General features: G+C 54.3%; 48 protein-coding genes, 1 tRNA gene and 3 pseudogenes (2 of these 52 only partly in view). 14 read left to right on the top strand and 38 right to left on the bottom strand.

Going from position 1 to position 57671, the window contains the following annotated elements; translation table 11 throughout:
* The 20 genes and pseudogenes from HPY30_11465 to HPY30_11370 form a co-directional block, all read right to left on the bottom strand.
* Window positions 1–854, bottom strand: partial view of an ankyrin repeat domain-containing protein gene (locus HPY30_11465; protein QYZ66548.1) — the 5' portion only. Its footprint begins 580 nt before the window's first position; only the first 854 of its 1434 coding nucleotides appear in the window; it begins with the start codon at window positions 852–854; the stop codon falls past the left edge of the window.
* Window positions 855–2223: 1369 nt separating this feature from the next.
* Window positions 2224–2300: transfer RNA gene (locus tag HPY30_11460), tRNA-Met, on the bottom strand.
* An 88-nt stretch (window positions 2301–2388) separates the two neighbouring features.
* Window positions 2389–3480 (bottom strand): redox-regulated ATPase YchF, encoded by a 1092-nt coding sequence (ychF, locus tag HPY30_11455; protein ID QYZ66547.1) that lies wholly within the window; start codon window positions 3478–3480, stop codon window positions 2389–2391.
* Window positions 3481–3552: 72 nt separating this feature from the next.
* On the bottom strand, window positions 3553–3858 hold the full coding sequence (locus tag HPY30_11450) for an STAS domain-containing protein (protein ID QYZ66546.1): 306 nt from the start codon (window positions 3856–3858) through the stop codon (window positions 3553–3555).
* A 20-nt stretch (window positions 3859–3878) separates the two neighbouring features.
* Window positions 3879–4199: an STAS domain-containing protein gene (locus tag HPY30_11445; GenBank protein QYZ66545.1), complete on the bottom strand. Its 321-nt coding sequence runs from the start codon at window positions 4197–4199 to the stop codon at window positions 3879–3881.
* Between the two features lie 57 nt (window positions 4200–4256).
* On the bottom strand, window positions 4257–5468 hold the full coding sequence (locus HPY30_11440; GenBank protein QYZ66544.1) for a chemotaxis protein: 1212 nt from the start codon (window positions 5466–5468) through the stop codon (window positions 4257–4259).
* 135 nt (window positions 5469–5603) lie between these two features.
* Window positions 5604–6674: pseudogene (locus tag HPY30_11435) on the bottom strand (chemotaxis response regulator protein-glutamate methylesterase).
* Between the two features lie 46 nt (window positions 6675–6720).
* Window positions 6721–7347: a chemoreceptor glutamine deamidase CheD gene (gene cheD / locus HPY30_11430; GenBank protein QYZ66543.1), complete on the bottom strand. Its 627-nt coding sequence runs from the start codon at window positions 7345–7347 to the stop codon at window positions 6721–6723.
* Between the two features lie 7 nt (window positions 7348–7354).
* On the bottom strand, window positions 7355–8191 hold the full coding sequence (locus HPY30_11425) for a protein-glutamate O-methyltransferase (GenBank protein ID QYZ68017.1): 837 nt from the start codon (window positions 8189–8191) through the stop codon (window positions 7355–7357).
* 169 nt (window positions 8192–8360) lie between these two features.
* Window positions 8361–8927 carry a hypothetical protein gene (locus tag HPY30_11420; GenBank protein ID QYZ66542.1) on the bottom strand — a complete coding sequence of 189 codons (567 nt, stop codon included), beginning with the start codon at window positions 8925–8927 and terminating at the stop codon, window positions 8361–8363.
* A gap of 24 nt (window positions 8928–8951) precedes the next feature.
* A complete protein-coding gene (locus HPY30_11415) occupies window positions 8952–9380 on the bottom strand; it encodes an STAS domain-containing protein (GenBank protein ID QYZ66541.1) in 429 nt (142 codons plus the stop codon).
* Window positions 9377–10135 (bottom strand): ParA family protein, encoded by a 759-nt coding sequence (locus HPY30_11410; GenBank protein QYZ66540.1) that lies wholly within the window; start codon window positions 10133–10135, stop codon window positions 9377–9379. The genes HPY30_11415 and HPY30_11410 overlap by 4 nt, the downstream gene beginning before the upstream one ends.
* Window positions 10136–10182: 47 nt before the next feature.
* Window positions 10183–10671: a chemotaxis protein CheW gene (locus HPY30_11405; protein QYZ68016.1), complete on the bottom strand. Its 489-nt coding sequence runs from the start codon at window positions 10669–10671 to the stop codon at window positions 10183–10185.
* A 54-nt stretch (window positions 10672–10725) separates the two neighbouring features.
* Complete coding sequence (locus HPY30_11400; protein ID QYZ66539.1) at window positions 10726–13758, bottom strand: PAS domain-containing protein; 3033 nt, start codon at window positions 13756–13758, stop codon at window positions 10726–10728.
* A gap of 41 nt (window positions 13759–13799) precedes the next feature.
* The gene (locus tag HPY30_11395; protein ID QYZ66538.1) at window positions 13800–16187 is read right to left on the bottom strand and encodes a PAS domain-containing protein; all 2388 of its coding nucleotides are present in this window, start codon (window positions 16185–16187) and stop codon (window positions 13800–13802) included.
* 31 nt (window positions 16188–16218) lie between these two features.
* Window positions 16219–16728 (bottom strand): chemotaxis protein CheW, encoded by a 510-nt coding sequence (locus HPY30_11390; protein ID QYZ66537.1) that lies wholly within the window; start codon window positions 16726–16728, stop codon window positions 16219–16221.
* 15 nt (window positions 16729–16743) lie between these two features.
* Window positions 16744–18846: a chemotaxis protein CheA gene (locus HPY30_11385; GenBank protein QYZ66536.1), complete on the bottom strand. Its 2103-nt coding sequence runs from the start codon at window positions 18844–18846 to the stop codon at window positions 16744–16746.
* A gap of 44 nt (window positions 18847–18890) precedes the next feature.
* Window positions 18891–19253 (bottom strand): response regulator, encoded by a 363-nt coding sequence (locus HPY30_11380; GenBank protein QYZ66535.1) that lies wholly within the window; start codon window positions 19251–19253, stop codon window positions 18891–18893.
* Window positions 19254–19889: 636 nt separating this feature from the next.
* Window positions 19890–20954: a two-component system response regulator gene (locus HPY30_11375; protein QYZ68015.1), complete on the bottom strand. Its 1065-nt coding sequence runs from the start codon at window positions 20952–20954 to the stop codon at window positions 19890–19892.
* Window positions 20955–20977: 23 nt separating this feature from the next.
* Window positions 20978–25990 carry a transporter substrate-binding domain-containing protein gene (locus HPY30_11370; GenBank protein ID QYZ66534.1) on the bottom strand — a complete coding sequence of 1671 codons (5013 nt, stop codon included), beginning with the start codon at window positions 25988–25990 and terminating at the stop codon, window positions 20978–20980.
* Between the two features lie 108 nt (window positions 25991–26098).
* Between HPY30_11370 and HPY30_11365 the strand changes: the two genes are divergently transcribed.
* On the top strand, window positions 26099–27007 hold the full coding sequence (locus tag HPY30_11365; protein QYZ66533.1) for a L,D-transpeptidase family protein: 909 nt from the start codon (window positions 26099–26101) through the stop codon (window positions 27005–27007).
* Window positions 27008–27093: 86 nt separating this feature from the next.
* Here HPY30_11365 and HPY30_11360 read toward each other — a convergent pair whose 3' ends face one another.
* The 7 genes from HPY30_11360 to HPY30_11330 form a co-directional block, all read right to left on the bottom strand.
* The gene (locus HPY30_11360) at window positions 27094–27393 is read right to left on the bottom strand and encodes a gamma-glutamyltranspeptidase (GenBank protein ID QYZ66532.1); all 300 of its coding nucleotides are present in this window, start codon (window positions 27391–27393) and stop codon (window positions 27094–27096) included.
* Between the two features lie 239 nt (window positions 27394–27632).
* Window positions 27633–29300, bottom strand: coding sequence for a gamma-glutamyltransferase (gene ggt / locus HPY30_11355; protein QYZ66531.1), 1668 nt, complete (start codon window positions 29298–29300; stop codon window positions 27633–27635).
* Between the two features lie 57 nt (window positions 29301–29357).
* Window positions 29358–29612, bottom strand: a complete 255-nt coding sequence (locus HPY30_11350; protein ID QYZ66530.1) for a YfhL family 4Fe-4S dicluster ferredoxin — start codon at window positions 29610–29612, stop codon at window positions 29358–29360.
* 190 nt (window positions 29613–29802) lie between these two features.
* A complete protein-coding gene (coaD, locus tag HPY30_11345) occupies window positions 29803–30279 on the bottom strand; it encodes a pantetheine-phosphate adenylyltransferase (protein QYZ66529.1) in 477 nt (158 codons plus the stop codon).
* 79 nt (window positions 30280–30358) lie between these two features.
* Entirely contained in the window at window positions 30359–30934 is a 576-nt protein-coding gene (gene rsmD, locus HPY30_11340) for a 16S rRNA (guanine(966)-N(2))-methyltransferase RsmD (protein QYZ66528.1), read from the bottom strand.
* A gap of 348 nt (window positions 30935–31282) precedes the next feature.
* Complete coding sequence (locus HPY30_11335; GenBank protein ID QYZ66527.1) at window positions 31283–32602, bottom strand: insulinase family protein; 1320 nt, start codon at window positions 32600–32602, stop codon at window positions 31283–31285.
* Window positions 32592–33956, bottom strand: coding sequence for an insulinase family protein (locus HPY30_11330; protein QYZ66526.1), 1365 nt, complete (start codon window positions 33954–33956; stop codon window positions 32592–32594). Before HPY30_11330 ends, HPY30_11335 begins: the two co-directional genes overlap by 11 nt.
* Before the next feature lie 251 nt (window positions 33957–34207).
* Between HPY30_11330 and ftsY the strand changes: the two genes are divergently transcribed.
* From ftsY to HPY30_11300, 6 genes are all read left to right on the top strand, one after another.
* Complete coding sequence (gene ftsY, locus HPY30_11325; GenBank protein QYZ66525.1) at window positions 34208–35194, top strand: signal recognition particle-docking protein FtsY; 987 nt, start codon at window positions 34208–34210, stop codon at window positions 35192–35194.
* Window positions 35195–35205: 11 nt separating this feature from the next.
* Entirely contained in the window at window positions 35206–35877 is a 672-nt protein-coding gene (gene ftsE / locus HPY30_11320) for a cell division ATP-binding protein FtsE (GenBank protein ID QYZ66524.1), read from the top strand.
* Complete coding sequence (gene ftsX, locus HPY30_11315; protein ID QYZ66523.1) at window positions 35874–36836, top strand: cell division protein FtsX; 963 nt, start codon at window positions 35874–35876, stop codon at window positions 36834–36836. Before ftsE ends, ftsX begins: the two co-directional genes overlap by 4 nt.
* A gap of 167 nt (window positions 36837–37003) precedes the next feature.
* Window positions 37004–37873, top strand: a complete 870-nt coding sequence (locus tag HPY30_11310; protein ID QYZ66522.1) for a hypothetical protein — start codon at window positions 37004–37006, stop codon at window positions 37871–37873.
* 17 nt (window positions 37874–37890) lie between these two features.
* Complete coding sequence (locus HPY30_11305) at window positions 37891–41340, top strand: response regulator (GenBank protein QYZ66521.1); 3450 nt, start codon at window positions 37891–37893, stop codon at window positions 41338–41340.
* A gap of 15 nt (window positions 41341–41355) precedes the next feature.
* Window positions 41356–42465, top strand: a complete 1110-nt coding sequence (locus tag HPY30_11300; GenBank protein ID QYZ66520.1) for a response regulator — start codon at window positions 41356–41358, stop codon at window positions 42463–42465.
* Here the strand turns inward: HPY30_11300 and HPY30_11295 are convergent.
* Window positions 42454–42900: a hypothetical protein gene (locus tag HPY30_11295; GenBank protein ID QYZ66519.1), complete on the bottom strand. Its 447-nt coding sequence runs from the start codon at window positions 42898–42900 to the stop codon at window positions 42454–42456. The two genes, HPY30_11300 and HPY30_11295, sit on opposite strands and share 12 nt — an antisense overlap.
* Window positions 42901–43101: 201 nt before the next feature.
* Window positions 43102–44415, bottom strand: coding sequence for an OFA family MFS transporter (locus HPY30_11290; GenBank protein QYZ66518.1), 1314 nt, complete (start codon window positions 44413–44415; stop codon window positions 43102–43104).
* Between the two features lie 264 nt (window positions 44416–44679).
* Between HPY30_11290 and HPY30_11285 the strand changes: the two genes are divergently transcribed.
* Window positions 44680–45291 carry a PEP-CTERM sorting domain-containing protein gene (locus tag HPY30_11285; GenBank protein ID QYZ66517.1) on the top strand — a complete coding sequence of 204 codons (612 nt, stop codon included), beginning with the start codon at window positions 44680–44682 and terminating at the stop codon, window positions 45289–45291.
* Window positions 45292–45586: 295 nt separating this feature from the next.
* The gene (rpoH, locus tag HPY30_11280; GenBank protein ID QYZ66516.1) at window positions 45587–46438 is read left to right on the top strand and encodes an RNA polymerase sigma factor RpoH; all 852 of its coding nucleotides are present in this window, start codon (window positions 45587–45589) and stop codon (window positions 46436–46438) included.
* Between the two features lie 35 nt (window positions 46439–46473).
* Here rpoH and bioD read toward each other — a convergent pair whose 3' ends face one another.
* From bioD to bioB, 5 genes are all read right to left on the bottom strand, one after another.
* Window positions 46474–47193 carry a dethiobiotin synthase gene (gene bioD, locus HPY30_11275; GenBank protein ID QYZ66515.1) on the bottom strand — a complete coding sequence of 240 codons (720 nt, stop codon included), beginning with the start codon at window positions 47191–47193 and terminating at the stop codon, window positions 46474–46476.
* The gene (gene bioC / locus HPY30_11270) at window positions 47190–48056 is read right to left on the bottom strand and encodes a malonyl-ACP O-methyltransferase BioC (GenBank protein QYZ66514.1); all 867 of its coding nucleotides are present in this window, start codon (window positions 48054–48056) and stop codon (window positions 47190–47192) included. Before bioC ends, bioD begins: the two co-directional genes overlap by 4 nt.
* A complete protein-coding gene (bioH, locus tag HPY30_11265) occupies window positions 48046–48822 on the bottom strand; it encodes a pimeloyl-ACP methyl ester esterase BioH (GenBank protein QYZ66513.1) in 777 nt (258 codons plus the stop codon). The genes bioC and bioH overlap by 11 nt, the downstream gene beginning before the upstream one ends.
* The gene (gene bioF, locus HPY30_11260) at window positions 48819–49982 is read right to left on the bottom strand and encodes an 8-amino-7-oxononanoate synthase (GenBank protein QYZ66512.1); all 1164 of its coding nucleotides are present in this window, start codon (window positions 49980–49982) and stop codon (window positions 48819–48821) included. The genes bioH and bioF overlap by 4 nt, the downstream gene beginning before the upstream one ends.
* Before the next feature lie 218 nt (window positions 49983–50200).
* A complete protein-coding gene (gene bioB, locus HPY30_11255; protein ID QYZ66511.1) occupies window positions 50201–51205 on the bottom strand; it encodes a biotin synthase BioB in 1005 nt (334 codons plus the stop codon).
* 65 nt (window positions 51206–51270) lie between these two features.
* On the opposite strand from bioB, the gene HPY30_11250 reads away from it, so the two are divergent.
* Window positions 51271–51987, top strand: a complete 717-nt coding sequence (locus tag HPY30_11250; protein QYZ66510.1) for a ComF family protein — start codon at window positions 51271–51273, stop codon at window positions 51985–51987.
* A gap of 107 nt (window positions 51988–52094) precedes the next feature.
* On the opposite strand, the gene HPY30_11245 is transcribed toward HPY30_11250, so the two are convergent.
* The 4 genes from HPY30_11245 to HPY30_11230 form a co-directional block, all read right to left on the bottom strand.
* Window positions 52095–52739 carry a general secretion pathway protein GspB gene (locus HPY30_11245; protein ID QYZ66509.1) on the bottom strand — a complete coding sequence of 215 codons (645 nt, stop codon included), beginning with the start codon at window positions 52737–52739 and terminating at the stop codon, window positions 52095–52097.
* Window positions 52740–54518: an AAA family ATPase gene (locus HPY30_11240; GenBank protein QYZ66508.1), complete on the bottom strand. Its 1779-nt coding sequence runs from the start codon at window positions 54516–54518 to the stop codon at window positions 52740–52742.
* Window positions 54519–54521: 3 nt separating this feature from the next.
* Window positions 54522–54932 (bottom strand): sel1 repeat family protein, encoded by a 411-nt coding sequence (locus HPY30_11235; protein ID QYZ66507.1) that lies wholly within the window; start codon window positions 54930–54932, stop codon window positions 54522–54524.
* Window positions 54933–55133: 201 nt separating this feature from the next.
* Window positions 55134–55403 (bottom strand): hypothetical protein, encoded by a 270-nt coding sequence (locus tag HPY30_11230; protein ID QYZ68014.1) that lies wholly within the window; start codon window positions 55401–55403, stop codon window positions 55134–55136.
* 249 nt (window positions 55404–55652) lie between these two features.
* Between HPY30_11230 and HPY30_11225 the strand changes: the two genes are divergently transcribed.
* The 4 genes and pseudogenes from HPY30_11225 to HPY30_11210 form a co-directional block, all read left to right on the top strand.
* Window positions 55653–55907 (top strand): DUF1289 domain-containing protein, encoded by a 255-nt coding sequence (locus HPY30_11225; protein ID QYZ66506.1) that lies wholly within the window; start codon window positions 55653–55655, stop codon window positions 55905–55907.
* Window positions 55908–55984: 77 nt separating this feature from the next.
* Window positions 55985–56885: pseudogene (locus HPY30_11220) on the top strand (sulfurtransferase).
* Window positions 56886–56895: 10 nt separating this feature from the next.
* Window positions 56896–57225, top strand: coding sequence for a redoxin domain-containing protein (locus HPY30_11215; protein QYZ66505.1), 330 nt, complete (start codon window positions 56896–56898; stop codon window positions 57223–57225).
* 367 nt (window positions 57226–57592) lie between these two features.
* Window positions 57593–57671, top strand: a pseudogene (locus HPY30_11210) (hypothetical protein) (it continues 127 nt past the right edge of the window).

The raw sequence follows: 57671 nt of genomic DNA, 5'->3' as shown, positions 1-57671 counted from the left end.
CTCAATTTTGGTTCGGAAATATCTGGTTGCGCTGTTCCCATCCAAGCAGTCAGGGTAACGAGAATGCCATTTTCCGTTACTTCCATCCAATCATTCAGATGTCGTTTGGCTGGGTCGCCTCTACGAATCACTCGACACGCACCAAAGAGACCGTCTCCAATAGGCATCATAAACACGTCTCCACCAGAGTTTCGCTCATTAGGCTGAGGCATCTCTTCTTCCACCGTGTCTTTAATATGACTCTCTACAACTGCACCTTTGCTAACGAGGAGATTTTCGATATTTTTGTGGCCACCCTTCAATGCCATGTACACCGGAGTATTGCCATACTTGTCAGATGCATTTAAATCTACGCCTTTTTGTAGAACAAGTTTTACAATATCTTCAAAGCCTTGCATCGACGCCCACAGAAGCGCAGTCTTGCCATTCCTATCCACCGCGTTCACATCTGCACCTTTGTTAATAAGCAGTTCTGCAATGTTTCTGCGTTTAAACTCCAGAGCCTTGTGTAGTGGAGGGTTAGCATGCTTATTTGCGGCATTAATATCAGCGCCTTTTCCAATGATAAACTCAGCAACATCCTCATGGCCTTTGATTAATGCCCAATTCAGTGGGGTGTCGCCATTCTTGTTCGTGAGATTTTCATCGGCGCCCTTGTCAATGAGTATCTTAACGATTGTATTATGGCCATTCTTTGACGCAATGTGCAGCGGAGCATTACCATTCTTATCAATTGTATTTATCTCGACCTTTGACGCGAGGCTTACAAATAAGAATCTCGGGGCTATCAGACTCATCACTTCATTTAGACACCCCGATTCACATGCTTCAAAAAGTCTTTCAACATTAGTCATACAAGCCTCTCTTTCACGCAAAAAATCGCATATTCTCTAATATCTAAGCATTTATTCACATATGCTGCGCTCTGCGGGTAAATGCCCGCTGGACAGAGCAGCCCGGTAGTGACCGCCCAAACTCATTTAGTGGGAAATTGTTTTCAGCAGGCAGGCTGGAGACGGGATAAATAGGGTTTGTGCGGCGAGAAGTCGCCACCAACAGAGTATCGAGTCGGTCGTCAAAGACGTGTCCATGGCCCATTTCTGTGCCTCTTTAGTCACGATTCCGTCCCATAGTAGCCGATTTTCATTGGTAATGCCGCATATCACCTCAATCACATCGGTCAGATCTCGATCGACAACATCGAGTCCGCAGCCGCTACAAAAGCGAGTTCGTTGTGGTTAATATATCGGGTTAGATCCACCATCAATACCGCCCCTCTTCCCCATACTGAGCTGAAACGAATGCAGCACTTCTTTCAAGCGGATCAGCAGATCGGAATCTGCATCAATGCACCGCTTCGCCTCTTCGTCATCAATGGTACCAACAACGCTGCTGACTACCTTCGCGGGTTTTCCTCAATTTCGACAGCATCATCACAACTTTACCTGGTACGGCACGGCCTGAAGCGCCATGGATCTACGAATAGCCGATTTGTGTGACGAAGAACATGACGCCAATGGCTGTACACCGGCAGATGCCTGGAACAGGCGAAGTGTTTCCGCCAATGACAGCCCAGAGACTGTTATTTCAGCATGATCACCGGCACCTGCTTCCTCAAAAGAAACAAGCCACCGCATATCTGGGTATGAGTGAAAAGGCTAAAGCGGCGAACGGACAATCACAGACCTGGAACCGCTAGTGGGCCATGCGGAAAGTAAGGAAACAGATTTTATTCATTTGTGGTGCCTGGCAAGGCGCAAGACCGCCGCTGTAGCCATTCTACAGCAAGCGTCTTGCAACGACGGCAGACGCCGCGAAGGGATGAAAGCTGTGAACTTATTTTCCGCATGGCCCACTAGACACCTACATCGGAGGTTACTGCTATCACACGTCCACCAGGGCATGCTGGGGCGTTCGAAAGGGATCAGCAGGGCATCAAGCCGTCGGACGCGCTTTTCGCACCGTGATCGCTGTTCTGAACTATACAGCGCGGTTATTGCGTGACAGAAATCCGCCCTGGCTGGCTACTTCTGTCCCAAAGACCGAAGCACCGGACGGGAACGACCAGTGACCACCAGATCGATCATCATTGGACAGCGGAACAACGAGACAGCCCGGGTCTTTCCAGGCCCGAAAGGGAAGACGCGTAACGACGCCGATTCTTCGAGCCGTCACACAAGAAATGAAAACGGCCGCCGAAGCAGCCGTAAGTCATTGAAAATATGGTAGCAAGGGGCAGATTTGAACTGCCGACCCCCGCATTATGAGTGCGGTGCTCTAACCAACTGAGCTACCTTGCCAATTTTATTGCCGCAGAACACTGCGAAGGCCCGGAAGAATACTGATGCAACCAAATCATGTCAACTGCCCAGGGCCTGCTAACGTTTTTCAGACATTAAATCGGAAGTGGATGACATCCCCATCCTTGACCACATACTCCTTGCCTTCCGAGCGCAGCCGGCCTGCATCTCTGGCGCCCTGCTCGCCCCCGAACTCGACAAAATCGTTGTAGGCAATGACCTCGGCGCGTATGAAACCCCGCTCAAAGTCGGTGTGAATCACGCCGGCTGCTTGGGGCGCCGTCGCGCTGGCTGAGATGGTCCAGGCTCGCACCTCTTTTTCACCTGCGGTGAAGTAGGTCTCCAGCCCCAGGAGATGATAGCCTGCCCGCACCACCCGATTCAGTCCCGGCTCATCCAGACCCAAATCCGTCAGAAACGCCTCCCGGTCCTCCTCGTCCAGCTCTACGATCTCCGCCTCGATGGCAGCACAGACCGGCACCACATCGGCACCCTCAGCTTCTGCAATCTCACGAACACTGTCCAGATGCGGATTGTTCTCGAAGCCCTCTTCATCGACGTTGGCGATGTAGAACACCGGCTTGATGGTGAGCAGAAACAGATCCCGCAGTTCCAGCAACTCATCGTCCAAAAGCGCCATGGAGCGTACCGCACGGCCTTCATCCAGGTGATCACGAACACGCTCCAACAGTGCCTTACGCGCCAGTATTTTTTTATCTCCGGTCTTCGCCTGGCGGGCAGTCTTGTCCAGTGCCTTCTCAACGGATTCGAGATCGGCCAGCGCCAACTCCGTATTGATCACCTCGATATCTGCCAATGGGTTGATCTTACCGGCAACATGGACCACGTCGTCATTCTCAAAACAGCGCACGACTTGGGCAACTGCATCGGTCTCACGGATATTTGCCAGGAATTTATTTCCCAGCCCTTCACCTTTGGAAGCCCCGGCAACCAAGCCGGCAATATCGACGAATTGCATCGTGGTAGGAAGAATATTCTGCGGCTTGACGATTTCTGCAATCACATCGAGCCGGGAATCAGGCAGCGGAACCACCCCTACATTGGGATCAATAGTACAGAACGGATAGTTTTCCGCCGCAATAGTCGCTTTGGTCAGTGCGTTGAAGAGGGTGGATTTGCCGACATTCGGCAGGCCCACGATGCCACATTTAAATCCCATGGTCTGATATCCCGCTAAAAATTAGCGGCAAGGATACCGGAAAGATTAAACGGGTTTCCAGTCGGATTGAAATTACTGGATAGTGAACAAGGCGGAAAAATTGGCGATCCTCAGGATATCCTGGATCGCTTCATTACCATTTACCAGCACCACACTGCCCGGTTTTTTGCTGCTATGCTCCCGCAACTGCAGCAACATTCCCATCGCGGAGCTATCCATATATTCTGCGTGGGAGAGATCCACGACATATTCCTTCTCACCTTTTGGCTGTTCCTTGTAGGCCTTGATGAAATCCTGGTGAGTTGAAAAATCAAACCTTCCAGCAACGGTAATCGTCACCTTTGCACCGTCAGTTGAAAGAGATTTGCTAATCGACATATGTCCTCCTGTAACCCGGCCTAAGCTGCCTGGGGTCTTTCGAGTTTAAAAAGATTATCAAAACGCGAGATGTTCAGAATCTGTCCGACCTCATCATTGAAGCCTATGAGCGTAATATCCGCTTTATCTCCACCTGCACGCTCGCGTAGCACCAGCAACATACCCAAGGCGGAACTATCCATGTAGGAGGTATTCGACAGATCGATCTCATAACGACGGTAAGAGGCATCCTCTATCGTATAGGCATTGCGAAAATTCGCATGCTGCGAAAAATCAAAGCGCCCATTGATCAATATCCGGACAAGCCGTCCATCACCTGAAGTTTTTGCAATAATCGCCATGACTTTCCAATAAATACATCTGTGAGCAGACGGCCCCACTACCCGGCCCCGTCAACACTAAAATAACTCCACATCACCCTCGTCCATGGATGCCTGATCCACCGGCTTGTGCGCCTGTTCCTGCGAGAATTCTTCATGGATCATGACCCGCAACTGCCCCATTTTCACTGCAAAAGTCCCGACACTGCCAGCCGGATCCTGCATCATGCCATCAATGTCTGACTGTACACGCCTGAAAATCTCATTCAGGCGTCCAATATGGTGTTCACTATAACCCGCTAATTGCCGAACAATGTCTTCAAACTGCAACGAGCGTACCGCGTCGCCCACCAAGTAGTTGATCCGGCCGGACATCTCGGAGACTTGAGAGAGATGCAAAGCAGTGCTTTCATTCATCTGACCGATCTGCTCCATCATCTCATCAACCTTGGATTTGGACTGAATCGCAAAAGTCATATCCTTGGTGGCAAGCTTTGCCACCGAATTCTTGGCTTCGGAAATACTATCGCGGGAACCGACAATGACTCCACGTATCTCGTCGTTGAAACGGTTCGAACGCTGCGAGAGCTTGCGCACCTCGTCAGCCACCACCGCAAACCCCCGTCCAGCCTCTCCGGCGCGAGCTGCTTCTATGGCCGCATTCAGCGCCAGCAGGTTGGTCTGATCGGCAATCATTTTGACATCGTTCAGCAGCGCATCGGCCTTATCCATCTGGGATGCCATATCCTCGATGGTTTCCACCATATACATGGTGTTTTGGCTGATCTCGACAACATGATTGACAAAAAACCGCAAAACCTTGTCCGTCTCATGGGCAAATTCCGCAAACGACACCCGCCCGTTCTCATTTTCGATATTGTCCGCAACATTGGCCAACATCGCGTGAACCATGTCCAACTGGGCCTGGGATTGATCATTTATGCCATTGAAACTGCCTTGCAGGGTACCGACGGCATCGCCAACCAGCGATCGAATCTGACTCAACTCATGCTCCAGTGACCCCGTCAGACCACTGACACCGGTTTGCAGATCATCTGCCAATCCCTGCATTTCGGAAGCAAGTGCTGATCCACCTTCGGTTGCACTCAGGGTTCGCGCCTTGTCCCGATCCGCTTGATAGAGTCGGCGATGCTGTACTCCCCATAAGGCCGTCAGCGTCACAAAAGCACCCGCTTCAAACCAACCTGAACCCAGCGCCAGCACAGCGACAAACAGCACCACGCTTGCCAGATAGGGTATCCAATGGGTTTTCAGATATTCGGCTTTCACTCTACAGCGTCCAGTTTCGAAAAATGCAACCCGTTACAGCTGGTTTGACTTGCCGGGCTCTTTACTGCTTATCGGCGAGACCGGAAAAAACCTTAGCCTCTTTTTGGAATTGGGCAGCAAACATCATCCCGGATACTATTCGGAACTCAACTCCTGCAAGCGTTTGCCGATCTTGTTTAACGAAAGGACTTCCTCCACAAAACCCCGTTTCACCGCCTCTCCAGGCATGCCCCAAACAACGCTCGTCCTCTCATCCTGTGCAATGGTTGGAGAACCTGCTTGCCTCATCTATCCCATCCCTGCAGCCCCGTCATCCCCCATACCGGTCAACATAACGGCAATGGCATTAGCCCCCGCATTCTGGGAAAGAGAGCGAAACATGACATCCACCGATGGCTTGTGGCGATTAACCGGAGGACCATCGTTCAGCTTGCAGATATATCGCGCACCATCCCGCTTTATGATGAGATGACGGTTACCCGGAGCGATATAGACATGTCCCGGCAGAACCTGTTGACCATCAGTGGCTTCGAGCACGGTCAGGGCTGTAATGCTGTTGACCCGCTGGGCAAACGGACCACTGAAGGCTTCGGGAATATGCTGTGATATCACGATACCAGGCATATTAGGCGGCAGATCACGCAGCACGTCCTTGATCGCCTCCGTACCGCCAGTGGATGAACCGATGCCGATGATTCTGTCCGTGGTGCGGAAATGTTTTTTCATCACAGGCTTGGAAAGCACTGCATCGGCACTCAATTTTTTGGTGACCTTGGTTTTATTGGCCGGTCGCCGTTCCAGTGCCCGCACCCTGGCATTGGCCGCCGCCTTGACCTTGCCAATGATCTCTTCCGAATATTCGGGCAACTCGTGGGCCACATCCAGTTTCGGCTTGGAAACAAAGTCCACCGCACCAGCCTCGAGTGCACGCAGCGTGACGTCGGCACCCTGTTCCGTCAGGGTGGATACCATCACCACCGGCATCGGGCGCAGACGCATCAGATTGCCGAGAAATGTAACACCGTCCATGCGCGGCATCTCAACATCAAGCGTCAAAACGTCAGGGTTCAGCTTCTTTATCTTGTCACGCGCCACAAAAGGATCGGCGGCACTTCCTACCACTTCGATCCCGGGATCGTCACTCAGGATTGATGTCAACAACTGGCGCACCAGCGCTGAATCATCCACCACCAGAACCTTGATCATGATTTTTCTTCCATCGCTACAACTAAACCTTCTCGTTTGTTATTAATCAGAAAAGCTCCACCTCACCCACCACTGGCGCTTCTTCAATATCGTGCTGATAGGCAACCTCGCGCTTGACTACTGTATCGTTGTGCATATGTTTGAGTTTCTTTATTCTCACCCTGCCACTGGCGGGATAGAAAACAACCTTTCTGGGGTAGATATCACCGACATCCTCACCTAAAAGCCTTAACTGTTCCTGCTCAATATATTCGCGGATGAACTGAATGTTTTTTTCTCCAACATCCGACATTCCACTGATAATCTTGCCATCCCCAAAGATCTTCACAGACAGATTGGGACGATGCCCACCGTGACGCAAAATATCGTTGATCATATGCTCCATGGCGTAGTTCCCGTACCGGGTGGAGGTGCTCACAAGATCACTCCCCCCCCAGGAACCGCTGTCACTCAGAGGCAGCATGAAATGGTTCATACCACCGATACCGAAAACAGTGTCCCAAATACACGCCGACACACAGGAACCCAGTACTGTGGTTATGATCTCGTCATTGGTCGTCACATAATATTCTCCCGGCAGAATCTTGGCCGCCGGCATCTTATGATTTCGATCCCAATACCGGTTGATCGTCTCAAACCCCGGTAGAGAACTGGTCAGTTCCTTATGCATCATGTCACTGCTATTTCACCTTTCGATAGATTGTCTGGCCTATCAATTCAAAACGATCTGTGAGTTTGAACAGTGATTCGGAGTGCCCAATAAAAAGATAGCCACCCACTTTCAGGTTATCGGCATAACGATCAATCAGCTTAATCTTTGACTCCTTATCGAAATAGATAATTACGTTGCGACAGAAGATCACATCCTTGGGTGAATCAACCGACCATTTCTGCATCAGGTTCAGTTGGCCAAACTCGATCAGTCTGCAAACCTCAGGCTTCAATCTCGCCTTGCCGCCAAGCTCCCCTTTACCCTTCTGAAACCAACGTCTCAGACGCGCTTTGTCCAATCCATTTACTCTTTCCATCGGATAGACACCACTTGCAGCACGGGCAAGTACATTGGAGTCAATATCTGTAGCAAGAACCTTCACGTCCCATCCAGCAACTTGTGCCAGGACTTCATTCAAAGTAATGGAGAGTGAATAGGGTTCTTCGCCGGTAGAACAACCGGCAGACCAGATGCGGATATTCCGTTCAGCGGAATTTTTCGCCAGCAATTCCGGAATCACTGTATTGGCAAGATACTCGAAGTGGTGGTTTTCGCGAAAAAAAGCTGTGAGATTGGTCGTGATGGAGTTGACCAACTCCACCATTTCATCTCCATCCTGGTTAGCGCGTATCAGGTCGCAATATTCACTGAAGGTTGCCATCCCAAGTTTGCGTACCCGGCGCGATAGTCGGGAATAGAACATATCGAATTTATCATCGGAGACGACTATACCGGTACGCTGGTTCGCAATGCCGCGTAAAAACTCAAAGTCCGCACGGGTAAACTCAAACTCTCTGTCGCGCATTGCTGTTTGGTCCTTCAATCTGTTTTTCTGTAGGTCGGGTTATGTCGCACACAGAATACAGCAAAGAAATCCCATGCTGTGCCCCTGCGTGCCTACTCCGAACTGCTTCGTGATTTGTTTAATTCAAGTTTTGAGTTCATGTCGTTCTGAATAGATCAAGAACGGCGTTTTAAAACAGTTCGATATCATCGTCTTCTGCCTCATGCATCGCTTCAATCCCCATCTGCAGCGCTTGTTCTATGGTGGCGCCGGACAGCAAGGCGTCAAACATCTCCTGCTCTTCTCGCATGCTGTAGCGCGCCCTGATTTTACCTTGCAGATCGGTCCACTCATGTGGGTTATAGAGTCTACCCTGATCACCCACCAGTTCCCCCAACGCCTCAAGTGCATGGTTCACATGAGAGAGCCGCTGCGAAAGCTTATCGTAAAACTGGAATGCCATGATGCTTGCCTGCATCTTGGCTGATACATCTGCCCCTTCCTGCTCGATTATGGTTATCACCCCGGCATTTTCATCCCGGCACTGTAACTGACCGGCGGTCTGCGCAATGGCGCCCACACTGGCGATCATTGAGGTAAAAGATTCACTGAGTGTTTGAATCGACTCCTCGCCTTCCCGCATTGCCATATCGATCTGTGCAACTGCGAGATTGAGCATTCGCATTGTTTCCCGCACCTGACTCCAATCAAGATCAGGTTGCTTCGCCGTCGATGGCGCTATTGATGCTTTATTCATCAGGTTTCTCCGATCCCCATCGATTCATGCCGCTTCTTTTATTGACAGCTTCAAGACTTCAGCCAATCCCAACAGTTCAGCTGCAGATTGCAGCTTCTCCGTTGTTGCGCCCCATTTTATTTCGATATGTTGATTCACAGCCTCTTTTGCAAAGGTGCATAAAAGTTGAATGCCTGCGCCATCCACCTGATCGACTTCCCCGGCATTCAAGGTCACGGTACCACCCAGTTCGAGCGATTGCCTCAATGTTTCCCGCATCCCGGCCACTTCCTGAATGGTCAGGCTTTCGCCCAATGACACAACATTCTCTTTTGCAGCTGGTACTGTTGCTTCAACACCAGGGGAAGTAGCATTCAATCCCTCCCCGTCATCCGCCGGTTCCGCTGACGACTCCATTTCCTGAAGTGGGTCATGATTCATTACCGGGTCACTACTTTTATTCCGTGTCGTCATTGCATGGTTCTCCTCTCAACTACATCCTGTGCGAGTAAGTTGAATTCTTTTGCCGAGCGACTTGAACCTCTGTATTCGAAGATCGTCCGCCCCGCGCCCGGGCACTCCGCCATCACCGCCGCCTCACGAATCGGCGTCGCCAACACACGTCCCGGAAAATGCTCAAGCACTTTGGCCTGTACCTCTTTGGCAAGCCGCCGACGCGGAATCAAACGACTTAGCTCAATCCACTGTTGTAGGGGTTTTTCCAAAAAAGGCTCAAATTTTTTCAGTGTTGCCATCATTTTTGCCAGCCCATTGAGAGAGAGATAGTCTCCAGTGACCGGTATCAACACCTCATCTGCCGCAAATACTGCATTCGCCACCAACATTCCGGAGGAGGGCGGGCAGTCATATAACACGAACGCCTGATCCTGCAGCTTTTCCTGCAGCGCGGCCTGTAACAAGCGCGCACGCGTTGCGCCGCCTTCGTGCAACTCCTCCACTTTATGCAACCTGTTTCCAGCAGGTATCAAAGTCACCAGATCCCTGGCACTGACTCGTACGGATTCGATATCCAGCCCTTCCAGAAGCACTTGGCCGATACCTTTCGATGGTGGCCGGAAGATACCGAAACTCGCCGCCAGCTGACCCTGAGGATCCAGATCGATCACAGTGACACGATGCCCGAGCAGGGCCAGTGCATGCCCCAGATTGGTGGTAATCGTGGTCTTTCCCACCCCACCCTTCTGGTTGATGACTGCAATCCTGCGCATGAATCAAATCACTCCTATTCCGTCTCTTCGCTTTCACGGCACAATACTTAACCAATACTCGCCGGCAATCCTAACTCGTCAGGATTAAAGAGCTTGTCGACATTCAGCAGCACAACCATGCGCTCACCTTGGGTAACCATGCCTATGATGTATTTTGTATTGATGTGAGTACCCAGATCAGGCGCAGCTCGTACATCGTCTCCTGGCACATCAAGCACATCTGAAACCCCGTCAACAACAATGCCGACGAAGTTCTGCCCGCGTTTACTCTCCACAGTCAACACAATGGTTACCGTAGTCGGTGTATATTCGGCATGATCAAGCCTGAGACGGGTTCGCAGATCGATAATCGGCACAATCTCTCCGCGCAGATCCAGCACGCCTTTTACATAGTCCGGCGTATCAGGAAGCGGACGCACGGCCTCCCAACCCTTGATCTCCTGCACCCGCAGAATGTCCACACCATAATCCTCTCCGCCAAGCGTAAAGCTGAGATACTGACCACCCACTCCGACAGATGTTTCTGCTTCACTCACTGTTGTTTCAGCCGGGGTCATTTCGCTCTCCTGATAACCTGTTGTATCGATCGGTCAAACATCCACCTGATCCTCTACCTGTTTAAGTAGACCCACGATCTGTTCGGATAGCGGCCCGATGCCGCTATAGGCTTCTTCCGCCTCCACTATGGATCCGGCATTCTTCAGCGATACCACACCCTTGATGATGCCATGCATCTCTTCATGCAACCGCTCCATCTCCTGCATCTGCTGAATATGGCCATACTCTGCCATGGCAAAACCGTAGAGCCATTTTCCCAGCGCACAATCACGATGGGATACTGCCTCATCATTGCTCATGCTTTCATTGCCATCGAGAAATTCCCGTAACCGCATTTTCCATGAGAGATGAGCCGCTCTGGCTGCATGAAAATCAAAGTCGGCATGATTTACGCTGTGAGTCACCTCTGCCTGTACTTTAATATCGAGATTGAAGAAATTCATCAGACCATCCATCTCCTGGGCTTTATCCCTCATGGATGAGGCTGCCGCAGAGGTCTGTTCCGCCAGCGCGGCATTCTGCTGAGTCATCTCATCCATGCTGGTCACCGTTTGGTTGACCTGATCGATACCCGTCGCCTGCTCCTGACTCGATGCGGCAATCTCCGAAACGATGTCTCCCACCTTCTTGACGCCGACGACGATCTCACCAAGTGTCTCACCGGATTCATTGACCAACGCAGAACCGATTTGTACTTTGTGCGCACTGTCCTGAATCAACTCCTTGATCTCTTTAGCAGCAGTCGCACTGCGGCCGGCAAGGTTACGTACCTCGGTGGCGACCACGGCAAAACCCCGTCCCTGTTCACCGGCGCGTGCCGCTTCGACCGAGGCATTCAGCGCCAGCAGATTGGTCTGAAAAGCGATCTCGTCGATCACACCGATGATCTCGGCAATCCTGTTGCTGGCCTCATTGATTTCATCCATTGCCGACACTGCCCGCTGTACCACCTCACCACCTTTCTCTGCGGTTTTTCTGGCACTTCCTGCAAGCTGGTTTGCCTGCTGGGCGTTGCCGGCATTGTTGCGCACCGTGCTGGTCAACTCTTCCATGCTGGAGGCAGTCTCTTCAAGACTGCTGGCCTGTTGCTCGGTACGGCTGGAGAGGCTGTTATTACCTGATGAAATTTCACCTGAAGCCGTTCGCACCACATCCATCGAATCCCGCAGATCAGTAATTATGCTGCGCAGATTGTCCATGGTCTCATTGACGTTATCTTTCACCTCACCGAAAGTGCCGCTGTATTGGCTATTGATCCGCTCACTTAGATCTCCATTGGAGACCCGCTGCAGCGTGACGGCAACATCATTGAAAACACTGTTTATCTGTTCGATCAAAGCATTGATGCCCTGTCCCAGATGCTTGAAAAAACCCGTCTTGTTTTCCAGTTCGACCCGTTGCGACAAGTCACCATGCAGGGTGGCTGCCACGATATTCTCCAGCTCATTCTCGACTGCCACCTCTTCGGTACGGTCACTCCACTCCACCGCTGTACCCAGACGTTTACCATCTTCCGCAATAACCGGATTGGCGACGATACGCATGGTGCGGCCACCCACCATCAACTCTGACTTATGTGTCTGGGAAAGGGTTGCAAGCATCTTCGCCTGGTGCCCGGGGTGTTTGTGGAAAGCATCGATACTGGCGCCCATCAAATGATCGGCATCGAATTCCGTGAGATCTTTGCGGATATCCTCTTCCGCCTCTTTAAACAGCTTCTTGACCCGCTTGTTCATATAGAAGATATTGCGGTCATTATCGGCCATCATCACGCAACTGGAGACATTATCCAGCGCAGTTTTGATACGGGCGGAGCTGTCGGCCCGTTCACGTGCCTCATTCACGTCATAGCCCAGTTTCGTCTGCATCGACTTGATGCCGCGATAGAGATCTCCAATCTCATCCCCGCGGCGCAGTTCGATATCATCGGCATAGTGTCCCTCAGCGATGCGTCGAAAAAAGCCCTGTGAGGCCTGCAAAGGTTTCAGCACACCACGCTGTAGGGCCAGGTAGAAAAACAGCGCCAGGATTACGAAGCCAACCGGCGGCATGGCTGATGAAATGAACTTGCCAAAACCAATGGTCTCTCCCAACGTCCGGGTGCGGGCAGTCGTCATCTTTTCATATGCGGCATTGAGTGCACCGAAACCCTCAAGCGCAGGTTTATCGCTGACCTTTACCACCTTGTCGATGGCACCAGCAGACGCCTGCCCCATCACCATCGGTTGAATCTTGTCGAGCATAACCCGATAGTTATCCGCAACACTGCGAATACCTGCCAATGCCGTTCGCTCATCCTCCGTCAGCCCGCTCAAGCGACCATACTGATCCAGCGCGACGAGCAGAGACTGGTGGTTCGTTTTGAAGCGATCCGCATACTTCTGCGCGCCCCGAAGCACATAGTTCTTGAAGTTGTGGATCGCTCCACCATAACCGAACTGAGACTTCATCTCTGACAACAGTGACTGCCTTTCGGCAACCTCAGTCTGATATCCGTGCCACTGCGCTTCAGCCTCATGCATCGGTAACCAGGCAACCAGACCGGATAGCAGAAAGCTGACCGCCATAAATGCCATCACCAGATAAAACTTCTTCAGCAGGGGCAGATTAAACAGGGACTTGAACATGCGGGTCAAAAGTCCGTCACCCTTGAAGGAGCCACCATTGATCGCTGCATAGAGTGACTCGGCACCCCGAACCTCCTCCTGTGTAGGTTTGGTGCGCACCGACATATACTCTTTGACTTGCCCATGCTCAAAGATTGGAATCACATTGGCTTTTACCCAATAGTGATCACCATTCTTGGCACGGTTTTTTACGATACCGGTCCAGGGATTGCCTGCCTGTATGGTTACCCATAGATCCTGGAACGCTGCGGCAGGCACATCGGGATGCCGGATGATATTGTGGTTCTTGCCGACCAATTCAGCTTCACTGAAGCCCGCCATCTCCACAAATGCACTGTCAGCATAGGTGATTATGCCCTTGAGATCGGTCCTGGAGACGATAATCATATCGTCTGGCATGGGGATCTCTTTTCCGGTATTCGGTTCGTTAATCTTCATTCAGCTGATTCTCTCAACAGGTAATTTCCATACCCACACAATCAAAACTCTTCCCACTCATCACCTTCACCCTCCGCTACCGGAGTAATTTGGGTAACGCTGCTGGCCGCTGCCTGCACTGCGGGTTTATCACTTGGCACAGGCTTGGGCGCAGGCGTAGCACTCCTAACCAAAACCACAGGTTTCGTGTGCGCTGTCGGCTGTCTTGCGGCGGCCATTCGGCTGCCGCCGCTCACCTTGAAGAAGTTCATCATGCCATCCATATCCTGAGCCTTTTCGCTCATGGAGGCGGCTGCCGCCGAAGTCTGTTCTGCCAGGGCAGCGTTTTGCTGGGTCACTTCATCCATACTGGTGACCGCTTGATTGACCTGATCGATACCCGCAGACTGTTCCTGGCTGGCAGCGGCGATCTCGGAGATGATGTCGCCCACTTTCTTCACGCTGTTGACGATCTCTTCCAGGGTTTCGCCCGACTCATTGACCAGTTCCGCACCGTTTTTCACTTTGCCCGCACTGTCCTGAATCAACTCTTTGATCTCTTTTGCCGCCGTGGCACTGCGGCCTGCAAGATTACGCACTTCGGTGGCGACCACGGCAAACCCCCTGCCCTGCTCACCGGCACGGGCCGCCTCGACTGAGGCGTTGAGTGCCAGCAGATTGGTCTGGAAGGCGATTTCGTCGATGACACCGATGATCTCGGCAATCTTGTTGCTTGAGGTGTTGATGGCATCCATTGCCTGCACTGCGCGACTTACCACATCGCCGCCATGCTCGGCAGTCTGCCTGGCACTGCTTGCCAACTGGTTTGCCTGCTGGGCGTTGTCTGCATTGTTACGCACGGTGCTGGTCAGCTCTTCCATGCTGGAGGCCGTCTCTTCCAGACTGCTCGCCTGCTGTTCAGTACGTGCAGACAGGTTGTTGTTGCCGGACGATATCTCACCCGCAGCCGTGGTGATGACATCGGCGGACTCCCGCAGTTTGACAACAGTTTTCTCCAGATTGGAGATGGTCTCATTGACGTTGTTTTTTACCGCGCCATAAGTCCCGGCGTAATCACGGTGGATGGGGTTGGTCAGGTCACCCGCAGCCATGCTCTGCATGGCGCTGGCAATATCACCAAACACATCACTGGTAGCTTCGATCAGTTCATTGATACCCCGTCCCAGATCCTCAAAGAAGCCGCTCTTGCCCTCCATGGAGATACGCTGCGTAAGATCACCACCTTTGGCGGCCATCACGATACCGTCGATCTCTTTTTCAACCTTCAGCTCATCGGTAATCTCGATCCACTGGGTCACACTACCCTGATAGTCGCCATCGTTATCGTAGACTGGACTGGTAATCAGTTTGAAGTTGTGGCCCCAGGCATCGAAGCGACTGGTGCGGGTATCGGTAAGCTGGATCCGGTACATCTCCGCCAGGGTCTCATCGGGAAAAAAATCAGAGAGGCTGGTACCAATCAACTCATCGGTATCAAATGGTTTGCCCTGGCTGTGAATATTTTCTCCCAGTTCATCAAACTGCCGATGGGCCGACTTGTTCAGGAAGATCAGGATGTTGTCTTTGTCAGAAACCGTGATACTGGTCGAGCTGTTATTGAGCGCCTCCTGCAGACGGATCGCATCATTCGCCGTTTCGCGGGCATCCATGACATCGAACCCAAGTTTGATCTGGGTCGATTTGATTGTCTGAATCATCCTGCCGATCTCATCGTTGCGATCGGTCTCGACCCAGTCGAAATAGTTGCCCTCGCTGATCTGGTTCAGCTTATCCTGGACATAGGCCATGGGCTTGGTGATATATGAAGTCAGTGCCAGACCGAAAACAAGGGTGGCAGCCGCCATGCTCCCGAGCAGTCCGTAGATCAGCACTTGGGAAACACCCATAAAAATCATGCCTGCCAGCAAACCGAACATAAGCACGGTAAGTAAAACAGTGCTGGTGAGCAGGAACCTGATGCTCAGCCGCTTGAAACCTGCACTCAGCTTCGCCAGCCCTTTGGGTGCCAGGTCTTTTTTACTGTCTGCCAGCAGGTCACGGTAGAGCGGCTCAACTGCCGCGATCTCCTCACGAGTCGGCGGGGTACGCACCGACATGTATTCGGTGACCCGGCCATTGGTGCGTAACGGCGTTACATTTGCCTTAACCCAGTAGTAGTCGCCATTCTTGCAACGATTCTTTACGATGCCGGTCCAGGGCTTGCCGGCTTTACTTGTGTCCCAGAGATCCTGAAAGGCTTGGGGCGGCATATCGGGATGCCGCACAATATTATGGCTTTTGCCATACAACTCTTTCCGGCTGAATCCACTGATTTCAACAAAATCCTTGTTGCAGTAGGTAATGACGCCTTTGAGATCAGTCTTGGAGACCAGGATGCTGCCCGGTTTCATCTGATGTTCATTGTTGGTAACAGGCTGGTTAATCTTCACTGTCTATCTCCCGCGATTTCCGTGACCCGCTTCAAGCGGCGTCCTCATTCTCTGATTCTGTCTGTTCGCCCTGGTTGAGTAGCTTGTCCACATCCAGGAGCATGATCATCTTGTCGCCGGCATCCGCCAGGCCGGAGATATAATCGGTTGCAATGCCGCCGCCGAATTCCGGTGTGTTGCGGATGCGGTCTTTCTGGGTACTGAGGACATCGGAGACCTCATCCACCACCACGCCCATATTGCGCTCACCTCTATCACTCTTTACCCGCAGCACGATGACCACCGTATTTTTACTGTAGGGACGCACCTCCATCCCCAATCGCTGCCGCATGTCGAAGATCGGCACAATGGAGCCACGCATATTGACCACGCCCTTTACATATCCCGGCGAGTTGGGGATCCGGGTGGCCGTTTCCCATCCGCGAATCTCCTGCACCCGCAGGATATCGACACCGTAATCCTCATCACCGAGTCGGAAGGTCAGGTACTCATCGCCCTGGTTCTCCAGTGCCGCTACAATCTTTGCTTGAGGTTCATTCATCTCAATATCTCTCTATCAGGCAGTCTGTTTCGCTGCGCTGTCCGCTCCGGTCTCGGCCGCCAGACGCAGCAGGCCGGGGATATCCAGGATCAGGGCCACCGAACCATCACCTAGGATGGTCGCGCCGGAGATACCGTCCACACGCTGGTAGTTGGCCTCCAGAGATTTGATCACCACCTGCTGCTGTCCAAGCAGGTCATCCACGAAGAGGCCACAGTGACGGCCATCACCTTCCACAACCACCAACAGCCCCTCTTCCAAACTTGAGGCCTTGGGATTTTCGATACCGAAAAGTTCATGCAGGCGCAGGATAGGCAGAAACTCGTCCCGCAGTTTGAAGGTCTCACCCTTGCCCGCCACTCGGTTGATCTGATCTGCCTTCACCTGGATCGATTCGATAATGGAGACCAGGGGCACGATGTAGGTCTCATCCGCCACGGTCACTGTCTGGCCATCGAGAATAGCCAGCGTCAGCGGCAGACGGATGATTATCGCCGAACCCTTACCGGGATCGGACTCAATCTCGATGCCACCCCCCAGCTCATTGATGTTCTTACGCACCACATCCATGCCGACACCACGACCAGAGACATCACTCACCACATCGGCGGTGGAGAAGCCTGCTGCAAAGATCAGTTCATATATCTGCTGGTCGGAGAGGTTGTGATCTTCATCGATGATCCCTTTTTCGAGTGCCTTCTCTTCGATCTTGTCACGATTCAGGCCCTGGCCATCGTCGCGAATCTCGATGACGATATTGCCCCCTTTATGGGAGGCGCTGAGATTGATTGTCCCGGTCTCCGGCTTACCTGCTGCAAGCCGCTCTTCGGGCATCTCAATGCCGTGATCGAGGCTGTTACGCACCAGATGGACCAGCGGATCACCGATCTTTTCGATCACTGTCTTGTCCACCTCGGTGTTCTCGCCGGTCATCTTCAGTTCAATCTTCTTGCCAAGCTTGCTGCTCAAGTCATGCACCAAGCGGGGAAAGCGGCTGAAGGTGAAGCTGATGGGCAACATGCGCACCTGCATCACACTCTCCTGCAATTCACGGGTGTGACGCTCAAGCTGTGCCAGACCGTCATTGAGACGTTCCAGCCTGTCCATTTCGAAATCCTCACCCAGCATGCTCAGCATCGACTGGGTGATGACCAGTTCGCCGACCATATTAATAAGGGCGTCGATCTTGGAGATTTCGACACGAATGGAACCGCCGCCACTACTGCCGCCAGACTGACGACGATCGTTGGTGCGGCGATCCTTACTGGAACGACGATCTTTCTTACTGCGTCGCTCCACCGGTGGTGGCGCAGCCTGTACGGCCGGCGCCTCCGGTTCACTGACTGCAGGCACCACTGCCGCAGAAACCATTGCCACCTCAGGTTCACCTTCAGGCAGTAACGGCATAATAATCAATTCGCAATCATCCTCGACCCAGTCGAAGATATCGTCGATTGCCTGTTTCTCCACATCACCGTGAAGATGCAGATCCCATGAGAGATAGCTGTCTTCAGGCTCATAGCTGGAGAGCGCCGGCAGGGCGCTGATATCACCTTCGGACTTGAGATCACCCAGTTCCGCCAGTTCACGAATGATGCGTAACGGATCGTTTCCGGTACGCAGCATATGGGGAAGCGGTCGGAATACGATATGCCAGCCGATTGGCCTGACCTCGACGCCCCCAACCGGCTGTGCCGCTGCACCGACATCTGTCGCAACCTCTCCGGGCTTGCCGTTGAGGATCTGTTCCAGTTCAGACTTCTGCTCCTGAACCCTCTCCTCATCCACTTCACCGTCATCACTGGTGGCGGCCAACATGTCACGCAGCACATCCACTGACCGAAGCAATGCATCAACAGCCTCGGGGGTAACCGGACGGCGGCCATCCCGCATCTCGTCCAGCAGCGTTTCCATGATATGGGTGAAACTGGAGATATCGTTGAATCCGAAGGTGCCGCTGCCTCCCTTGATGGAATGAGCGGCACGGAAGATCGAGTTGATCTCCTCATCATCAACGGTTCCCGGATCCATATTAAGCAACCCGGACTCCATGATATCGAGGCCTTCAAAACTCTCTTCGAAGAAGACCTGATGGAATTGCGCCATGTCTATCGACATGAAAACACCCTCCTCTTGTTGACAGTGATTACAGGCACGAACGCTTAGCCCAATACCTTCTTAACTGTCGCAAGCAACTGATCCGGATTGAAAGGCTTGACGATCCAACCCGTCGCCCCCGCCATCTTTCCCTGTTGTTTTTTATCGTTTCCTGACTCGGTGGTCAGCATCAAAAGAGGCGTAAATTTGAAAGCCGGCAGGCCTCTAAGCTCCTTGATCAGGCTGATTCCATCCATGTTAGGCATGTTGACGTCAGTAATAACGAGATTGAAGCTCTGACCTTTGGCTTTGCTCAAGGCATCGATACCATCGACCGCTTCAACAACATCAAATCCTGCACCTTTCAAGGTAAAGGACACCATCTGGCGCATGGAGGCCGAATCATCAACTGCAAGAATGCTTGCCATGCTGTTTCTCCTGGAATAGGCATAATAATTTTCCGGGTTACCTTGAATTACCTTTTTTCCGGCAATTTAGGACAGAAATCCGTCCCGGCAACACCTTGGGTTCATGCAGGCTATCGGCCCTGGAAAGCCTTTCTTTAGGGGGGATGTTGAAAAGTTTTTCAGCAATCGGTGGTTAAAAAGGGGTTTTGGGGGGATTGTGTTTCTGTGGGAGTCGGGTTGGGGAGTGTTTCCTGGTGTTTTGGGTGGTTTTGTGTCGCTATGCGACGCTTTTGTTTTACGGGGCTTCCGCGCCCCTACGGCAGTTTACTTTTCTTTCGGGAAAAGTAACCAAAACCATTGCTCCACCACGCCACCCTATCGGGTGCGAGCATCGCAGCGGCCCGTAGGGCATGACAGTCGGGCGTGCTTTCTTTTGTTCAGCACATCCGTGTGCTTCCCCCCTTCGGGGCTTACGCGATAATTTGCTCCAAGCAAATTATTGGTTACTTTTCTTTTCACGAAAAAGAAAAGTAACTCGCCCAGCAGGGCGAAAAACGCGCTGTCAGGAAAAGAGGAAAATAACGACCGTGGAAAGAAAGCTCAGTTAGAAAAAACGTCGCATAGCGACACAAAACCACCCAAAACACCAGGAAACACTCATACCTCCCGGTCGGAAAACTCCTGCGCAATCCGGTGAAACTCATCCTGCAAGTGTTCAAACGCATCCACCGCCGCTGGATCAAAATGGGCACCACGCTCCTGCAGGATGATTTCCACCGCAGACTCATGGGAATATGGCGCTTTATATATCCGGCGGCTGATCAGCGCATCGTAGACATCCGCCAGCGCCATCAGGCGTCCAGCCACCGGAATATTATCCCCTCGCAACCCTGCGGGATAACCACTGCCGTCCCAATGTTCATGATGTGTCAGCGCAATCTCTCTGGCCACCCGCAGAAAACTGGAACTGCCCAACTCCTCTTCGGCCCGTAACAGGGCATCATAGCCATACTGAGGATGACGTTTCATCTCGTCCCACTCATCGGGATCGAGTGAGGCGGGCTTGAGCAGAATCCGGTCCGGCACACCGACTTTACCGATATCGTGCAACGGCGCCGACTTGAACAGCAGATCGATGGTCGCGTCATTGAGGTGTGCCCGAAACCTGGGATGGTCCTTGAGATATTCTGAAAGCAGTCGTATGTAGTGCTGGGTACGGCGGATGTGGTTGCCTGTTTCGTTGTCCCGTGTCTCCGCCAGGGAGGCCATGCAGAAGATGGCGACATCCTGGGTTCGGGAGATCTCCATGGTGCGTTCGCGAATCCGCTGTTCCAGCACCTGGTTTTGATTCTCCAGCACATGACGCGCTTGAGCGAGTGCCAGATGGGTCTTGACCCTTGAACGCACGATCGGCGGACTCATAGGCTTGGTGATGTAATCCACAGCGCCCAGCTCAAACCCCCGGATCTCGTCATCCACCTCACCTTTTACGGTAAGAAAGACCACTGGGATGTTGGCCGTTCGCTCGTCAGCCTTGAGGTGGTGGCATACCTCGTAACCATCCATCTGCGGCATGAGCACATCGAGCAAAATAAGATCGGGGGGGGTGGCGCTGCCAGCCCGTTTCAGCGCCTGCTCACCATCTTTGGCAATCGAGAGCCGATACTCTCCATTCAACAGGTTTACCAGCACATCAAGGTAGAAACTCTCGTCGTCAACGATCAGAATTCTGGGCTTTGACTCATTCACTCTACTCGCTCTCTATGTAAAGGGATCTCTAACCATCCTGCGATCTGGTTTAAGGTAACCAGTGCCTCCTCGAACTCATAATCATCGATCTGCCCGCGCAGTGAATCGATCTGCCTCGCTATCTCCGGCTCTGTGCGGGCAAAGGCTGTCATTGGCTGCAACAACAGACCCGCTTCCGAATCCCCCTCTTGCAGCAGACGTAACATTTTTCGCAGTATACCCCCTATCTCCAAAATGGAAATAGATTCCTTTTCCTGCCCGACCTCCATCTCCTGCTCCGTCTTCTTCCACTGACTCACGCAAGAAGCCAGCCCCTCAAAGACCATATTGGCGGACTCACACAACTGTTCAATGAGTAGTGATTGATCCTGTATGTCATCCTGTCGGACCGCCTCCTCCAGCTTCCTTGCCGCCTCCTGCAACGCTTTGGCGCCGATATTGCCTGCAACCCCCTGAAGGGTATGGGCGTAGCGTCGGGAAGAGACTGTGTCCCCAGCCTCCAGATAGTCAGTCAATACTCTGCAGCATCCCTGGTACTTGCGCTGAAAATCTCCCAGCAGTTTGATATATAAAACACGATTTCCGCCTACCCGTTGCAGCCCCCACGCCAGCCCGATACCCGGCAGCTGCTCAGGCAGGGTGATACCCTCGTCAGCACCGTCAGAGAACATTTTCTGTTGCCGTTGAACCTCATCATCGAGCCATCGCTTCAGCATCGCAAACAGCGCTTCCGGGTCGATCGGCTTAGACAGATAGTCATCCATGCCAGCCGCCAGACAACGTTCGCGATCCCCAACCATGGCATGGGCGGTCATGGCAATGATCGGTAATTTCTCGAACTCCGACTTTGCACGGATGGCACTGGTCGCCTCATACCCATCCATCACAGGCATCTGCACATCCATAAAAACCAAATCGAAATCCGTCTCCTGCACCTGCTGAACAGCAACCGCGCCATCCTCGGCAATCACCACCAGCAGTCCAAAACTCTCCAGCAAGTCCCTCGCCACCTGCTGGTTGATGCTGTTGTCTTCCACCAACAGCACCTTGCCTTTGAGTCGTTTGACCTCAGATGCAATAGAAGATCTGACGCGCAGTCCCCCCCGTTTATTGCGAAATGCCGACACAATGGTGTCGAAAAACGTGGAAGGATTGATGGGTTTGATCAGCACACCATCGAAGCCGATCATTTCCGCCTGCTGCAGCACATCTTCCCGCCCAAAGGCGGTAATCAGGATAAAACGCGGCTGCTCTATCAACTCCAGATGATTTTTTATATGGCGCGTCGCATCGATGCCATTGATTTCCGGCATTCGCCAATCCATCACCACGAGATCGTATGGGAGCGGCTCCGGCAACTCCCGTGCACCGGCTTCCAGCAGTGCCTCATAGGCCGCCGCTGCCGATCCCACGACATCCACCTTAAATGAGAACGAAGCCATCATCTCCCGCAAAATACTCTGCGCCGCAGGGTTGTCATCAACCAGCAAAACCCGCATGTTGCGCAGATCCGGATCTGGTTCAAATATTCGGCTCGATACCCCCTCCTGGCGGCCAAAATCGAGTACAAACTCAAATCGGCTACCGGCATCCACCTTGCTCTCGACAGAGATCTCGCCTCCCATCAGACCAACAAGCTGCCGGCAGATGCTCAACCCCAGTCCGGTGCCTCCATGCTCCCGTGTGGTTGAACTGTCCGCCTGCACAAAGGCATCGAACAGATGCGGGATCCGTTCCTCTTCGATACCTATACCCGTATCGGTAACGGAGAATCTCAGCCGCAGATGTTTGCGGTGCTGTTTTACCAGCTCCACGCCGACAATCACCTCTCCCTGACGGGTGAACTTGATTGCGTTTTGCACCAGATTCACCAGAATCTGTCCCAATCGCAGCGGATCTCCAATAAGGGCGCTGGGCGCTGTGACATCCCTTTTGAAGAGTATCTCCAGCCCCTTCTCTTCGGCTTTCATATTGACCATGCCGGCAAGATTCTCCAGCACATCGTCCAGATTGAAGTTGGTCTCTTCGATATCCAGTTTGCCCGCCTCGATCTTGGAGAAATCGAGGATGTCGTTGATGATGCCGAGCAGATTGTGGGCGGAAAAACGTATCTTCTCCACATAGTCGAACTGTTTTGCCGTGAGGTCGGTCTGCAGGGTCAAATGGCTCATGCCGATGATGGCATTCATGGGGGTGCGGATCTCGTGGCTCATGTTGGCGAGAAAATCACTCTTGAACCGGCTTGCCACTTCGGCCTGTTTTTTTGCCTCAGCCAACTCTCGCTCCATCTTCACCCGCTCAGTGAGATTGACCAGGATGCCGAGGTTGGCAATCCCGTCGCCAAAACGAATAGGTATGGCCGAGAGCAGCCCTTCTATGATGTGACCCTTATCTGTACGGAAACGCAGATTCCGCCCCAGGATACTGCCCTGTTCCCTGATCTCCGCGATCACTGAATCCCGATCTGCAGCATGCAGATAGAACTCGGCCATGTTACGGCCCACCAGGCTGCTGCCATCCGTTTGAATCTCAGCAGAAGAGTGGGGATTGGCGATCAGGATCCTGCCCTTGAAATCACTGACCACAATCGCCAGGGGAATGGTATTGAGGATCGTTTTTAACTGCTCTTCGCTACGCTGTAATATTCGCTGCCGTCTTCGTGCCTGAAACAGCCAGAGCAGGGCAAACGCAAGCATCACGACAGCAACAGCAATCACTTTCCACAACAGCGTATAGTCAACCTGCATCTCATAACGAATGGAAAGCCATTTCTGCCGGATTGCCGTACGCTCCTCCGGCGTCAGACTATCCAGCACCTTCTGCAGAATCGGCACCAGTTCCGGCCAATCCTTGCGCACGCCGATACTGAGCGCGTAATCGTAGGGCGTCGGAGCCGCTACCTTGATGTTGCTCAGTCCTTCACGATTGATGATAAAACTGCCCACCGCCAGGTTGCCGACATAGGCATCGACCTGCCCCAGAGAGAGGCCTTCCAGGCCCGCCTGGGTATTTTCCACGAATACCAGTTGTAGCTGCGGATAATCCCGTTCGAGATACTCCTGGGTCACATAACCCCGTTCCACTGCAACTCGCTTTCCCACCAAGTCTTCCAACCCCCCGATGAAAGGCGCCCGCTCACGGACGAATATGACAAAGGGAAAATCAAGATAGGATTCGGTGAAATTCAGATACTCCCGACGAGCCTCTGTCTCCACAAGGGCGGGGAGCAGATCGATTTCATGGCGTTTTGCCCCTTCCAGCACTTGAGACCAGTTCAATCCGGGGGAGACCGAAATATCCAGACCGAGGCTCTCGCCAATTATTTTCATGTAATCCGCTGTGACGCCTTGATGTTGACCTTTGGCATCCATCATTTCAATCGGCGGCCAGGCCGGATCAATGCCGAGGCGAATCTTGGAATGTTCGTCCAGCCACTGTTTTTCACGCCGAGTCAGATTCAACTGCCGTGCAGGGACTTTGGCTTCTGCCTTCACCCCCAGCCACTTCTGCATGATCCGCTGCTGTTCATCAACATCGATGGAAACTAACGCCTTGTCGAGAATCACCACCAACGGCGCCCATTCAGATTCCCGATGGACAGCAAAGCGTTGCGGCGCAGGACCCAACCCCGGATCCCCGGAAAACCTCAGGTTACTCAACTGCTCCTGCCGTATCAGCCACTGGGCGACGGAGCGGTTACCCACATAGGCATCCGCATCTCCCCAGGAAACGGCCTTGAGGGCATCCGCCGTGGATTTGAACAGTTTCAGGGTGATACCAGGATGCTGTTTCTGCAACTGCCTCATAGTTGAGAAACCATCCTCCACCGCCACAGTTTGCCCTTTCAGACCCTCTTTGTTTTTTATCCCTTCCGTATCACTGCGGGTCACTATCGCCTTGAGTACAGTGAAAAAAGGTTGGGTAAACAGCAGGTCCGCAGCTCGTTCATCGGTCCTGACCACAGATGCAGCCACCTTGAGTTCACCCTGACGAACACGATTCAGCATCTGTTTGAAGGTGGGTCCGGGGGAGACCCTGAACTCGACATTAACGATGGTGCCAATACGTTTCAGGTACTCTGCTGCGATACCACTATGAATACCATTCCTGTCCATAAAATCGATAGGTGGCCAGTTGCCATCAACACCGATATCGATTACGGGATGACGAGCCAACCAGTCCTGCTCATCCTTGGTCAAATCAAGTTTCACCGATTGATCCGCTGCAGGGTCGGTGACACCAAACCAGCGCTGACTAATGGCGGCGCGGTCCTCAATCTTCAGTTCATCGAGGTAGCGGTTGACCGACTCCAGCTGAGCCACATCACCTTTCGCCACCGCCGCCTTGTAGGCGCGGGTATAGAGAGGCTGACGCAGTCTGCCGAACATTTCCGGCGAATCAATTTTCTTCAGATAGCGCTGCAGGTAGCTCGGCTGAGTAACGAAAGCCTGGACACGCTGTTCAAGCGCCGCCTTGAAAAGATCCTGATAGCCGTCGTAGAGATCCAGTGTCAGCGCGGGATAGTGTTCCCGCAGATATTGTTCGTGAAAGCTGCCCCGGGTCACCCCAACCGGGAGTCCCTTCAGGTCATCCATACTCTGCAGGTGGCCCAGAACCGAATGGTAAAATAAGTAATAGGGACTGCTGAGAATCGGCGTGGAAAAATCCATCCGTTCAGCCCGCTTGCCACTCTCGAACAGACCGGCGAGCACATCAACCTGGCCGGAGACCAACATCTCCTGCGTGGCTTTATTGTAACCACCGACAAAACGCAGGGGTACGCCCGACTCGGCGGACCAGAGACGCCAGAGGTCAATGAGCGCGCCATCAGCCTCGCCCCGCTCATTACGGAACTGCACCGGCGCACTATCCAGCCGGTAGCCAATTCTCAACGCTTGGGAATGATCCGTCTCAGCCAATAGCGAGAGGGGACTCAACAGCAGTAATCCGAGTACCAACCCAATCCATGGACGCATCCTGGCGATCCTCCCGTCAATTTTGGTTCTCATCGATACATTGCTATTTTATTTGGAAACCACCCGGCCTGATTCAATACCGATATATCTCGGGTAGAATAGCACCATACCGAAATTATCTTCGTCATTCGACAACTGAAAATGACCCGATTCCTACTGTTGCTCATAACCCTCCTGCCCTACCCTGGTTTGGTCTTTTCCCTGACGCTGCCTCTGCCCGAAAACGGCGATGACATCGTGGGCGAGGTGATCGAAGTGGAGGCCAAGTATGAAGATACCTTGTCCGATATCGCCCGAAATTATGACCTTGGCTTCCGGCAAATCAGGATTGCCAACCCGAAGGTCGACCCCTGGCTACCGAAAGAGGGGAGCCAAATCCTGGTTCCGCAGCAATATATCCTGCCCCCCGGGCCACGTAACGGCGTAGTCATTAACCTGGCTGAGATGCGGCTCTACTACTATCCAGAAGCGCGGAATGAGGTGATGACATTCCCTCTGGGCATAGGTCGCGAGGGTTGGAACACACCGACAGGCGACACCCGCATCATCAGGAAAAAGAAGGACCCGGCGTGGGTGGTGCCGGAATCGATACTCCAGGAACATGAAGAAAAGGGCGATCCGCTGCCATCGGTCGTCCCTCCCGGTCCGGACAACCCCCTCGGCGGTTACGCCCTCTACCTTGGCATGCCCGGTTATCTCCTGCACGGCACCAATAAACCCTACGGCGTGGGCCTGCGAGTCAGCCACGGCTGCATAAGGCTCTACCCTGAAGATATATCCAACTTTTTCTCCGAAGTTCCCAAAGACACACCGGTACGCATTATCAACCAGCCTTACAAGGCGGGCTGGTTGAATGGCAAACTGTTCTTACAGGTCTATCCGCCCCTAAGTGAAGAGCTTGGGGAAAAGGGGCAAAACTTCACCGGCCTGGTCGCCGCCATGCTCAACAAACTCGGTCAGGATTCAAGAAAGCCGGATTGGAACACGCTGCAGGAGATTGGGGGGCAGCAAAATGGCATTCCCAAAGAGCTCACTCTCTGGGAGTATTAATAAAAAAACCCGGTCTGGATCACTCCAGCCGGGTCTTTCACTCTGAAACCCTGCGGCTCCAGAGAAGCGGTCCGAAAACGAACTGCTTACTTGGCCATTGCGTCGGCCATGCCCTTCTCTGACATGCGACTGCAACGCTCGTTGCACTCTTTCGCAGCAGCGGTGGCGTCGTCGGCCTTGCTCATAGCAGCATCAGCAGAACCTTGGGCAGAAGCGGCATCGAGCTCCGCAGCACGGGCAGCCTTCATAGCAGCGTCGGCAGTCTCCTGTGCCTTGGCAGCAGCATCACGTGCCGACTGAACGTCTGCAGTAGTGGCGCAACCAGCAACCAGGCCCAGAGTCAGAACCAGAGCAGCAGCTTTCATCATCGTGGTGGTTTTCTTCATTCTCTTGATCTCTCGTTTCCGTGGAATAATCTTTATGACAAGGTTTACAGCCTGAGCTTGGGCTATTTTCTCTCTAAATTCAATGGGGAATCCCTAAATTTGGGCAATTTACCCGTTGATAACCATCAAATGGATTCCTTATCGCCACCAATGCCCGACCAGGGTGCAGAAACGGCGCCCCGCAGCGAAACTCACGACCTGATCGTGGAGGGGCGCTGGTGAGTCTGAATGGCTTGGTATCAACGCACCTGCGCCTCACCGATGCCTCGAGGATCGCTCGCTGCCGACACCTCGCCACTGCGGCGGTTCCAGTAGACCGCTTGCATATTCCCATAGGACGAATCCAGGGGTTTCAGGGAGTGGCCCATCGCAGACAGCTTGGTACGTACCTCGTCCTCCAGCGCCCCGTGTTCGAACTGCACCTGATCCGGCAGATACTGGTGGTGAAAACGCGGCCGATTCACCCACGCCTGCGGCCCCTTTCCATCGGCAAGCTCCAAAACTCCCAGCAGCAGCATGGTGATGATGCGACTCCCGCCCGGCGTACCGAGTATCGCCACCCCCTCCTCACTTGCAACAAAAGTGGGGGACATACTGGAGAGCATTCGCTTACCCGGTGCGATGGCATTCGCTTCACCACCCACCAGCCCGTAAACATTGGGTATCCCTGGCCTGGCGGAAAAATCATCCATCTCATCATTGAGCAGCACACCGGTTCCCGGCGGGACAAAACCGGAGCCAAAAGGATAGTTGATACTCAAGGTCGCCGAAACCCGGTTGCCCTCCCGGTCGAGAATAGAGAAATGCGTGGTGTCCCGGCCTTCAGCGGAACCGCCGGTGTTGCCGACGCTGGGAGTCGCCCGGTCACGCTGGATGTCCCGCGCCAGCCCGGCCGCATACCAGGGGTGGATCAAGGCCGCGACAGGGACGTCCACATAATCGGGGTCGCCCATATAGTCGGCACGGTCACGGTAGGCGCGGCGCATCGCCTCAATGATGAGATGGATTCGGGTTGCCTCATCCGCTGATTCCAGCCCCAATCCCTGCAACATGTTCAGCATGCTTACCAGCACGATACCGCCGGAAGAGGGGAGAGCGGCACTGGTGATCTTCAATCCCCGATATTCGCCACGAACCGGCTCCCGCTCAATAACCTGGTACTCCTGCAAATCCTTCAGGGTCCAGATCCCGCCGGCCTGCCTGATGCCCTCCACCAGCCGGGATGCCACTTCGCCCTGATAAAAACCCTCCCTTCCCTTCTCAGCCAGCGCGGCCAACGTCCGGGACAGATCGGGCTGACGCAGCAAGGCGTCTACAGCGGGTAATTCACCGGCATTGAGGAAGATGCCTTTGGCATCCCCGCCCTGGCGTAACGCCTTAAGCCGCCACCCCGCCATGCGCAGATAAAAGTCATCCACCCGAAAACCATCGCGCGCCAACCGAACCGCCGGAGCCAGAGTGGTTTTGAGGGGTAAGCGGCCGTACTTTTCAGCGATATGAACCAGCGCTGCAGGCTCACCCGGGATACCGGCCGCCAGAGGGCCGTTGATGGAGATGCCCGGCTTCACCTTGCCGGACTCATCGAGATAGAGATCACGATGAGCCGCAAGCGGTGCCCGCTCACGTCCATCCACCATGACCTCGAAGCCGTCGCTGGCCCGATGCAGCAGCCAAAAGCCACCACCACCAATACCGGAGCTGTAGGGTTCTACCACCGCCAGCACAGCGCTCACCGCCACGGCGGCATCGAAGGCGTTGCCACCGGCATCGAGTATGCGGTGTCCCGCCTCTGTGGCCAATGGATGGGCGCTGGCGATGGCCGCAGCAGAGGGTTTCCCTCCTGCTGCGGCAACACTGGACAGGGAGAGAATAAAACAGAAAAAAAGGCTCCAAAATAGAACCTTCAAGTGTCTGTTCAGCAGTCTAGTGCTCCTTCAATGTGATAATTGCGGGTTCAGTGAGCACTACTCTTCCTCACCGGTAATCTTCAGGTACTTGGCGTGGAGCTCTTCCTGGCTTTCTACGTGCTCTGGATCGATGGGAATACAGTCTACCGGACAGACCTCGACGCACTGAGAGGTGTCGTAATGCCCGACACACTCGGTGCAGAGATCGGGGTCGATCTCATAGATCTCGTCACCCTGAGTGATCGCGCCATTGGGGCACTCGGGTTCGCAAACATCACAGTTGATACACTCATCGGTAATGATCAACGCCATTCTATTTCTCCTGGCCGTTAATTAAAATGAAATGGATTCTAGCGAGTTCGCTTCTGAAAAACACTATCGATCTTCCCGATTAAGACACTATCGTGTCATCTCGACCATTGGGAGAGATCTCAAACCACCCCAATTTCAACCAAAATCATGGGATTTCAGATTTCTCGCTGCGCTCGAAATGACAGTTAAGTCAGCCATAACGCACTCGCAATGCAGCCTGGACTTCAGGATGCACAAATTCGGATACATCGCCCCTCAGAGCGGCGATCTCCCGCAGCAGCCCCGAGGAGATAAAGGCAAACTGCTCCGCCGGTGTGAGGAAGAGTGTCTCCACCTTGGGCGCCAGCCGCCGGTTCATACCGGCCAGCTGAAATTCATATTCAAAGTCCGAAACGGCACGCAGACCACGCAGAATCACATCCGCCCCGCACTGCTGCACAAACTCGACCAGCAGATTGTCGAAGGCACAAATCTCCACATTATCGATATCCGCCAGCACAGTCTCCGCCAGCGCCACCCGCTGCGCCAGATCGAATACCGGACTCTTGCCGGGGTTTACGGCCACCGCCAGTATCACCCGATCGAAAAGCTTCGCCGCTCGCGCAACCAGATCGCTGTGGCCATTGGTGATCGGGTCGAAGGTTCCTGGATAGACAGCTACCGGCATCGCTTCAGACCTTTATTTCAAAATAAGATGATAGTAGCAGAAACCCATGAAAGGAATGATATTTGTCAGCCGCTATCCATCAGGGAATTGAAAAGCGTGCCAGCCCATACCGGACCTGTCCCGCCCTCTTCTCCTTGAGCAACTTCCACCCCTCCGGCAGCATTGGAAGTCCTCGCCCTGCATCATCCTCCAGATAGATCCGGGCATTGTCTGCCAACCAGCCATGCAACTGCAACAGGCGGCAACTCTCCGCCAGCAGGTCATCGGCAAAGGGGGGATCGAGAAAGACCAAGTCGAAAGGCCGGGATGGCTGTTGCTCCACCAACCACGCCAGTGCATTGGCGTGAACGATCTCAAGCTGATCCAACTGCAGCAGAGAACGGTTGGCCTCAAGTTGCCGCGTAACGGCGGCAGCGGAATCCAGCATCACCACCTCGCGGGCACCCCGGGAGGCCGCCTCCAGCCCCAGGGCGCCACTGCCTGCAAAAAGATCCAGGCAACGTGCCCCTGGAATCAGTGGCTGCAGCCAGTTGAAGAGTGTTTCACGAACCCGGTCGCCGGTAGGCCGCAGGCCAGGCAGGTCAGGGAAATCGAGTTTCCTGCCGCGATGTACACCGCCGATGATGCGCACCTTATTGGAGGATCTTTTTGGCATCGATTTAGTGTAGGCCTGTTCAAGCGTAGCGGAACCGGCAACCCCGTTCTTTCAGAAATTCAACGATGCCCGATCCGCTACGCTTGATCAGGCCTACGCTTTTCAGGTTTCAGGTTTCAGGTTTCAGGTTTCAGGTTTCAGGTTTCCAAGATTGCGTCGATCCGGAAACGCGTCAAACCCTATTAACAAAAATTTTGTAAACTCGCCCTGTCACCTCGTTAAGAGGGGAAAGTCTCGCCATCCCTGGCGCGACTTAAGTCATTCTTATTCACCCCCGGCCCGGACTTCCTGTCCTGTCGTTCGCTATGCGGCGAAGGTCCACTGGACCTTAGGTCATAGCTCACCCTGTCACCTGTCACCTATTTTTCCAACCCTAACCGTCACCATTCGATCCGGATGCACCCGCCGACGAAACGCACTGCGAATCTGGTCCGCAGTTACCGACTCAATCTTGCCGGTAAAGGCGTCGAGATAGTCCAGAGGCAGGTTGTAGAAACCGATCACCGCCAGGTATTCCACGATCTTGCTGTTGGATGAAATGCGCAGAGGAAATCCTCCAGTGATGTTCTGCTTGGCTGCGGTCAACTGCGCTTTCGTCGGCCCATCCTCGACAAACCGCTGCAGGGTATCGGTCAATACCTGTAATGCCTGCTGCGCTTGCGAGTTCTTGGTCTGCAGCCCCATTTGAAACAGACCAGGCTGGCGCATCAGCAGAAAATAGCTGTAAACACTGTAGGCGAGTCCCCGCTTCTCCCGCACCTCTTCACTCAACAACGAAACCAGACCGCTGCCACCCAGGATGTGGTTGCCGACGTAGAGGGGGAAGTAATCCGGGTCACCCCGCCGGATACCCGGCTGACCCACATAGATATGGGATTGGGTAGAAGGAAACTCGATAGTTTCCACTACTGCCTTCTTCAGCTCCGGGACCGGCGGCAGCTTCGGCGAATGTTCACCCGACTTCAATCCACCGACCACCCGTTCCGCAATCGCTTCCGCCTGTTCACGGTCCACCGCCCCCACAATGGCCACCAGTGCATTACGCGCCACATAGAGCTGTTTATAAGTAGCCACAATCTTCTTACGGGTGAGCGCCTTCACCGATGCGGTGGTGCCTTCCGAATCGGTTGCATAAGGATGGTCGCCATAAACCAGGTGATAGAGCCGCTTCTTGCCGGTAGTACCTGGCGACTGTTCATCCTGCAGCAGACTGGCGAGGGTTGCCTGCCGTTCCCGCTCCAGATCTTCCGTGTTGAACCGTGGCTGAGCCAGCACCGCCGCCAGGGTATCCAGTGTGGTATTCAGCGCATTCTGTTCGGTGAGACTGCGCACCGATGCCCAGGCCATATCGCGCAGAGAACCCGTATCCAGACTGGAACCTACATTCTCCAAGCGTTCGGAGATCTCATTTGCACTCCAATCGCCCGCCCCTTCAGTGAGCAGAGTATTGGTCAGAGAGGTCACACCCAGATTATCTCCGTCGCGGGCACTGCCCGCATCGAACACAACCCGCACGTCGACCATAGGTATCTCGGGGGCAGGAACATAGAGCACCTTGGCGCCGTTTGCGGTCTGCCAGGTCTGTATGACCGGCCCTGCCAGCAGATTGCCGGAGAGTAGCCAACCCAGGGTCAGCAACAATAGTTTCGAAAAAAACTTACTTTCCATGTCGACCTCCAGCAGCGCGACGCTGTTTCACCCCATCCATGGGCTGGGGATCGAGTTTCGCCACACTCAAATTGTCTTCGATCAGATACTTCCGGGCCACCTGCTGGACCTGTTCGGCAGTGACTGCCTTCAGATGATCCACATACTCATCCGCCAGTCGCCAATCGAGCCCCACCGTCTCCAGACGGCCGATCAGCATCGCCTGATAGAAGACCGAATCCTTCTCGAATACCTTGGCCGCAACGATCTGATTGCGCACCCGGGCCAGCTCATCCTGGCTGACCAGCTCCGTCTTGAACCGCTCCACCTCTGCCAGAAGTTCCGCCTCAATCTTGGCAATATCCTTGCCCGGCACCGGCGTGGCGTCCAGCATCAACATACCAGGCAGACGGGAGAAGGCACTGTAGTCCGCATCCACCGCAGCGGCATTCTTGCTGCCACGGATCAGATTACGCGTAAGCCGGGCGCTGCTGCCGCCGTCCAATACATAGGAGAGCATCTCCAGCGCATAGGGTTCCCACGCCTCGTCGGCCTTGCCGATCACCGGCGTTTTGAAGCCCATCAGAACATAGGGCTGCCGCGCCGGCGCCTTGACCACGAAACGCTTGATGCCACGCTGTTTCGGCTCGGTGCGGGGTTTGAGAAGATCGACCTTTTCCGCCTTCAATGGACCAAAATATTTTTCCGCCAAAGTGAATACCGCCTTGGGTTCCACATCGCCCACTACCACCAGGGTGGCATTGTTCGGTGCATACCATTTGCGGTACCAGGCCTGCAGATCCTCCACCTGCATCGCATCCAGGTCGGACATCCAGCCGATAACGGGGATGCGGTAGGGGGAGGCTTCATAGGCACCCGCATTGAACTGCTCATAGGTGAGAGACTGAGGTTTGTCCTCGGTGCGCATGCGGCGCTCCTCCTTTACCACTTCAACCTCTTTGGCAAACTCTTCTGCCGGCAGGGTCAGATTGCGCATGCGATCCGCCTCCAACTCAAAGGAGACATGCAGACGATCCTTCGACATGGTCTGGAAATAGGCGGTGTAGTCGCGGCCGGTGAAGGCATTCTCGCTGCCGCCGTTGGCGGCAATGATTCGGGAAAACTCTCCCGGCGGATGCTTATCAGTCCCCTTGAACATCATATGTTCCAGCACATGGGAGACACCCGTTATGCCACCATGTTCGTAGCTGGAACCGACCTTGTACCAAACCTGGGAGACCACGATCGGCGCCCGGTGATCCTCTTTCACGATCACCTTGAGACCATTTTTCAGTTGGTGTTCATGGACCTGGGCCTGTACCGCGAACGCACTCACGAAGAGCGTCAGGGCCACCGCAAATAGCTGTCGATTCATCAAAAAACCTCTGTGCCAGCCACAAAAGACATCAAAACAGGGTAAATCCGTTTTACATGCACTTGCCGGCTTGTAAGAATGTCCGTTTAAAAAGTGACGAATAACTCGTGGAGCCGTTCAGCACTTCATTTGTATTTGTTGACTAATATCCCGACGGCATTGTTCCAAAGCTCGCCGGGATTGTCCAAACAGAAAATTATGAGTGCAGAGAACCGTTAGAGTTCCTCACACCAAGCAGGAAAACCTCTTACATGTTCGGATTTGGAAAGAAGAAAAAAGCGGAGCAGGCGGCAATACCCGAACCGTCACCACAAGAGAAACAAGGACTCTTCTCGCGTCTTAAAGAGCGTCTTGCGCGCACCCGCCACAACCTCACCGACGGCCTGGCCGACCTGGTACTGGGCCGCAAGACCATCGATGATGAACTGCTGGAAGACCTGGAGACCCTGCTGCTCACCGCCGATGTGGGCGTCGATGCCACCAGCCGCATCATCGACGATCTCACCGGGCGGGTAAAACGCAAGGAACTCGCCGACCCCGAGGCGCTGAGCCGCCTGCTCAAGGCACAACTGCTCGACATTCTGCAAGCCAACGAGACCCCGCAGGCAAAAGCGGAACAGGACAAACCGCTGGTGGTACTGATGGTCGGCATCAACGGTGCTGGCAAGACCACCACCATCGGCAAGTTGGCGCGCAAGCTCCAGATGGACGGCGAGAGCGTGATGCTTGCCGCCGGTGATACCTTTCGCGCCGCCGCCGTGGAGCAGTTGCAGGCCTGGGGCGAACGCAACGAGGTTCCAGTGGTCGCCCAGCACACCGGCGCCGACTCCGCCTCAGTCATCTTCGACGCCCTGAAAGCCGCCACGGCCAGAGGGATCGATGTACTGATCGCCGACACCGCCGGACGCCTCCACACCAAGACCAATCTGATGGACGAACTGGCCAAGATTGCCCGGGTGATGAAGAAGATCGACCCCTCCTCGCCCCACGAGGTACTGCTGGTCGTCGATGCAGGCACCGGGCAGAATGCGGTCAACCAGGCGGTGCAGTTCAACGAGACGGTTGGACTGAGCGGCATCGTCATCACCAAACTGGACGGCACCGCAAAAGGCGGCGTGATCTTCGCCATCGCAGACAAGGTAAAAGTACCGATCCGTTTTATCGGCGTCGGCGAGGCCATTGAAGACCTGCGGGAGTTCGATGCCAAAGAGTTTGTGGACGCACTGTTCGAGCAATAGGGCCTGGATCGATGATTCACTTCGATAACGTCAGCAAACGCTACCCCGGCGGGCATACCGGCCTGGCTGGCGTCAGTTTTCGTATCGGACCGGGAGAGATGGTCTTCCTCACGGGCCACTCAGGCGCAGGCAAGAGTACGCTGCTTAAACTGATTGGCCTGCTGGAACGTTCCAGCGGAGGCCAGGTGCACGTCAACGACCGCAATCTCACCCGCCTGAAGAATAGTCAGATTCCCTACCATCGGCGCGAAGTGGGGATGATCTTCCAGGACCACCGGCTGCTGAATGACCGCACCGTCTTCGACAACGTGGCACTGCCGCTTGTGGTTTCGGGCATGGGATACAAGGAGATCTCCCGCCGTGTGCATGCAGCACTGGACAAGGTCGGGCTGCTGAACAAAGAGAAGGCCGCGCCGATCACCCTCTCCGGCGGTGAACAGCAGCGGGTCGGCATCGCCCGCGCGGTAGTGAGCAAACCCCCACTGGTACTGGCGGACGAACCCACCGGCAATCTCGACCCGAAACTCTCCCAGGAGATCATGGAACTGTTCGGATGGTTCAACCAGGTCGGCGTCACCCTGCTCATCGCCACCCATGATCTCGATCTGATCTCCCGCATGGACAAGCGGATTCTCACCCTGAGCAACGGACAGCTGGTGCAGGACACCGGGGAGACGCAGTGAGCAAGGGTCGCAATAATACGATGCGCCGCCGCCCCGGGTTCCGACCCGATATATGGCTGCAACGCCATCTTCAGGTGGCCTTGGCCAGCCTGGGACGACTCACGAACGCCCCATTGGGTACCCTGATGACCGCCGCTGTGATTGGTATCGCCCTTGCCCTGCCCATCGGCCTGCACGTTTTGCTCAACAATCTGCAAAATGTCAGCGGCGGCTGGGAGAGCGGCGCAAGCATCTCCCTTTTCCTGAAGCAGGAGATCAGCGACAAGCAGGCGACTGCACTGAGCAAAAAACTCCGTTTGCACCAGCGCATCGAATCGGTTCAGGTCATCTCCAAGGCATCGGCTATGGCGGAATTTCGCCGCCTGAGCGGTTTTGGGGATGCCCTGGAGGCCCTCGACAGCAACCCGCTGCCCGCTCTGCTGGTGATCCAGCCAAAGAGCGAATACAGCACACCCGAGACGGCCCAACTGCTGGTGCGTGAACTTGGCCTGCTGCCGGAAACCGATATCGTCCAGCTCGACCTGCAGTGGGTGCGGCGACTGCAGGCAATCACCGAAATCGCCCAGCGAGCGGTACTTGTCCTCGCCACCCTGTTGGGACTGGCGGTGTTGCTGATCATCGGCAACACGATACGTCTGGAGATCCAGAACCGGCATGCCGAAATCGAGATCACAAAACTGATCGGCGCCACCAACGGCTTCATCCGCCGCCCCTTCCTCTACACCGGACTCTGGTACGGTCTCTTCGGCGGCATCATCGCCTGGCTGCTGGTCGCCATATCCATCCTGCTCATCAGCGGCCCGGTGGCGCAACTGGCGATGCTCTACCAGAGCGCCTTCGACCTCTCATCCCTGGATATCACCACCACCCTGCTGTTGCTTACCGGCAGCGCCGGACTGGGCCTGTTAGGCTCCTGGATCGCGGTGGGGCGACATTTGAGTGCGATTGAGCCAAGTTAGAGTAGATGTCAGTGTCCCCTTTTCCTTGGGATTTTGGCGCCTGACTCCGCTGTTCCATTCAAGTTCTCCATAGTCCTGCCGACTGAATATCAGAGAAAGAAGCGTGTTGATCAACCCACTCACCGCTTCGCTCTACTCTGGTGAGCTAATGAGCAGGAGATAAAAGGATGCATCACGGACAGATCAAACTGATTTTTGGGATGATATTTTTTCTAAGTGCCACGGCCCACGCGGAACAGACGCTACTGGCTACCAAGGTGGGACAACCCCCAGTGATAGATGGGAAAGGCGGCGATCCCGCCTGGTCTCAGACCACAACAATTACCACCCATGCCCGAGTGGCAGATATCCCCGTCGAACTACAGGCGGTACATGACGAAAAGCGCCTCTACCTGAAGGCAAGATTCCCCGATCCCACTGAAAACCTCGTACAAAAGAACCTGGTTTGGGACAAAGAAAATGAACTCTACCGTACCGGCCCCAAACGAGAAGATACTTTCGTCATCAAATGGAGCATGGAAGAAAGCATAATCGACCTTAGTCTCTCTGCAAACGCACCCTACAAAGCCGATATCTGGTATTGGAAGGCTCATCGTACGGATCATGCCGGTCGTGCCGATGACAAACACCAGATCTACAGTACCATCCCCATGAAAAAAAGCAGCCAGCAGGTCGCCAAAAGCGGCCAGGTATTCCATCTCGCCCGGCGCTCTGATGCGGGTCGATCCGCCTATAAGAAACGCATCGTTATAGATTATGAGGGTGATGATGTAAGGGGTCTGATACTGCAGACACCCGAAGGAAGCAGGGCCGATGTGGCTGCTAAAGGAGAGTGGAAAAAGGGCTTCTGGACCATTGAGTTTGCACGCACTCTGGATAGCAGGCATGCGGATGACCAGGCGATCAGCAAAGATAAACCCGTACAGTTTGGCATCTCCCGTTATGAGATCGCCGGACGCAATCCAGACCCTGACCTCGAACAACCCAACTATGGTAGCGGGGAGGTCGGAGAGACACTGTTTCTCCAGCTGCAGTAGCCAAAGAGGCAATCCACATGTCATTACGCCTCCTGTTCACAATCGGTACTCTTGGTTTATTCAGCACAATGCTGGGTATTGGCTATTTAGCACACCAACACTCCGAGCAGGCTGAAGAATTCCTCTCACGCATGGTCACCCGATATACGCCCACACTGCTCAAACTGCACAGATTACAAAACCTGCTGGATCAGTCACAAAATCTATACTCCCTATATCAACGCCAGCCCAAACGCGCCGGTGACCATGCAATGGAGCTTGCCATTCAGTTGCGTACATTGGCTGAGCAGTCCCGGGACTCCGATCCTGTAGCCGGCACACTACCCAGCCAAATTGAGCGTCTGGCCATCAGCCTGGATCAATTCATCAAGAGCAAATACTCAGATAGTAAAAACGAAGAGACTTTTGCTCAGTTGCGGGAAAACATCAGCCTCCAGATCTCCCATTTACAGCAGAAGATACATGAGCCACCCACGCCCTATGAGGACGAAATTGGCTCTAACAACCTGCCACTAAAGCAAAAAATGCACCATCTGCTGAACGGCATTGAAATGGTAGTGGTCGAAGTGGGTGATTGGGAACTCGTGACCCTGACACAGGTTATCGAACCAATAATCCAGGCCATGAAAGTTACCAATACTCTGACAGAAAGCCTTAATGAGAGGGTACAGCAAGACGATAAAAGCAATACCGATGCCTACAAAACCATTCTTTCCAGCCTCAAAGGGGTCACTCGCAGCAGTAAGCGTCTGAAAGTAACGACTCTGCTTTATGCTCAAGCGCTTAATGACAATGACCCGTCCGCTGCCGAGGTACTGGAAACGGAAGAGTTGATCGAGGTATTTCGTGGGGATCTGAATACGAAGATGGACACACTCCTACGTGACACCAAGACCAGACAAGCACACGAAATGGAGGTAATGATCGGCAGTTTTGCAGACAATCAATCCCATTTCATGATGTTCGCCCTGGCTGCTTTGTGTCTTGTGATACTGGGCATGATAGTGACTATTCACATCATACAAAGCCCCATACTTGGTCTGCTTTCCTACACGAAAATGATCGGCCGGGGAGAGTTTTCCGTCCACCAGGGAAACACTTATCTCAAGGAATTCTCACGACTGTTTTCTGCCTTTGGCGAGATGGCAAATAATCTTCAGCGGAAGGAGAACGAACTAAACCAAAACCTGCTTCAGCTTCACCAGGCCAATCAAACAATCAACAAATCTAACGAGGCGCTTGAAGAGAGGGTGATCGAACGCACCAGAGCACTGAAGGCCGAGAAGGTGAACGCCGAGAGTGCCAACCGGGCGAAATCAAATTTTCTCGCCACCATGAGTCATGAGATACGCACCCCAATGAACGGGGTATTGGGGATGCTGCACCTGCTGGAGAATACGAAACTGAGCGACACCCAGAGGCGCTATATCACGACTGCGAGCCACTCCAGCGATCTGTTGCTCTCTGTTATCAATGACATCCTGGATTTTTCCAAGCTGGAATCCAAAAAGCTGGAACTTGAATCACTGCCATTCAACCCGATTGCCCTGATCGAGCAGACGGCGGCTATGCTGGCCAAATCGGCTCACCAAAAAGGTCTTGAATTGATCTGCTCCATAGCTCCGGAGGTTCCGTGTGTGATCAAGGGCGACCCTACGCGCCTGCGCCAGATCCTGACCAATCTTGCCAACAACGCCATCAAATTCACCGAGGCAGGTCAGGTGGCCCTTTATGCGTCCTATGCACAGGAGCGGATTTACTTTGGCGTTGTCGACACCGGCATCGGCCTGAATGAGGATCAACAAAAGCGCGTATTCAAAGCATTCACCCAGGCAGACAGCACCCACACCCGCAAATATGGTGGCACCGGCCTGGGACTGGCGATCAGCCACGCCCTGGTAAAGGCCATGGGCGGCTCTCTCGAACTGGCCAGTGCGCCGGAAATCGGCTCCAATTTTCATTTTGATCTGCCTGCCGTGGAATCAGACCAGGAGACCTGTCGTCTCGTACCACCTGAATCATTGTCCCGTAAACGCATTTTGCTGGCAGACGATCAGGTAAGCACCCGGAACGTCATTGAACGCATGTTGAAAACCTGGGATGTGGAAGAGGTCGACCAGGCAAACACAGGGAGTGATGCCGTGGCCCAGGCCAGCGCTGCGGCAGCCGACAACAAGCCCTACGATATCGTCCTTCTGGATGCGACCATGCCTGGCTTGGCGGGCAGCGAACTGGTACAGGCCATCTGCTCCGAAGCCGGATCGCACAAACTACACATCGTGGAGTTGCGTACCCTGGATCAAAGCGAGGAGCCGGTGCCGGGAGTGGATGCCTGGATAAACAAACCGATCAGCCAATCAGATCTCTTTGACACATTGCTGGATCTCTACGGAGAATCTATTGCCACTCATGGTTCAGATCATGTCAAAGATGCCCGGGACTGGTGGTTTGGCGGCAGCAAACTCCTGTTGGTGGAGGACAACCCCGTCAATCAGGATGTGGCATCCGAGATACTGAGCAGCGCCGGTTTCAACATCGACATCCGGGAAAATGGGGCGCAGGCAGTCGCTGCCGTGCAAGAGAGTTCCTATGATACGGTGCTGATGGATATTCAGATGCCGGTCATGGATGGTCTCACCGCAGCCCGGAAAATTCGCGAACTCGGCAATGATTACGTGGCTCTACCAATTCTTGCCATGACCGCACACGCACTGGCTGGTGATCATGAGAAGAGCCTGGAAGCGGGAATGAACGGACACATCACCAAGCCCATCAATCCTCACGCCATGTTCAGCGAGATTGCTGAATGGGTTGCTCAGAGCGAAAAACCTCAGCAGACCGATCAGAAAGAGGAGCTGGCAGAGAGTGAGCCACTACCGGAACTGCCAGGCATAGATACGGCGGATGCCCTTGAGCGTATTGGTGGCAATCAGAGCGCTTACCGAAGAATACTCGGGAACTACCGCGACAGAAACCTGGACGTGGTAGAACGTATCACAGCAAATATCCGCAATGAGGCGTTGACCGAAGCCGCACATACAGCTCACTCCCTTAAAGGCAGCAGTGGCAACATCGGCGCCAGGCAGGTCCATCAACATGCCGCCTCTGTTGAACAACACTGCCGCAACGAACAGCCTGCCCAGGCGCTGGAAGAGCTGGAAAATCTGCATACCAGTCTGCAGCAGGTGATCGACGGACTAACTCAACTGGATGAACCCGCAGACGAATCGGCTCCAGTTGAGAGCAACGCCGACATTGATCCCGATGAACTACAGAACTTACTGCAACAGCTAGAAGGGTATCTGGATAACGACTTGAGACAGGCGGGGGTCTTGCTGAAAGAGATCCGGCAGAAAGCAAAGGATACAGAATTCAGCCCGTCCTTGAGCGAGATAGAGCAAGCATTGAATGAGTTCGATATCGATGCTGCTAAAACAAGTATTGGACGTATTTGGCAACAAGTGTAAAGAGAAAAAACAGCAATGAATACCGAGAAAAAACGCATTCTTATCGTTGACGATTCAGCGGACGACATCCACTTTGTGATGGAAAGCTTCTCAACAGATTATGCGGTGCTGGCAGCCACCAGTGGTGAAAAGGCGCTGCAGATAGCGGACAGAGATCCTCGCCCTAACGTCATCTTGATGGATGTGGAGATGCCGGGAATGAATGGATATGAGACCTGCCGTCGTTTGAAAGAAGCCGAGCCCACGCGGGATATAGACGTGATTTTCGTATCATCCCACGATACAACCGAAGAAAAACTGGCCGGTTACGATGCGGGCGGCAGCGACTACCTTATCAAACCAGTTCAGCCGGAGATGTTGGCACAGAAGGTCAAGCTGGCCATTAACAACAGAGCTGACCGTGAGGCATCAGCGGAAGAAAGCTCATCGGCCATGCAGACGGCAATGACCGCTATCTCTAACAGCGGCGAACAGGGTGTGATCATTGATTTTATGCGGCGTAGTTTTTCGGCTGACAATAGTAAAACCCTGGCAAGACTGGTCGTGGAAGCCACCGCCAGCTATGGACTGGAAAGCAGTGTGCAGATCAACAATTCCGAAAAGTCTGTCTATGCTAGCAGTAGTAAGTCTATACCACCGCTGGAGCAGGAACTCCTGTCAAGACTCACGGGAGAGACGCGAATTCTGGAAAGCGGCAGCAGATTGATCCTGAATTTTGGCGCTGTCTCACAACTTATTAAAAATATGCCGGATGATGATGACCGATGCGGCAGGCTGCGTGATCATATGGCCATTCTGCTGGAAGGTGCTGAGGCTCGCGCTAAAGCATTGGCCATCCAGACAGGGCTTGCCAGTGTTGTGGCCGACTCGAATCAAACACTATTGGAAATCGAGAGTCTACACAAAAAACAGCAACAGTCGGGCATGCAGGTCATGGATGATGTAGTGCAGGATATTGAAACTGCATTTTTCACTTACGGACTTACCGAAGATCAGGAAAGAAAGATCATGGATATTGTGCAGCTTGGCGTGGATAAATCGCAGCTGAACTTAGAGCAAGGCCTCCAACTCAATCAACAACTGCGTACCACCATCGACCGTCTGGCGCATTTTTCATCCATGTAATCTAAAGAGGGTCATGCGCCACAACCCCCATGCACCCCAAACTGTGATTAGCGGCAATACAATCCAATAGGGCGTCTCGCTTGCAAGATTCCAGCCCACTGCATCACGCGCAGCAACAACTGCGCTTAAGGAGACAACCGGCCAGTAGACCGTAATCCCAAGCGCGGCGCCAAGAATCACACGGCCCCATGTCCGTCCTAACCAATGCCCAACCAGACCCACCGCAAGAAGAGGGATATAGGTTACGAGATCACCAAAAGCGAAGCCGTACCAAAAGGCAACGCCAACCTCCGAAATCTGTTCGGCCGACTCCTGTGTGCCCATGGCGACTCCGAGATCGTAGTCAAATGCGGGAATCGCCTGGGCGTAAATGAGGTAGAAGAGCAAGAGCCAGCCCGGCCATTGCACTAACCAGAAACTGATGTCCCGTTTCATTGATTATATCCTTTGATTACAACTCAATCATTGTCTTTGATTCGCACCATCAAATGTAACACGCTTCTCGCAAGAAGATACCTGGCGTCTGTTCCTGGCTGTTTACTGATGTTCCTCGTGGAGAATAAGTGAATACGAGGGGACAGCGTCCATCTCTCCCTCCCCTCTCGGATGGATAGGAGGGAGCGACAAAATCAAGCGCTAATCCGCCGTTACCGTACGGATCGTACCACTCACCTGCGCCTTGGTGGTGACATCCTCCTCCTGACGTTTCGTAGGAATCTTAACCGTGGAGATGATAACTGCTGCGATGAGACTCAAGACGCCGGTGATAATGAAAGCGAGCAGGTAGTTGTTCATGTCTCCCAGGTAACCACCGAGCATTGGACCGACGGTACCACCCAAACCATAGGCAAGAAACACATAGCCATAGTTCTGGCCGAAGAACTTATGTCCGAACGTGTCTGTGGTGATGGCGGGAAACAGCGCGAAGTTGCCGCCAAAATTGAAACCTATGAGTGCCGCGAACAGATAGAGCGAGTATTCGAATCCAGCCACATAGGGAAATGCGATAACGAACACCCCCTGGCTGGCGGCCATAATGATCAGCGAGGTCTTACGCCCCCGATGATCACAGTTGACTGCATGGCCGATGGTGTCACTGATCTTGCCCCAGCCGATTCGTCCTAGCGCATTGAAGATGGCGAACACCACCATTGCAGTACCGGCAGTCGCATCGGCCAGCGTTTCAGCCATACCGGATGCGGCAAGAGCCTGACTCGGAAACTGCTTCATCAGTCCGATACACATCAGACCTGCGGTTGCACCGATGGAAAAGGTGGAGAATATCGACCAGTAGTGGGTGGATCTGATCATCTCCTCACTGCGAAAATCAAATTTACTGCCTTTCTGATCCGGCTTCGGCGGTACGAATTCTGGTGGGAAGCTCATCCACAGGCTGCCGATCAGTACCAATACCATGAATAGCCCGCCATAGATCATAAAGGTGGCACCAATGCCATAGTCAGCAATCAGACCACCCCAAGTACCCGCCAGCTTTACCCAGATCATGGCTCCAAGACCGAAACCGGCTACTGCAACGCCGGTGATAAGGCCCTTCTTGTCCGGAAACCACTGCATACCAACCGCAATAGGCACCACATAGCCGAGTCCGATGCCCGCACCACCCAGAAGCCCGACACCAATCAGGGTCGGCCAGAAACTCTCTCCGCCCATAGCACCGGCAAGCAGATAACCGGCACCCAGCATGATGCCGCCGGCAGCTGTCAGCTTGCGGGGACCGAATACATAGAGCTTACGTCCCGCATAAACCATCACCAGCGCAAAGGCCACCAGCCCTACTGTGAACGGCCACTGGGTATCGGATGTCGACCAACCTGAAATCTGCAACGGTTTTGCGAATACTGACCATGCATAGATCGCGCCGAGAGAAATCTGTATTAACAGCGCTCCAAATACCACCCACATTCCGTGACTACTTTTACTGCTCGGCATTGTCTTTTGTTACCTTGATGAAAGCAGCGGATACTACTGGATCTATATAACGGTTCTGTGACAAAAACTTGAGTTGAGAAACTGGGAAGCTTTCTTCAGTGCCAATAGCGGAAGACTTTTTGAGACGAATTACGAGGCAACATACGAGATGGGCTGGAGTTCAGCACTTTAAATGGGGAAATTTTTCTCCCTATACCCACTAGATTTGGCCATTTCAACTAAACTCAACATAGTAGGCTGCTTTGATGTAGAGGGAGACGACAGATGAAGATTACAAAGAATATCAGACTGTTTTTTGTCACCGTGATGCTGTTGGTTCCGACGCTGGGCCATACAGCCATGATCAGCTTAGACGGATTTACGTCTGGCTCCACCTTCGGTATGGGAACAGTGCTTTCAGAGGCCGAATTCGACTTCACTCAGGTTGGGGGCGGCATCAGTGGCAGTCCACGGTTTGTTGATGTGGGTGGTGGAAATATCGGCATTGAGGATTCGATCGATGATGCGTATGGGCAATGGATCGGATTCATCCGGGACGACGGCGGGGATTTCACTTTCGATTCAGTCACCGGCCTGAACCGAATCATCGGCCTGACTCCGGTTGAGGGCATCTGGGTCAACGGCTATCTGGGTGGCGTTCTGGTGGCACAGGACAAATTTTTTCCAACCACCAACACCCCCACCTTGTTTGCCGCCAGCAACCTGCTGGGCCTGATTCTGGATGAGGTGAATATTGCCCACAGCCATTATGTGCCTTTCAACGAGGATGTGGTTCTAACAGCAGTGCAATTGACCCAGATACCAGAGCCCATAACCTGGCTGCTCTTTACTGCTGGACTGCTGGGACTGTCTCGGAGCAAAGAAAAACGGCTGTAAGTTATGCCGTTTTGAAACGTTTGCAGTCAATCCCAGCCAGACCAATACACATTAAGAGCGAAGATGCTGGGTTCTGGAATGCTGTGCGGCCCTTGGTTGAGCTGGAGCCCAGTTACGCTTCAGTTTTATTTTTGACGATTTTTCCAAAAAAACCGTTCCCTTTTCACGAACCTGGGACTTGTCACCTTTCGTTCTGCAACGGAACCATCCCCCTAAACTCCGGTCATATTCTAGAGTTGGCACTCCCCGTCAGAGAGTGCTAATATAAAATTTGAGTAAAACACTGAGGTATTCAATGGGTAAGGAACTCGTGATCCCCATGTCGCTGCCCACCGGCAGCATTGACGCTTACATCAGCGCAGCTTATCGGCTGCCGATTCTGAGTGCGGAAGAGGAACACAAGCTCGCCGTCCAACTGCGGGATAATAAAGACCTGGCGGCAGCCCGTTCGCTGGTCATGGCACACGTACGCTTTGTGGTTCGTATCGCGCGCGGTTATTCCGGTTACGGCCTGGCCCTACCCGACCTGGTACAGGAAGGCACCGTTGGGCTGATGAAGGCGGTCAAACGCTTCGACCCTGACATGGGCGTGCGCCTGGTCTCTTTTGCGGTGCATTGGATCAAGGCGGAGATCCACGAGTTCATCCTGAAGAACTGGCGCATCGTCAAGGTGGCCACCACCAAGGCCCAGCGTAAACTGTTTTTCAATCTGCGCAGCTCCAAAAAGCGTCTTGGCTGGTTCTCCCAGGAAGAGGTCGAGGGCGTGGCGAAAGATCTGGGTGTAAAACCGGAGACCGTACTGGAAATGGAATCCCGCCTGTCCGGTCAGGATATCGCCTTCGATGGTCCTGGTAGCGATGACGAGGATGGCCTGGTAGCCACCCCCGCCGGCTACCTGCGGGATATGAGTCTGGAGCCCGCCTCCAGGGTTGAGGCCGTGGACAGTGAAGACCACATGAAACAGCAGCTGCTCACCGCCATGGATGGACTCGACGAACGCAGCCGCACCATTCTTGAGGCACGTTGGTTGGGGGAGAAGAAGGCTACCCTGCACGAATTGGCTGACAGTTTTGGCGTCTCCGCCGAGCGCATCCGTCAGATAGAGAAGAGCGCCATGGGCAAGCTGAAGGGCGTGCTTGCCGCCTGATCGATCTCTGTTGTAGAGACGGCTTTTTGCCGTCTCTACCGACAGCTACGCATACAACTTCCACTCAGCTCCGTGGCCGCTACACACCTGTCAAGACACTCTCCCACAGCTTCCGCAGTCGGCCGCTCCATGTAAGGTATCTCTCCCAGGCAGGGGGCAGGCATCCAGCTACAGAGGGTTTCAAGGTTTTCCCGCTGCGCATCCATATCCGGATCGATGTGGTTGCCCACCCATCCCGCCAGACGCAGACCAGAACCCAAAATACTCTCTTCCGTGAGCAGGGTGTGGTTGATGCAGCCCAGCTTCAGCCCTACAACCAGGATCACCGGCAGATCAAGCAGCCGCACCAGATCGGGCAGGGTGACACCGTGACCCAATGGCACCCGCCAACCGCCCACACCCTCCACAATGACCCGGTCAGCCTGAGTAGACAGTTCGACATAGTCAGCCTGGATTTTTCTCAGGCTGATCGGTCTCCCTTCCGACTTTGCGGCCAGATGAGGTGCGATAAACGCTTCATAGGCGAAGGGATTGACCTTTTCGTAGGGCAGTTGGATATCGGATTGGGCCTGAATTCTGAGCGCATCGTCGTTGCGCAGCCCTTCCGGGGTCGGGTCTGCACCTGCGGCCACCGGCTTCAAACCCACTACGCTGAGTCCCGTCGCCTGCAGCCGATGCATCAGTCCCAGAGCCACCTCCGTCTTGCCGCAACCTGTGTCAGTGCCGGTGATGAAAAAACCTTTATTGAAATTCATAGACTCTGCTTCAAACTATCGAAAGGGATAGAGGTCACCCCATCCTGAGTGCGCTGCCGGGGCGCCCATGCCAATCCGTAAACCACCTCGTAACTGGCAGGCAATCGCCCATTGTTGCGAAAAACCTCATAGGCGCTGAACATTGCCTGCAACCGCCCCTTGCCGGTCAGTCCCTGCTGCCGCCCGCGGGTGACATTATGCGCGCCCAACGCCTTGAGATCACGCATCAGCCCCGGCACATCCTCGTAAGTCAGTTGCATACGATCCACATCCACTACCGGATCGGAAAAACCCGCCCGCAACATAACGTCGCCGATATCATGCATATCGGGAAAAGGACTAACGTGGGGATAGCCATCCACCTCGGCCCAGCTCTGGCGCAGCTCTTTCAGGGTATCCGGACCAAAAGTAGAGAACATCAGCAGGCCATTGGGACGCAGTACCCGCAGGAATTCGTTGAAGGTCTGTTCCAGATTATTGCACCACTGCAGCGCAGCATTGGAGAAGAGCAGGTCCACACTCTGATCCGCCAGCGGCAACTGCTCCGCATCGGCGCAGAGACAGCGTGGACGCCTGAACAGGGAACCCCGTTTACGCGTCTGCTGCAGCATCGGCAGGGCAAAATCCAGTGCCAGGATACGTGCCTTCCTGTACTGTTTGGCAAGCGCTGCAGTGGCCTCCCCGGTGCCTGCCCCCACATCCAGCACCACCGATGGTTGATGGCGGATATAACTCAGACGTTCGAGCATCCGCCGGGCGGTATCACGCTGCAGAACCGCCACCTCATCATAACTGGTGGCAGAGCGCTCAAAGGCCCGGCGGGCCTGGCGCTTGTCGATATGAGCGACGGGCTTACTGCTCACGGCTACTCTCCAAAAAGGTTTCTATCAGTGCCAGCGTCTCATCCTGATGGGAGAGAAAAGGCGCATGGGCCGCACCGGAAATTCTATGCACCTCAGCCTGGGGCAATATAGCCGGCAACAGGTCTGCGGCGGCTGCCGGGACCAGCGTATCCCGCTCGCCATAGAGCCAGAGTGTCGGCATCTGCAGAGCAGCCAGATCCTCTCGCAGATCAACATTCTTCAGCAGCGACAATCCTGTCTCCAGGGCTGTAGGTTGCGGATCAGGCTTCTCCATCAGACGGATCTTGAGGGCGCGCAATGTGGCGCGGGCTTCATCACTGCCACGCACCTGCAGGGCGAGAAAACGCTCCAGCGTCTTGCGATGATCCTGCTTCAAGGATGTCGCAAACTGTCCGAAGGTCTTGTCTGCCATGGCATGGGGCCAGCTTTCTCCCTGCACAAAACGTGGGGTTCCCGCCAGGGAGATCAGCTTCTGCACCCGTTCCGGCTGATCCAGCGCAACCTGCAACGCTACCTGCGCCCCGAGAGACCAACCGATCCAGACCGCTCGCTCAGGAGCCACTGCAAGACAGGCGTCCGCCCACTCCCTGAGACTGCGCTTTTCGGTAAAGGGACTGCCACCATGTCCCGGCAGATCTATTAGGATCACTCGCCGGTTTTCGGCCAGACGTTCGGCAAAACCGCCCCAGACCGCCGAGTTCATGCCCCAGCCGTGCAGCAGCACCAGCGATCCCCCCCGACCAAGGGTTTCCAGGTTGAGGCTCATTCGTCCACTTCCGGCAGTTCCGCCAGCACTTCCAGCAGTCGTTCCAACTGGGCATCGTTATGGCTTGCACTGAGGGTGATACGCAGCCGCGCACTACCCTCCGGCACAGTGGGGGGACGAATGGCTGAGACGAGAATCCCCTGCGCCTCCAGATGGCGGCTCCAGGCCAGCGCCCGGCCAGCGCTGGCCGCCACGATTGGCTGGATCGGTGTCTCCGATGCCATCAGGGAGAGACCGAATCCCGCCACCTGCTCCCGGAAACGGGTGATCAACTTTTGCAGACGTTCACGGCGCCAGGACTCCTTCTGTGCAATCTGCAGACTGACCAGCGTTGCTTCGGCCAAGGCCGGTGGGGTGGCAGTCGTATAGACATAGGGACGCGCCTGCTGAATCAAAGTCTCGATCAGAACCTCGCTGCCTGCGACAAAAGCGCCAAATGTCCCCAGTGCCTTGCCGAGAGTTCCCATCAGGATCGGCACCTCCTTTTCACTCAGGCCAAAGTGGCTGGTGCAGCCGCCTCCTGTTTTACCCAACACGCCGAGACCGTGGGCATCATCCACCATCAGCCAGGCGTTATTTTGCGCAGCCAGCCGGGCCAGGTCAGGTAGGGGTGCAAGATCGCCATCCATGCTGAAAACACCATCGGTGACGATCAGGCGCCGTCCCTCCCCTGCCGCTTTCAACTGCCGTTCCAGGCTGTCGACATCCGCATGCTGATAGCGTTTCAGCCTGGCTCTGGAGAGTACTCCGGCATCCACCAGTGAGGCGTGATTGAGGCGGTCTTCAAATAGCTGGTCGCCACGTCCCAGAAGGGCGGACACCACACCGAGATTGGCCATATATCCGGTGGAGAAGAGCAGCGCCCTGGGCCGTCCGGTAAAGACCGCCAGCGCCTCTTCCAGTTCCTCATGGGCACGACTGTGACCGCTGATCAGATGTGCTGAGGCACTGCCCACACCATAACGCCCGGCGCCCTGCTGCAACGCACGGACCATCTCTGGATGATTGGCCAGCCCAAGGTAATCGTTGCTGCAGAATGAGAGCATCGGGCGGCCATCCACCAGCAGCTCAGGCCGCTGCGGACCATCGACCGTTCGCCGGGCGCGATAGAGATCGTCCCGGCGGCGTTGGTTCAGGTTTTTATGCAGAGAATCGAACATTGTTGATTAGGTGACAGGTGACAGGTGACAGGTGACAGGTGACAGGTGACAGGTGACCAAGTCTGCGTCGACCTCTTCCGGAGTCAATACTTTTTCCAGCACCTACAATAGCGACGAATTTAGGTCTTTCCAGTGGCACGGCGACCTGAAACCTGTCACCTGCCACCTTCAACAACCGAGGTGACGAACTCAAAAAACCCTGCCCCTTTTAACTATCGCTATCCCACCTTCCTGCAAGGCTTCTTCGCCGCTTTTACTTCCGACTCAACGACCTGTTCCATCTGCATACCCAGGCGGTCGAACAGCACCCGGTCGCTGTCTGTTTCAGGGTTGTCGGTGGTGAGTAAGCGCTCACCATAGAAGACGGAGTTGGCACCGGCGAGAAAACAGAGCGCCTGCATTTCGTCGCTCATTTCATTGCGTCCGGCGGAGAGGCGCACGTAGGATTCCGGCATCAGGATCCGCGTAGCCGCGATGGTGCGAATGAACTCAAACGGGTCCAGCGCATCGGTACCGAAAAGCGGTGTACCCTCTACCTGCACCAGCAGATTGATCGGCACCGATTCCGGGTGTTTTTTGAGATTGCACAGCTCACGCAACATGCTCGCCCGGTCACTGCGGGACTCGCCCATGCCCAGGATGCCGCCGGAACAGATGTTGATATCTGCGTTGCGAACATGGGCCAGCGTATCGAGCCGGTCCTCGAAGGTGCGGGTGGTGATGATGTTGCCGTAAAATTCCGGCGATGTATCCAGATTATGGTTGTAGTAGTCGAGTCCCGCCTCACGAAGTTGCACTGCCTGGGGTTCTGTCAGCATACCAAGTGTCAGACAGGTCTCCATGCCGAGATCATGCACCGCCTCCACCATCTCTATGACCCGCGCCAGGTTTTTGTCTGTAGGATTGCGCCAGGCCGCGCCCATGCAGAAACGGCTGGCACCTTTAGCCTTGGCCGCTTCCGCCGCCTCAACCACCTCGTTCAGAGGCAACAGCTTCTCTTTCTCCAGATCGGCGCTGTGTTTCGCACTCTGCGAGCAGTAGCCGCAATCCTCCGAGCAGGCGCCGGTCTTGATGCTGAGCAGACTACTCACCTGCACCTGATTGGGGTCGAAGCGGGCACGATGGGTGCTCTGCGCGCGGAACAGCAGATCATTGAAGGGCAGATCCAGCAACGCTTCGATCTCGTCGAGGCGCCAATCATGGCGTAAAATGGTTTCGTTCATGGCGATCTTTGCGGGTTGACCAAATCCCGCAATAGTAAGGATCGAGCGCCCCCTGTCAACCAAGGATGGTTATGAAGGTTTACAATTGGATAGATTTTGTACTAAACAGGCTCTACGCCTCACGCTGCCGTCTCTGCGGAGACCAGGGGGCGAACGGTCGGGATCTGTGCCCAGACTGCAAAAAGGATCTCTCTCACAATCGGCACTGCTGCAGAATTTGTGCTATCCCCCTGCCACCCGCCGCGCCTGAAAACACCTTATGCGGATCATGCAGCCAGCAACACCCCGGCTTCGAGCAGTGTCTTGCCGCCTTGGTCTATGATCAGGAGACCGGTCAATTGGTCAGTGGTCTGAAATTCCGCAACCAACTCGGCAACTCCAGGCTGTTGGGGGATCTGCTCTGCGACTACCTGGAGGGGAAAATCTTCGAAAAACCGGACTTTATCCTGCCGGTACCCCTGCATCGAAGCCGTCTGAAAACACGCGGCTATAACCAAGCTCTGGAGATCGCCAGACCGGTGGGACGCCGATTCGGCATCCCTCTCCGACCAAAAGTCTGTGTCAGGAATCGGGCCACCGAGGCACAGGCGGATCTGGACAAGGACGACCGGGGGAAAAACATACGCGGTGCCTTCAGCGTAAAAAAGCAGGTGACGGGTTGCTGGATCGTACTGCTCGACGATGTGGTTACCACCGGCAATACCGTCTCTGAACTGACCCTGGTGTTGCGGCAGGCCGGAGCAGCCAGGGTGGATGTTTGGGCAGTGGCGCGGACGCCTTGAATCTATTATGTAGGGTGCGCCGTGCGCACCATGATTGCCGCCTGTTCTGGTGCGCACGGCGCACCCTACCAGACTAACACTTGTCGACTGAAAATGGTTATGAAGATTTACTGATTGCCGATCAGCAGCTTGAAGCGCTCACCCATATGCTCCAGCACCACTCCATCCGGCAGAATCTCCGACAGTAACGGACCTGCGGCCAGGTAGTCTCCCTCCCGATACTTCTCCAGGTTGATCAACACGTAACGTCGTTTGGACTGATCGTTGTAAATATGCACATCGATATTGAACTCCGGCAGGTTCTCCACAAACCCCGGCGGCAGTTCGCTGATCAGTTTGGGTGGAACCTGGGGTACAGGGACCGGCAGTTCCTCAACAATTGGCGTCGTGACCGAGGGCACTTCCGGTTCAGGTTCAGGCGGCTCGATTTTCAGTTTCTGCACAGCGGAGGCCACCTGTGGCTGTACAGGCACAGGCTGTTGCGACTGTGGAGCCGGGAACGTCGGTGCCTCCGATCTGGCAGGCTGCGTGTCGGGTACCAACGCCGGACCAGACACCATCTGCTGCGGATCCTCTCGCCCCAAATAGAGACCCAGCACCAGCAGGCCCAAACCCAGGAATACCAGCGCCACGATACCGAACCAACGGGACTGCCCCAAATCCTGCTGGGTGTTGACTGCACCGAGCCGTGGCACCTGACCAATCCGATGCTGGCGTTCCGCTTTCTTCAGAGCCTCGAGAATCAGCGACATTTAGCCTTCACCCCCTTCGCTGGTTACAACAGCTCTCAGGGTTGGAGTGTCGGCTGTGAGCTGCACATTGTTCAGGGTAATCATGGTCTGCTGCCCTGCAACACCGTCTGAGGACAACCCGTGTTTGGACTGGAAGCGTTTCAGTTGCTGCCGCAACTCCGCATTGAATGCATCCCGGCCGATCACGACCGGGGGTTCCAAACCTTCTGCTTTTGCAAGCTGCGCCCTCAGCCAGGTGACAGGGACGCCTGTCGAACCCGGCCCCACCAGGGCTGATTTTGTTCTTGGGCGCCACAGAACCACATAATCACCAGGCCAGATGGGAGCGATGTCTGCCCGTTTCAGCTGCCGGTCACCCTCACCGTAATCTACCGTTAAATTCTCACCCTGCATGGATTTGAGAAGAATATAACGTTGCCGGTAACCCAATTTCAACTTGAGCAGCAACGGCCTGTTGATGCGTTCCAGATCCTCCCAGCCACCAATACTAGTGAGGCAACGCAAGCCCAATGGCGGCGCTTCTTTGCAGGCGCTCTCTGATGAAAGCAGTTTGATACTTTTGCCCCACAACTCAAACAGTCGCAGATGCACCGCCCGCTTGCTGTCTGCCACATGCGAGATCCGCCCCTCCAGATCAACTGTAAGACCAGCATCGGGCAGGGTGTCGATTGCTTCAGGTACGGGAGGGACTGTTACGACCGGAACAGATTCCGACTGCGGCAACGCCGAGACTGCTTTCGCTCCAGACTCAGAGGGAATCACAGGAGAGGCTTCCGGTTCCGGGGAGGGCAGAGGCGGCAGAGTCAATTCATGCTCTACCTTGGCGGGTCGATCCAGCGCCTCCGCAACCACCTCACCCGACTCCGATTTTGAGTCTGTAAATAGTGGCATCAAAAACCAGGCGACGGCCGCAGTGGAGAACACGACCAGCAGGACAGGCATGAGACGGCCGACCCCCCCCATCACCACGCCGGAACCTCTGACCTCCCTCGCCGCACGCCAAACCAGCCTGGGTCCAGCCCGTTTGGCGCCGGTTGCAAAAATCGCCAACAGCGTCCGCTCGCAGATGGTGTTGATGATTCGCGGCACACCTTTAGACAGGTGATACACCAAGCGTAGCGCTAACGAGGTAAAGAGATCTTCACGGTTCCCCGACACGCTAAGCCGGTGCCGGATATAGCGGACAGTCTCCCGGCGGGATAACGGAAAGAGGTGATAGCGTGCTGTAATACGCTGGGCAACCTGCCGCATATCCTTACGTGCCAGCAGTTGCTGCAACTCTGGCTGACCCACCAGAATAATGCGCAACAATTTGTGCTGCGACGTCTCCAGATTTGTCAGCATGCGGACCTGTTCAAGCACCCTGGGACTCAGGTTCTGCGCCTCGTCCACCACCAGGACCGTATTGCGCCCGGCCGCATGAGTCTTCAACAGATGGTGGCTCAGATTATCGGTCAGCTGCTTGAGGGAGTAAGGGGGACCCACATATTTAATACCCAGTTCGTCGCAGATGGCCGCCATGAAAGCACGACGCGAGAGTCGGGGGTTGAAGATCAGGGCGATATCGACGTTTTCGAGATTCTGCTCCAGCAGACTGCGCACCAGCATGGTCTTGCCGGTACCAACTTCTCCTGTCAACTGCACGAAGCCGCCATTCGGCCCGGTCCCGTAGATCAGATGCGCCAGACTCTCCTCATGCCCGCGACTCAGATAGAGATAGCGGGGGTCAGGCGTAATGGAAAAAGGATTTTCCTGAAACCCGAAGTCGCTAAACTGCATGGTTCAATCGCAATCCTCTTCCAGGTCTTGCGCTTTGGCCAGCTTATCCGCCAATTCCAACCATTGGATTGCCACGGTCTCATTGGGTGCGACGCCCTCACCGGATAGATACATCTGTCCCAGGTTGGCAGCTGCCTGATAGGAACCGTTTCCAGCAGCCTGTTTCAGCCACTCCACTCCCCGGGAATTACTCTTTCTCACTCCCTGTCCATAGAGATAAAGCATGCCGAGGTAGTACTGAGCATCCACCACGCCATCCTCCGCCAGATCTCTGAAGGACGTGTAGGCACCTTTGTAGTCACCCGCTTCAAACGAGGTCAGTGCCGCGTCATAGGCATCGTTCTCCGCAACGGAGAGAAAAGGTGTCAAAAGCAGAAACAGCAACGCAACGCCGCGAATAATATTTTTCGCCATCAAATTCATCTGCTATCGATTCTCTCCCGGCCAGCAACGATCCCACACCATAAGGAAACATAACACCTCTCAGCCGCAGGTGCATCGAGAAGCCATGCTTTTGTACTGATGGCAGTATACGGATGTAGGATTTCTATCGAATTTTTTAGCCGCGACATGGACGAAATCACGGCTAAAACCGTCAGGTCAAATTAACGACAGCTACTTTTCAGCCAATTGTGGTACTTCCACTGTTGGCGTCAAAACCGGCGTGTATACCGGATAGTGGTAATAGGAAGGATAGTAGCCATAGTGGTAGGGATAGTAGCCATAATTTCTATACCCATACCATGGCCGGTACCAATTGCGTCCCCAGCCTGAACCAGAGAAGCCAAAGGAGAAACCGAAGCCACCACCCCACCAGGCATCCGCGGTGGATACCGGCAGTGCCACAAGTGCTGCCACTGCTGTTGCAGTCAGGAATTTGCGCATTGTCTTCATGATAAACCTCCTGCGACATACTGCTGTCACTTTTTCCCGTCCACACCTAAACCATACACCTTCTGGGGAAAAACACATTGAGGCACATCATCTATATTAGAGAATACTTATAGAAATATCCTATAGATTATTCCGTCTGGAGCGCTGGACTAATGACTGCTTTCTTCCAGGGGTGACGTCCGGACGCTTCATGGATAAACTGCGCCGACAACGATTCACACCACTATTGAGGATAAACCGATGAAATTCATACCCTGCCAGGGCGGAGACAACTGCACAGAAGGCGGCACCCACTGCCAGGGCTGCGGGCGCAGCCATGAAGAGATCGCCGAGACCAAAAAACTGATCGATGCACTGGTGCAGTTCACACAAAAGATGGATTTTGAGAATGTCGAAGAGTTCACCAGCTTCGTCGCTGCCAGGGCCGCAGGAAAGTACCGCATGCAGCAAGGCGGCGGTATGGGTTTCGGCCTCAACATCCAGCCCGGCAGCTGATGGGTAGCCACTTCGGGAACCAACAAGATTCCCGGCAGTCACATTTCAAACAGGCCAATATACGAAGAAAAACCATGATGAAGCCCTTTGCCCTCTCTCTCCTCCTCATCTTCACCACAACCTTTACGCTGGCGGCTCAACCGCTGGTAACACCGGAATGGGTGCATAACAATCGCGAGAAGAGCGGGGTCGTAATCCTCGACCTGCAGGACGCCAAAGCCTATCAGCGATACCACGTTCCCGGAGCGGTGAACTCCAGCTACGGTGTCTGGCGACACGAGTCGGTGAAAAAGATACCCCAGATCATGACGCCTCCCGCGAAGCTGGAGAAGCTGATCGGCCGCCTGGGCATCGACAATGACACCCACGTCGTGCTGGTCACTACCGGGAACGGCGCAGGAGACATGGCGAGTGCCTCACGAGTCTACTGGACCTTCAAGGCACTTGGGCACGATCAGGTCTCCATCCTTGAGGGGGGGGCTGATCAGCTATGCACAGAAGCGGGTCTACCCGCTCCAGAACGGTCGCAACCAAGCTGAGCCGAAGGTCTTCAAGGTCAACCTCAGGGCCGACTACATCCCAGACGCCAAAAGGGTAAAAACTGCTCTCGAAAAGGGGGCGTTGGCGGTGGACAACCGCAGCCGCGCCGAATACATGGGCATCTACTCCGGCAGCGGCAAGGAACGTCCAGGCAGCCTGCCCAAAGCTGTCAATATCTCCTACGACTGGCTGACCGCCAATGGCGGTGCAACATTCCATAATATCGACAACCTGAAAAAGATCTATGCCGCCAATCAGGTGCCGCTAAACGGCCCACAGATCAACTATTGTCATACAGGCCATCGCGCCGCCCTTGGCTGGTTCGTCTCCCACGAACTATTGGGTAACAAGCAGGCCCGTCTTTACGATGGGTCGACCGCAGAATGGGCGCTTGACCACGCCCTGCCCATGGAACAGAAAGTCCAGTTAAAACATTGAGGACCAGACCATGCGCGCCTATGCATCACAACTCCTTATTGCACTGTTGTTAATGAGTCTGACTCAAGGCGTCCTGGCCAACGACCGCACAGCACCGGAGTGGGATATCTCCGAATGGATCAACGGCGATGGCACCACCCTGGCCGCACTCAAGGGCAAGGTGGTGGTGATCGATTTTTTCCAACTCTGGTGCCCTGGCTGCAACAAGTTCTCAGTGCCGTTGATGGCCAGATGGGAGCAGCAGTTTGCCGACGAGATCTCAGCGGGTAATCTGGTAATGCTGAGCATCCACACCGTATTTGAAGGGCACGACTATCAAGTGCGACATGAAGTCGCTTAAACAATTGTTTCGACTGGAGAAACATTCCAGTAAGGAAACCTGTTGTTTCGCCAACAGTAGCCTAGCGGCACATGCATTTCTGGTAACAAGAGTGTGTGAAGCTGCCGCGACAATGTAGCCCGGCCGTAAGGCTAAGACTGAACCGTGAGGGGATGTCTGCATCTGCGAGCGTCAATGTGGATGGGGCGCTAGGTTGGATGGTATGACCAACAAATGTGAACTGCCGATAAACATCGTCACGTGTGTACAAGCCAAAGACGCTGACAGGCTTGGGCCAAAATGGCAACGTAGCAAGGCTGCTCTCCTTTTGTATGAGGGCACGCGAATACTCAACGCTACCGGTGGATAGGCAGGGTCTAACCCATTCTTGTTGTTTAAGTGGAACATGGTAAGCCCGTATTTCCGCCCAATTGGGCAGGTGAACCGCAAGGAACACTGTTGGGAGT

It is taken from the genome of Gammaproteobacteria bacterium (ex Lamellibrachia satsuma) (assembly GCA_019623805.1).
Lineage (GTDB): Bacteria > Pseudomonadota > Gammaproteobacteria > Chromatiales > Chromatiaceae > QGON01.
Note: the sequence above shows the minus strand (reverse complement) of the source record. Positions and strands in the feature narration are given on the sequence as shown.

Excerpts from the sequence above, each read along its gene's own strand:
- HPY30_11370 (QYZ66534.1), bottom strand. The coding sequence starts at position 25,990 with ATGAGAACCAAAATTGACGGGAGGATCGCCAGGATGCGTCCATGGATT.
- HPY30_11390 (QYZ66537.1), bottom strand. The coding sequence starts at position 16,728 with ATGAATGAACCTCAAGCAAAGATTGTAGCGGCACTGGAGAACCAGGGC.
- HPY30_11215 (QYZ66505.1), top strand. The coding sequence starts at position 56,896 with ATGCGCGCCTATGCATCACAACTCCTTATTGCACTGTTGTTAATGAGT.
- HPY30_11380 (QYZ66535.1), bottom strand. The coding sequence starts at position 19,253 with ATGGCAAGCATTCTTGCAGTTGATGATTCGGCCTCCATGCGCCAGATG.
- HPY30_11310 (QYZ66522.1), top strand. The coding sequence starts at position 37,004 with ATGCATCACGGACAGATCAAACTGATTTTTGGGATGATATTTTTTCTA.
- bioF (QYZ66512.1), bottom strand. The coding sequence starts at position 49,982 with ATGTTCGATTCTCTGCATAAAAACCTGAACCAACGCCGCCGGGACGAT.
- HPY30_11445 (QYZ66545.1), bottom strand. The coding sequence starts at position 4,199 with ATGGCGATTATTGCAAAAACTTCAGGTGATGGACGGCTTGTCCGGATA.
- HPY30_11360 (QYZ66532.1), bottom strand. The coding sequence starts at position 27,393 with ATGAAGAAAACCACCACGATGATGAAAGCTGCTGCTCTGGTTCTGACT.
- HPY30_11245 (QYZ66509.1), bottom strand. The coding sequence starts at position 52,739 with ATGTCGCTGATTCTCGAGGCTCTGAAGAAAGCGGAACGCCAGCATCGG.
- HPY30_11300 (QYZ66520.1), top strand. The coding sequence starts at position 41,356 with ATGAATACCGAGAAAAAACGCATTCTTATCGTTGACGATTCAGCGGAC.
- coaD (QYZ66529.1), bottom strand. The coding sequence starts at position 30,279 with ATGCCGGTAGCTGTCTATCCAGGAACCTTCGACCCGATCACCAATGGC.
- HPY30_11295 (QYZ66519.1), bottom strand. The coding sequence starts at position 42,900 with ATGAAACGGGACATCAGTTTCTGGTTAGTGCAATGGCCGGGCTGGCTC.
- HPY30_11330 (QYZ66526.1), bottom strand. The coding sequence starts at position 33,956 with ATGAATCGACAGCTATTTGCGGTGGCCCTGACGCTCTTCGTGAGTGCG.
- HPY30_11240 (QYZ66508.1), bottom strand. The coding sequence starts at position 54,518 with ATGCAGTTTAGCGACTTCGGGTTTCAGGAAAATCCTTTTTCCATTACG.
- HPY30_11250 (QYZ66510.1), top strand. The coding sequence starts at position 51,271 with ATGGTTATGAAGGTTTACAATTGGATAGATTTTGTACTAAACAGGCTC.
- HPY30_11350 (QYZ66530.1), bottom strand. The coding sequence starts at position 29,612 with ATGGCGTTGATCATTACCGATGAGTGTATCAACTGTGATGTTTGCGAA.
- HPY30_11225 (QYZ66506.1), top strand. The coding sequence starts at position 55,653 with ATGAAATTCATACCCTGCCAGGGCGGAGACAACTGCACAGAAGGCGGC.
- bioD (QYZ66515.1), bottom strand. The coding sequence starts at position 47,193 with ATGAATTTCAATAAAGGTTTTTTCATCACCGGCACTGACACAGGTTGC.
- ftsY (QYZ66525.1), top strand. The coding sequence starts at position 34,208 with ATGTTCGGATTTGGAAAGAAGAAAAAAGCGGAGCAGGCGGCAATACCC.
- rpoH (QYZ66516.1), top strand. The coding sequence starts at position 45,587 with ATGGGTAAGGAACTCGTGATCCCCATGTCGCTGCCCACCGGCAGCATT.
- HPY30_11290 (QYZ66518.1), bottom strand. The coding sequence starts at position 44,415 with ATGCCGAGCAGTAAAAGTAGTCACGGAATGTGGGTGGTATTTGGAGCG.
- HPY30_11410 (QYZ66540.1), bottom strand. The coding sequence starts at position 10,135 with ATGCGCAGGATTGCAGTCATCAACCAGAAGGGTGGGGTGGGAAAGACC.
- HPY30_11400 (QYZ66539.1), bottom strand. The coding sequence starts at position 13,758 with ATGAAGATTAACGAACCGAATACCGGAAAAGAGATCCCCATGCCAGAC.
- HPY30_11385 (QYZ66536.1), bottom strand. The coding sequence starts at position 18,846 with ATGTCGATAGACATGGCGCAATTCCATCAGGTCTTCTTCGAAGAGAGT.
- rsmD (QYZ66528.1), bottom strand. The coding sequence starts at position 30,934 with ATGCCAAAAAGATCCTCCAATAAGGTGCGCATCATCGGCGGTGTACAT.
- HPY30_11285 (QYZ66517.1), top strand. The coding sequence starts at position 44,680 with ATGAAGATTACAAAGAATATCAGACTGTTTTTTGTCACCGTGATGCTG.
- ychF (QYZ66547.1), bottom strand. The coding sequence starts at position 3,480 with ATGGGATTTAAATGTGGCATCGTGGGCCTGCCGAATGTCGGCAAATCC.
- HPY30_11230 (QYZ68014.1), bottom strand. The coding sequence starts at position 55,403 with ATGCGCAAATTCCTGACTGCAACAGCAGTGGCAGCACTTGTGGCACTG.
- HPY30_11365 (QYZ66533.1), top strand. The coding sequence starts at position 26,099 with ATGACCCGATTCCTACTGTTGCTCATAACCCTCCTGCCCTACCCTGGT.
- HPY30_11305 (QYZ66521.1), top strand. The coding sequence starts at position 37,891 with ATGTCATTACGCCTCCTGTTCACAATCGGTACTCTTGGTTTATTCAGC.
- HPY30_11425 (QYZ68017.1), bottom strand. The coding sequence starts at position 8,191 with ATGCGCGACAGAGAGTTTGAGTTTACCCGTGCGGACTTTGAGTTTTTA.
- HPY30_11235 (QYZ66507.1), bottom strand. The coding sequence starts at position 54,932 with ATGGCGAAAAATATTATTCGCGGCGTTGCGTTGCTGTTTCTGCTTTTG.
- bioB (QYZ66511.1), bottom strand. The coding sequence starts at position 51,205 with ATGAACGAAACCATTTTACGCCATGATTGGCGCCTCGACGAGATCGAA.
- bioH (QYZ66513.1), bottom strand. The coding sequence starts at position 48,822 with ATGAGCCTCAACCTGGAAACCCTTGGTCGGGGGGGATCGCTGGTGCTG.
- HPY30_11335 (QYZ66527.1), bottom strand. The coding sequence starts at position 32,602 with ATGGAAAGTAAGTTTTTTTCGAAACTATTGTTGCTGACCCTGGGTTGG.
- cheD (QYZ66543.1), bottom strand. The coding sequence starts at position 7,347 with ATGATGCATAAGGAACTGACCAGTTCTCTACCGGGGTTTGAGACGATC.
- HPY30_11415 (QYZ66541.1), bottom strand. The coding sequence starts at position 9,380 with ATGACGACACGGAATAAAAGTAGTGACCCGGTAATGAATCATGACCCA.
- ftsE (QYZ66524.1), top strand. The coding sequence starts at position 35,206 with ATGATTCACTTCGATAACGTCAGCAAACGCTACCCCGGCGGGCATACC.
- HPY30_11450 (QYZ66546.1), bottom strand. The coding sequence starts at position 3,858 with ATGTCGATTAGCAAATCTCTTTCAACTGACGGTGCAAAGGTGACGATT.
- HPY30_11420 (QYZ66542.1), bottom strand. The coding sequence starts at position 8,927 with ATGAATAAAGCATCAATAGCGCCATCGACGGCGAAGCAACCTGATCTT.